A 55,966-nucleotide genomic window follows, 5' to 3' on the forward strand; every position below is an offset into this window, starting at 1 on the left:
CCGGACGGACCATCCTATGGTGATGGGCGTCGGCAAGGATGTTGAAGGCGGCTACGTCGTGGCCAACCTGGCCAAGATGCCCCACCTGCTCGTGGCGGGAGCCACCGGTGCCGGTAAGTCATCCTTCGTGAACTCCATGATCACCTCCATCCTCATGCGGGCCACCCCGGACGAAGTCCGCATGGTGATGGTGGACCCCAAGCGCGTGGAACTGACCGCCTACGAGGGCGTGCCACACCTCATCACCCCTATCATCACCAACCCCAAGAAAGCCGCCGAGGCGCTGCAGTGGGTGGTCCGCGAGATGGATGCCCGTTACGACGACCTTGCCAACTACGGTTTCAAGCACATCGATGACTTCAACAAGGCTGTGCGCGCCGGCAAGGTGCAGCCGCCCGTCGATTCCAAGCGCGTCATCCGGCCATATCCCTACCTGCTGGTGATCGTGGACGAACTCGCGGACCTCATGATGGTGGCGCCGCGCGACGTGGAAGACTCGATCGTCCGGATCACCCAGCTTGCGCGCGCCGCCGGCATCCACCTGGTGCTGGCCACGCAGCGCCCGTCCGTTGACGTGGTCACGGGCCTCATCAAGGCCAACGTGCCCTCCCGCATGGCCTTCGCTACATCCTCGGTCACCGACTCCCGAGTGGTCCTGGACCAACCCGGCGCCGAAAAGCTGATCGGCCAGGGCGACGCCCTCTTCCTGCCGATGGGTGCCTCGAAAGCCATGCGCGTCCAGGGTGCCTGGGTTACGGAGTCGGAAATCCACAAAGTGGTGGAGCACGTCAAGGGCCAGCTTCAGGCCGTTTACCGTGACGACGTCGCCCCCGAGGCGGAGAAGAAGCAGATCGACGACGACATCGGGGACGACCTCGAGGTGCTGCTGCAGGCCACTGAACTCGTGGTCACCACCCAGTTCGGGTCCACTTCGATGCTCCAGCGCAAGTTGCGCGTCGGGTTCGCAAAGGCGGGCCGCCTCATGGACCTGCTGGAGTCCAGGGGAGTGGTGGGGCCCTCCGAAGGGTCAAAGGCCCGCGACGTGCTGGTGAAGCCGGACGACCTCGCGGCCGTCCTCGCTGCCATGAAGGGCCAGGAGGCTCCGGCATCGGCCGATTCACAAACGGCTGCGCTGAGTGACAACGCAAATGCGAATATCGCTCAGGGCGGTTATGCCGAGGACCTGGTGGCAGCGGACCTGGACCAGCGGAAGCAGAACGTCGAATACTACGACGGCTCGGATACCGCGCCGGGCGGCTACGGCGATGACGACGACGGCTCCGAGGACGCCTGGTCCCTCACCGGGCGCTAGCCGGGGAATGTAGCCTAGACAAGTGACTAGCACCGATGCAACCGCCGCCGGCCCGGGCCGTGCCGGGGTCTGGAACCTTCCCAACATCCTGACCATGCTCCGCATCGCGCTGGTGCCATTCTTCGTCTGGTTCCTGATCGCGGACGCCCCCGGTTTGCGCAGCGAGTCCGGGCTGTGGCGCTGGGCGGCGGTGCTGGCGTTCGCCGTCGCCATTTACACGGACAAGCTCGACGGCGACATCGCCAGGAGCCGGAACCTCGTCACGGACTTCGGCAAGATCGCCGACCCCATCGCCGACAAGCTCCTTATCGGCTCGGCGCTGGTCATGCTGTCCCTCCTCGGTGAGCTGCCCTGGTGGGCTACGCTCGTCATCCTGGTCCGGGAATGGGGCATCACCGGACTGCGGTTCTTCGTGATCCGCTACGGCGTCATCCCGGCCTCCCGGGGCGGCAAGCTGAAAACCGTTGTGCAGACCGCGGCCATCTTCCTTTACCTCCTCCCGCTGGGCGCCTTCGCGCCCTGGCTGGCCTGGGTCGCCTTCACCGTGATAATGGCAGCCGTGGCCATTACGGTCTGGACCGGCGCCGAGTACGTTATTGAAGCCCTGCGCCTCCGCGCCAAGGGCAAGCAGCAGGCCCGCGGCAACAGCGGACAGGAGCAGCCATGACCAACCTCCACCACCTCGCCGCGCAAGCAGTCCGGCAGGCCCTGGAAGCGGGGCGCACGGTAGCCTCCGCGGAATCACTGACCGCGGGTATGGTGACGGCGGTCCTGGCGGATACCCCGGGCGCGTCCGGCATGCTCCAAGGCGGCGTGGTCGCGTACCAGAACTCCGTCAAGGAGTCGGTTTTGAACGTTCCTTCCCACCTGTTGGCACGTGCGGGCTCGGTGGACGGCGACGTCGCCCGTGCCATGGCCGAGGGGGCCCGAACTGTAATGGGGGCGGACGTTGGCCTTTCCACCACCGGCGTTGCCGGACCAGACGCGCATGACGGCAAGCCGGTAGGCACCGTGTACATTGGGGTGGCTACCGCCGCCGGTACGTCAGCCTTCGAGTACTCGTTCGACGGCAACCGGGCAGAAATCCGCGGGCTGGCCTGTGGAGCGGCCCTCGAGCGGCTACTCGAAGCCCTGTCCTCCTGAGGCGCCTGTCCGCGCACCGGTGCGGCCCGCCTTTGTCCGCAGGAAGTTACCGGGCGTAAAGTTGTCGGGAACAAAAGCCGGTACCGATTAGTTATTACATTGTGTCGCTTCCGAAGAGCGGAGGCGCCTAGGATGAAATGACCACGACGGTTCGCTTGCGGGCGGACCGGACCAATGAGGGAGCAAGGCGATACAGATGGTAAAGCAGCCCGTATCCGTAAACGGCGTTGTCCGCTGGAAGGATGTGGGCCTCGCCGATCAGGCTAAGAGCGAACAGAAGGAGCGCAAGATGGTTGTACTTCGTCACGAAATCGGTGATGTCCTGCGCGATGTCCGCCAGCGTCAGGGGCGTACGCTCCGTGAAGTTTCGCACAGCGCCCGTGTCTCCCTCGGTTACCTCAGCGAAGTGGAACGCGGCCAGAAGGAAGCGTCATCGGAATTGTTGTCCTCGATCTGCTCGGCACTCGATGTTCCGTTGTCCAGCATGCTCCGCGAAGTCAGTGACCGTGTGGCAGTAGCCGAAGGCGTTGCTGTTCCGGACACCGTCCCGCAGGAATTCTCCCAGCGTTACGGGCGCGACCTTGAGCGCGACCTTGACACTGAGCTCAACGGCGAACTCTCGGACGGCCTTCTCTCCGGCGCCCGCTAACGGCAGCCCCTGGCCCGGCAGCGGGCCCTGGAACGCAGGAAGCCTCCCGGCCGCAGGCCGGGAGGCTTCATGTTTTCCTTGCAGGCGCCGTCGCCTGTGGTCAGTCTTCCTGGCCGGCCACGGCCTCCGGTGCATCCTTGGGGAAGCCGTCCCGCTCGTAAGTGGCATTCAGCTTCGCCATGTAACGGGCAAGCTCCTGGAGGTCCTGCACCGGCCACTCGCCCAGGCGTTCCCGGAAAACCTGGCGCCGGGCATCCTGGACCTGGTGCATCTTCTCCTCGCCCTTGGTTGTGAGCCGGATTGACTGGGCGCGCCCGTCCAGCGGGTCAGCTTCCTTCGAGACCAAACCGATGCTTTCGAGGAACGCGATCTGCCGGCTCACAGACGGTTTGCCCACGCCGATGCTCATGGCCAGCTCGGTCAGCCGGATAGGGCCCTCACGGCGGATGACGGTCAGCAGGCCGTACGCTGCCGGTTCCATGTCTGGATGGACCTGCCGGGACAGTTGGTTGGTGATGGCGCGCCCCCGCCGCCAGAAAAGGGTGAGCTGGTGTTCAACGTTTTTCAGCGCAGCATCGGCTGTGGCGTCGTCGGTGCCGGGGTCCGGCAGGGCATCGGGGGAGTTGCTCATGGCAACAATTCTAGGGTCCCCGGCCGTGAGAGAATTTTCTGATGCGATTGAGTGACTACTGGCGGCTGATGGACGACGAGTTTGGCGCCGGCTACTCGCGTGTGCTGAGCAGCACCCTGGTTCTCGCAGGCGTTGGCGGCAGGACCGCGGACCAGGCGCTGGCCGCCGGGATCGAGCCGCGCAAGGTGTGGCTGGCCGTCTGCGACGTCCAGGACGTTCCCGCCGAACGGCGGCTGGGCCGCGATATCAAGCCACTGCGGGACTGACAGGCCAGTTTCCCGGCCGATTCCCCTATTTCCCCTGACACGCCGGGCAGCTGTTCGAATACCTGTTCGGATAAAGCTATGCTTTTTCCTAACGGGTTATCCACATAGCCGCCGTCATCCGGCCGGAATGTCAGTGGGTCCCCTTAGCGTCAGAGATGACCAAGAAACGGCCGCGAAGGCCACCATTGAGAAAGCATTAGAGGTGTCAACCATGGCGGCAGCCCCGGATCGTGCAAAAGCGCTGGAAGCAGCGCTGGCCCAGATTGACAAGCAGTTCGGCAAGGGCTCGGTCATGCGCCTGGGCGATGAAGTCCGCGCCCCGATTGAGGTCATCCCCACCGGCTCCATCGCCTTGGACGTCGCCCTGGGAATCGGCGGACTGCCGCGCGGCCGCGTGATCGAGATCTACGGACCGGAATCCTCCGGCAAGACCACCGTTGCCTTGCACGCGGTGGCAAATGCCCAGCGCGCCGGCGGCATCGCAGCCTTCATCGACGCCGAACACGCACTGGACCCGGACTACGCCGCCAAGCTCGGTGTGGACACTGACGCCCTCCTCGTCTCGCAGCCTGATACCGGTGAGCAGGCGCTGGAGATCATGGACATGCTGGTTGGATCAGGATCCCTGGACGTCATTGTCATCGACTCCGTGGCCGCCCTTGTGCCCCGCGCGGAAATCGAAGGCGACATGGGCGACAGCCACGTCGGCCTGCAAGCCCGACTCATGAGCCAGGCCCTGCGCAAGATCACCGGCCGGCTGAGCCAGACCAAGACCACCGCCATCTTCATCAACCAGCTCCGCGAAAAGATCGGCGTTTTCTTCGGTTCCCCGGAAACCACCACTGGTGGTAAGGCGCTGAAGTTCTATGCCTCCGTCCGCATCGACGTGCGCCGTATCCAGACCCTTAAGGAAGGCGCCGATTCGGTGGGCAACCGAACCAAGGCCAAGATCGTCAAGAACAAGATGGCCCCACCCTTCAAGGTGGCAGAGTTCGACATCATCTACGGCCAGGGCATTTCCCGTGAGGGCGGCATCATCGACATGGGCGTTGAGCACGGCATCATCAAGAAGTCGGGGTCCTGGTTCACCTACGACGGCGACCAGCTGGGCCAGGGGATGGAGAATTCGCGCCGGTTCCTCCGCGACAACCCGGAGCTTGCGGCCGAGCTGGAGCGGCTGATCAAGGAGAAGCTCGGCGTCGGTGTGAAGCCGGCGGAACCCGAGTCCAAGGATGCCCCGAAGCTGAAGGCAGTCGACGGGTTCTAGCAGTTGACCGGATTTGAACGGGAGCGGCCCCGGAGCAACGGGGGCCGCTCCCGGCGGACCCGCGATGCCAGCCCTGCACCGGGCGAGCCGGGCGGGTCCGGAGACCCCGATGCACCTAATTTTGGTGACCCGGAGCCCGATCCTGTTTCCGTTGCCCAGGCCATCGTCTACCGCCAGTTGACTGCCTCTGCCAAGAGCAGGCTCCAACTCGCCCGCAAACTGGCAGAACGGAACATTCCCGAAGACGTCGCCGAGGCAGTCCTGGACAGGTTCCAGGAAGTCCGCCTCATCGAGGACGCCGAATTCGCCGACATGTGGGTCCGAAGCCGCTCCCAGTCCCGAAAGCTGGCCAAGGGCGCCCTCCGGCGCGAGCTCGCCGAGAAGGGCATCGACCAGGAGACGGCCACGGCTGCCCTGGACCAGCTGACGGACGCTGACGAGGAAGCCGCTGCCCGCACCCTGGTGGAGCGGAAGATCCGGCCCGGCATGGACCTCGCGGACCGCGCTGAACGCGACAAGGCAGTCCGGCGCCTGGCGTCCATGCTCGCCCGCAAGGGCTACCAGCCCTCCCAGGCGTTCCGGATTGTGAACGAGGTCCTCGAATCCCGCGGTGTCCCCGACTCCGGCTAAGGCAAAATTTCCGCACTTGTAACAGCCGGTACCCTTAATAGGTGAGTTTGACCATTCCTTCCCCCTTTTCCGGTGCCCGGTCCTCCGAGGAGAACGGGCCCGTTCCGCAGGCTGCCGGCGCACTCAAGCCACGTACCTACCAGGTGCGTACTTTTGGCTGCCAGATGAACGTGCACGACTCTGAGCGCATGGCGGGCATGCTGGAGGATGCCGGCTACGTCGCGGCAGAAGGCGAACAGGCGGACGTGGTGGTGTTCAACACCTGTGCGGTCCGTGAGAACGCCGACAACAAGCTCTACGGGAACCTCGGCATCCTGGCGCCGGTCAAAGCCGCCAATCCCGGCATGCAGATCGCGGTCGGGGGATGCCTGGCCCAGAAGGACCGGGAGACCATCCTGAAGAAGGCGCCCTGGGTGGACGCCGTCTTCGGTACCCATAACGTGGGCGCCCTGCCCGCACTGCTGGACCGCGCACGCCACAACAATGAGGCGCAGCTCGAGATCCTGGAATCCCTGGATGTCTTCCCGTCCACCCTTCCCACCAAACGCGACTCCGTCTACTCGGGCTGGGTATCCATCTCCGTGGGCTGCAACAACACGTGCACCTTCTGCATCGTCCCGGCCCTCCGCGGCAAGGAAAAAGACCGGCGGCCGGGGGACATCCTGGCGGAGATCCAGGCCCTCGTGGATGACGGCGCCATCGAGGTCACCCTGCTGGGACAGAACGTCAACTCCTACGGCGTGGAATTCGGGGACCGCCAGGCATTCTCCAAGCTCCTGCGCGCCTGCGGCGAGATCGAGGGCCTGGAACGGGTGCGATTCACCAGCCCCCACCCCGCGGCTTTCACCGATGATGTCATCGACGCCATGGCGGAAACGCCCAACGTCATGCCGCAGCTGCACATGCCGCTCCAGTCCGGCTCGGACAGCATCCTTCGTGCCATGAAGCGCTCCTACCGGTCCACCAGGTTCCTGGGCATCCTGGACAAGGTCCGCGAGAAAATCCCGCACGCTGCGATTTCGACCGACATCATCGTCGGCTTCCCCGGGGAAACCGAGGAGGACTTCCAGGCCACCCTCGACGTCGTGGCGAAATCCCGCTTCGCCACTGCCTTCACCTTCCAGTACTCCAAGCGGCCCGGCACGCCGGCGGCGGACCTGCCGGACCAGCTGCCGAAGGCCGTGGTGCAGGAGCGGTTTGAACGGCTGACGGCCCTGCAGGACCGCATCGCCGCGGAAGAGAACCACAAACAGCTTGGCCGCCGGGTGGAAGTGATGGTCACCGCGCAGTCGGGACGCAAGGCGGAGGCAACCCACCGGCTGTCCGGCCGCTCCCAGGACCAGCGTCTGGTGCACTTCTCCGTTCCGGACGGTTCGCCCGCACCACGGCCGGGCGACCTCGTTACGGTGACCATTACTGGGGCTGCCGCGTTCCACCTTGTCGCCGACCCCACCCCGGGGGATTACAGCCTGCGCCGGTCGCGCGCCGGCGACGCATGGGACAGGTCGCAGGCGGACTCGTGCGGAGCCCCGGCACCCGGTGCAGGACGGGGCGGCAAGGGCGTCTCCCTGGGCATGCCCGCTCTGCCTCTGCGCACCCGCTGACAGGTGGATAACCCGCCAGTCATCGCCGTCGTCGGTCCCACCGGTTCAGGCAAGTCGGACCTCGCGGTCAGCCTTGCACTGGAGCTGGACGGCGAAGTGATCAACGCCGACGCCATGCAGCTCTACCGGGGCATGGACATCGGAACCGCAAAAATCACCATGCCCGAACGCAGGGGAGTGCCGCACCATCTCCTGGACATCCTGGATGTGACGCAGGAAGCGAGCGTCTCCGGGTTCCAGCAACAGGCCCGTCAGGTCATCGACGTCATCCACGCCCGCGGCAAGCGGGCCATCCTGGCCGGAGGGTCCGGACTCTACGTGCGTGCCGCGCTGGACGTCCTTGACTTCCCCGGGACTGATCCGCAGCTGCGCCAACAGCTTGAGGCGGATTTGGATGCGTCCGGCACTGCCGCGATGCTGTCCAGGCTGCAGGCCGTGGATCCCGTGTCGGCGGCCCGGTTGTCCGACGACCGGCGCATCATCCGTGCACTGGAGGTCCACCAGCTCACAGGCCGTCCGTTCAGCTCCTTCATGCCCCGGCGGGAGTACGTCCGGCCGGCCGTGCAAATCGGCCTCGCGGTTGACCGTGAGGCGCTCCGGGAGCGGCTGGCCGGGCGGGTGCACGCCATGGTGGACAAGGGACTGCTGGCGGAAGTCCGGCACCTGGATGCGCAGGGGTTGCGGCAAGGGAAAACGGCGTCCCGGGCGCTCGGTTACTCCCAGTTCCTGCAGGTCATCGACGGTGAAGCAACTGTGGCAGAGGCAGCGGAGAGCACCATCGTGGCCACCCGCCAGTTCGCACGCCGACAGCTCACCTGGTTCCGGGCCGACCCCCGGATCAGCTGGCTGGACTGGCAGGACCCGCAACTGGTTGGCCGTGCCGTTGAACTATGCCGCTGACGCCTCCCTGCGGACGGCCGGTTTTCCGCCTGCCGGACGCGCCGGTAATCTTGGAGGCATGGATGCAACCCTCGCAGAGTCCACCGGGCCCGCCTTCCGCACGCTGGGCGGGCTCCGCTTTTCCAAGGGGCACGGAACGGGCAACGACTTTGTCCTGGTGGCCGATCCCGAGGGCGAACACACCATTACCCCTGAGCAGGTTGCAGGTTTGTGCGACCGGCACCGTGGCATCGGCGGGGACGGCCTGATCCGCGCCGTCCCCTCACGCCTGCTCCCCGAAGGGCGCGACCTGCTGTCCACCGTCCCCGAGGCCGAGTGGTTCATGGATTACCGGAACGGCGACGGCTCACTGTCCGAGATGTGCGGCAACGGCGTACGCGTTTTCGTCCACTTCCTCAGGGCGGTAGGCCTGATCGACCTTGCCGACGGCGGGGCGCTGACCATCGGCACCCGCGGCGGGGCCAAGACAGTGGTCCGGACGGGCGACGATTACGCCGTGGACATGGGGCCCTGGGAGTTCATCTTCCCCGGCGAAGCGGCGGCCAAGGCCATGGACTCACTGGTCACCGCGGATGGACTGGAGGTCCCGCGGCCCGCGTTGTCCGTGAGCATGGGCAACCCGCACACAGTTGTGGCCCTCGCTGAGCTCACGGAACTTGCGGGAACCCGCCTCTTCACCGCGCCAGCCGTTGAACCCGTCCCGGCCAACGGCACCAACGTGGAGTTCGTTGTGCCGGCCGAACCGCTCGTCCATGACGGCGTGGGTTCAGTCACCATGCGCGTCCACGAGCGGGGTGTCGGCGAGACCCAGTCCTGCGGCACGGGAGCGTGCGCTGCCGCCGTCGCCATCCGCCACTGGGCAGGGGCCGAGGCGCCGGACACATGGCGCGTACACGTCCCGGGCGGAGTGGTGGGCGTGAAGTTCTTCCCCGGACCGGGCGGCCACGAGCATGTAGAACTCAGCGGCCCCGCAGTGATTGTGGCTACCGGGACGCTTTCCTGACCTTCAGGATCCGGAAGGACTTGGACGTGGACTCGCGGGTCACGCTGAAGGAATCGTCCAGTTCCGCCGCCAGCCAGCGCTGGAGGGAATCCGATCCCAGGTTCTTCTGCACCACCAGCCACGCCGTTCCCCCCGGTGCCAGCCGCGGCAGCCACAGCTTCAGCAGCGAGTGAAGCTCGTCCTTGCCGATCCTGATGGGCGGATTCGACCAGATGGTATCGAAGCGCACGTCCGGGTCCACGGCCTCAGGCGCGCTGGCAACGACATTGGACAGCCCGAGTGCGGCTGCGTTTTCGTTGGTCAGCGTGATGCAGCGTTCGTTGACGTCCACGGCGTAGACCTGCGAGTGCGGTGCCCGCAGTGCCATGGTGAGCGCGATCGGACCCCAGCCGCAGCCAATGTCCAGCAGGTTGCCGGTGGGGGCAGGCGCCGGTACCTCGGCAAGGAGGACAGCCGTCCCCTTATCGATGCCGTCCGGGCTGAAGATGCCTGCGGAAGTCTGCAACCTGCGCGTTTCGCCGGCGAGTTCAACCGTCAAGGGCTTTCGGGTGAAGGGGCCGGCGGGGGATGCGCTGAAATAGTGTGCGGACTCCATAACTGGCCAGAGTAGTTCCCCTTGCAGCGTAATGGGAAACTGCGCCGGGGGACCCTCTGCTAGGGTTGAGGGCATGTTCCTGATCTTCGAGTAGCCGGCACGGGCTCCGCCCGTCCCGAAGCCATGTCCCACGGCGACGCAGGTTTTAACCACCTTCCGCTTGTGCACCGGCCCAGACGCGTCCTGTCTGCTCCGGCAGCCGGACAATACTCGAAAGTCAGCACCCCGCTGGTCATTTCGCCGATTCTCCGGCACGTCCCGTTTCGCCGCCCCTCCATGGTGCGGCACAGTCGCCGCCCCGTATCCCAGCTGGCCGGCGCCGAACATCCAAGGAGAACCGCATGACCGCAGGCCCTCAGCCCAGCGCGAATACTTCCCCACAGACCAGCATTCGGCACTATTCTGGAACTGCCGAACCTTCAAAGGAGACCATGACCACCCAGCCCAACACCGGATCAGATTCAGCCGCCCAGGACATGAGCCCTGCGGAAATCCAGGCTGTGATCGACCGGATTCTCTCCAAGGACGTACCGGCCAGGAATCTCAGCACGCCCCGCGGAGAAGAACGCGGCAACGGCAAGCCCGTGCTGGGCACGGCCCAGGCGATCTCCCGTTTGGACGAAGAGCACACCACCTACGACGGTGACCAGCAGGACCTTGAAGAACGCCGCGCCCTGCGGCGCACGGCGGGTCTCTCCACGGAACTGGAAGACGTTACCGAGGTCGAGTACCGCCAGCTGCGCCTGGAGCGCGTGGTCCTGGCAGGCCTCTGGTCCGAGGGGACCCTCGCCGACGCCGAAAACTCGCTGCGTGAGCTTGCAGCACTCGCCGAGACTGCCGGTTCCGAGGTTCTCGACGGCCTGGTGCAGCGCCGGGACAAGCCGGATCCCGGCACGTTCCTGGGTTCCGGCAAAGCCCTGGAACTCAAGGACATTGTGTTGTCTACCGGGGCGGATACGGTGATTGTTGACGCCGAACTTGCCCCGTCCCAGCGGCGCGGCCTTGAAGACATCGTCAAGGTCAAGGTCATCGACCGCACGGCGCTGATCCTGGACATCTTCGCCCAGCACGCCAAGAGCCGGGAGGGCAAGGCCCAGGTCGAACTGGCGCAGCTCGAATACCTCCTTCCCCGCCTCCGTGGCTGGGGTGAGTCGATGTCCCGCCAGGCCGGTGGCCAGGTGGGCAGTGCCGCCGCCGGCATGGGCTCCCGTGGTCCCGGTGAGACGAAGATCGAACTGGACCGCCGGCGCATCCGCACGCGCATGGCCAAGCTGAGGCGCGAGATCGCCGCAATGAAGCCAGCCCGCGAGACCAAACGCGCCAACCGCCGTCGCAATGCCGTGCCGTCCGTGGCCATCGCCGGGTACACCAACGCGGGCAAATCCTCGTTGCTCAACCGGTTGACGGACGCGGGTGTCCTGGTGGAGAACGCCCTGTTCGCCACGCTGGATCCCACAGTGCGCAAGGCTGAAACGGCCGACGGGCTGGGGTACACCCTGGCGGACACGGTCGGCTTTGTCCGGTCCTTGCCCACCCAGCTTGTCGAGGCATTCCGCTCCACCCTGGAGGAGGTGGCGGACGCCGACCTCATCCTGCATGTGGTGGATGCCTCACACCCGGACCCCGAAGGCCAGATCGCAGCCGTTCGCAAGGTCTTCAGCGAGGTGGACGCCCGCAAGATTCCAGAGATCATCGTGCTGAACAAGGCCGACGCCGCCGATCCCTTTGTGGTGGAACGGCTCAAGCAGCGCGAGCCGCGCCACGTTGTGGTCTCGGCCCGTACAGGTGAGGGGATCGCGGAACTGCTCAGGGTGATCAGCGAATCCATCCCGCGGCCCAGCGTCAAGATGGCACTGCTGATTCCGTACAACCGCGGCGACCTGATCAGCAAACTGCACGAATCCGACGCTGAAATCATCAGCCTTGACCACGTCGAGGCAGGGACCCGGGCAGTGGCCATGGTCCGGGAAGGCCTCGCCGCCGAACTGGAACCCTTCGCCAGCGATGACTGACCTCGTGGCTGGCGAAGCCACGGACACGGCCGGCGAGCAGTTCGTCATCGGGCTGCTCGACCGGGCCGTTGCCGCAATGGGCGGACAGAGCCGTACCGGGCAGCACGAAATGGCCCGGCAGGTGGCCCGCGCCATCGGGACAGGGAACCACCTGCTGGTTCAGGCCGGAACCGGCACCGGCAAGTCCCTTGCCTACCTGGTCCCGCTCATCGCCCACGCGCTCCAAAGCAACAAGCCGGCCCTGGTGTCCACCGCAACGCTGGCACTGCAGACGCAGATCGTTGGCCGGGACCTGCCCCGGCTCCTCAAAGCGATCACGCCTGCCCTGGACCGGCCCGTGAAGGTGGCACTGGTCAAGGGCCGGTCGAACTACGTGTGCCGGCACAAGCTTGAAGGCGGGTTCCCGTCGGAGGAGCCCGCGGAGGGCCAGCTGTTTTCACTGGGGGAGGACACCAGTGTTCCCCACTTCGCTGCTGCCGTCGGCGGCCCCTCGTCGCAGCTTGGCAAGGAAGTGGTGCGCCTGCGCGAGTGGGCGGAAAAGACTGCCACCGGTGACCGTGACGAACTCCTTCCCGGCGTGACGGACCGCGCCTGGCGGCAGGTCTCGGTCACGTCCATGGAATGCCTGGGATCACAGAAGTGCCCCCTCGCTGAGGAATGTTTCAGCGAGCTGGCTCGCCAGGATGCGGCAGAAGCCGACGTCGTGGTTACTAACCACGCCATGCTGGCCGTCAGCGCCTTCGAGGGGCTTGCGGTCCTGCCCGAGTATGACGTGGTGGTGGTTGATGAGGCCCATGAGCTGCAGGACCGGGTCACGGGAGCCGTCACGGGCCAGCTGTCGGTAGCCATGGTGCACGCCGCTGCGTCCAGTGCGCGTAAGCACACGGCCATCACCGTGGACGCCCTCAACGCCGCCGCCGCAAACCTTGAGCTTGCGCTGGCGGGAATGCCGAACGGGCTTCTTCCCAACGGCTTGAATGACGAACAGCTGGACTGCATCGACCAGTTGCGTGAGGCCAGCCGTGCGGCTCTGTCCGATTCCAAGGGGGACAGCAGTACAACGGCCGACGGCGGCAGGCAGCTTGCGCGGTCACGTCTGATGCTCATCCTGGAACTGTGCGAGCGGCTCCTTGCCGCCCGCGAGAACAGGGAAGTGGTGTGGTTTTCCCGCGCCAGTTCGTTCGATCCCGGCCAGGGGTATTCGCAGCCGGATGAGTCGGCGCCGGTGCTGATCAACATCGCGCCGCTGTCCGTGGCCGGAAGGCTGCGCGATGGCCTTTTTGCCGGTCACACAGTGGTCCTGACATCCGCCACGCTGGCCATCGGCTCCGCCTTCGAACCGACCGCCGGAGGGCTTGGCCTGGTGGGGGACGGTGCACCCGCGTGGACCGGCGTGGACGTGGGATCGCCCTTCGATTATCCGAAACAGGGCATCCTGTACGTGGCTGGCCATTTGCCCAAGCCCGGCCGCGGCGCGTCCCCGGAGTCGCTGGCTGAGCTGGAGGCCCTGATCCGCGCCTCCAGCGGCGGAGCGCTGTGCCTGTTCTCCTCGCGGCGTGCAGCCGAGGAAGCGGCCGAGGCCCTGCGCCCCAAGCTGGACATGACGGTCCTGTGCCAGGGCGATTCCACCATGACCGCATTGGTCAAGCAGTTCGCCGATGAGCCCGACACCTGCCTGTTTGGAACCATGTCCCTTTGGCAGGGAGTGGACGTTCCCGGCGGGTCGTGCCGGCTGGTGGTCATCGACCGGATCCCGTTCCCGCGGCCCGACGATCCACTCATGACAGCGCGTTCGCGGGCGGTGGCGCAGGCCGGTGGCAACGGGTTCATGTCGGTTTCGGCCACCCACGCCGCCATCCGGCTGGCGCAGGGTGCCGGCCGGCTGATCCGGTCCACCGGTGACAAGGGAGTAGTGGCAGTTCTGGATTCCCGCCTTGCCACCGAACGCTACGCCGGGTTCCTGCGCGCCGCCCTGCCCCCATTCTGGGCCACGACGGACCGGGAGACCGCCGTGGCAGCCCTCCAAAGGCTGGCGCGGGAGGCCAACTAAAAAGACGGCACCGTCGCCGGGAATCCGGGAAGGTGCCGTCTTTTTCGAAGCGTTGCTGTACGCGCCCTGATTCTCCTAGAGCGAGCGCAGGACCGAGACCACTTTGCCCATGATGGTGGCGTGATCCCCAAGTATTGGTTCGTACTGCGTGTTCTGCGGGAGCAGCCAGGTATGGCCATCACGCTGGCGGAAGGTCTTCACCGTGGCCTCATCGTCGAGGAGTGCTGCCACAATATCGCCATTTGCGGCATCCGCCTGGCGCCGGACCACCACCCAGTCGCCGTCGCATATGGCGGCGTCCACCATGGAATCACCCGCCACCTTGAGCATGAACAGCTCGCCTTGTCCCACCAGCTGCCTGGGAAGCGGCATGACGTCCTCCACCAGCTGGTCTGCCAGGATGGGACCGCCGGCGGCGATCCGGCCCACCAGTGGCACCATGGCGGTGTCGACGGCGGTGGGCAGCTCGGTCACCGTGGCACCTTCGCGGGCCAGGGAAACCGGTGGGTGGCCGGCTGTGGTCGCCGCCCCGCCGTCCAGGGTAAGTGGCGTGAGCACCTCCATGGCGCGGGGACGCTTCGGGTCCCGCCGCAGATAGCCCAGCTTTTCCAGCTGCGAGAGCTGGTGCGTAACGCTGGACAGGCTGGCAAGCCCCACGGTGTCGCCGATTTCGCGCATGGACGGCGGGTAGCCGTTGTCGTTGACTGAGCGCTGGATCGTTTCGAGGATTTTTTTCTGCCGCGGAGTCAGGCCCTTGGCGGTCCTCTTCGGCTGCGGGGTTGCCCTGCCCCCGGTGGCTGCTGCTGCCATATTCGCCAATGCCTTTCGGTTGCCACCGGGCTTTCAACGGCTCCGGACTGCGTGACTCGCCCTCATTGTCAGACCCTGCTGGTCAACTTCAGGGGTGGTTCTTTTCTTGTTTCAAAGCTAGGCCAGCCACCTTGCTTTTTCAAACATTTGTTCTAGCGAGTCTCGACAATATTCGTTGATAGGTGCTAAAACTAAGAGCGCAACATTCGAACAAGTGTTCTACTGCGAACTGCGGTATTCGAATACGAAACCGGAATGTCAGTGGTGGGTGGCAGGGTGAGGCACGAACAGCACCTCGCTTCGGTTTACGCAGGTCGCTTCGGTTGAGGCCGCCACACTTCGGTTCAGCAGCACGGTACGGTCCAGGAGGGCTCAGACATGTCAGCTATATCCGCTTCTCAGGCCAAGGTTCCGCATGTCCGGCAGGCGCCGCGGCAGGGCCGGCCGGAGACCCCGGGCAGTCCGGCGCCCCTGCCGCCGTTGCGCCTGACCCGGCGGGGGAAAATCGTCCTGATCGGGATCCCGCTCATGCTGTTGGCGGCCCTGCTGCTGTCCCTGACAGGCTTTTTCAACTCGCCGGCCAAGGCATCGGATGCACCGGAGGATCTCGCCGTTACCCCCACTGTCACCGTGACTGTCCAGCCTGGGGAATCCCTGTGGGCCATTGCCGGTGCTGTCGCGCCCGAGCGCGACGCCCGCGATGTTGTTGCCGATATCGTCCAGCTGAACAACCTTTCCGCAGGGGCTGTTTTGCCCGGCCAGCAGCTGTTCGTTCCCACCCACTAGGCCCGAAGCTGGTGTGCATGCCCGCCGCGGACGCGGTCTGTCACATTTTCCGGTCCCCGGAACGGCCACTAAACTGTTCAGGTGAATGACCAGCTAGAGCGTCTGAACCGGCTTCCCCTCCGCAGCAACCTCCGCGGGCTGACCCCCTACGGGGCGCCCCAGCTGGACGTTCCCATCCTTCTAAATGTCAACGAGAACTCCCACGGAGTGCCGGCTGACGTGCGGGCGGCCATCACGGCGGCAGTGGCTGAGGCCGCCACCGGTCTCAACCGGTACCCGGACCGGGAGTTCACCGAGCTGCGCAAAGCGTTGGCGGAGTACCTCGGTCACGGACTGGACGAGTCCAACCTGTGGGCCGCCAACGGTTCCAACGAGGTGCTTCAGCAGATCCTCCAGGCTTTCGGTGGTCCCGGCCGCACAGCCCTGGGTTTCCCGCCCACGTATTCCATGTACCCGCTGCTCGCAAGCGGCACGGATACCGAATACATCAAAGGTGAACGCGCTGACGGCTACGGGCTGAGTGCCGAATCCGCCGCCCGCCAGGTGAAGGAGCTGCAGCCCAATATCGTCTTCCTCTGCTCGCCCAATAACCCTACGGGCACTGGCCTGGGGCTGGACGTGGTGGAAGCCGTCTACGAGGCCGGGGCAGAAAGCCAGACCATCGTAATTGTTGACGAGGCCTACCACGAGTTTGCCCATGACGGCACGCCGAGTGCACTGACCCTCCTGCCGGGCAGGGAACGGCTGATTGTTTCCCGCACCATGAGCAAGGCCTTCGCCCTTGCCGGGGCCCGTCTCGGCTACATGGCGGCTGCCCCGGAAGTTACGGATGCCCTCCGCCTGGTCCGCCTTCCGTACCACCTGTCTGCCGTCACGCAAGCCACCGCCCTGGCCGCCCTGCAGCACCGTGACGCCCTCATGGCCGACGTTGAGGACATCAAGGGTCAGCGCGACCGCATAGTCTCCGAATTGACGCGGATGGGCCTCAAACCGGCGGCCTCGGACTCCAACTTCGTTTTCTTCGGCGGACTGGAGAACCCGCACCAGGTCTGGCAGGAACTGCTGGACGCGGGCGTGCTGATCCGCGATGTCGGAATCCCCGGGCACCTTCGTGTCACAGCAGGCACTGAGACCGAAACCACAGCATTCCTCACGGCCCTGGAAAGCATCCTTGCCAGCCAGGCCGCGCTTCCCGCCTAGACTTGGACTACCGGCGCTGAACGCCTTTGAAACACTCCTTCCCGCTCAAAAAGGACACCAGACCATGAGTTCCACCGGATCGAACACGGCTGCGGCCCGGACTGCGCGCATGGAGCGTGCCACCAGTGAGTCCTCCGTGCTCGTGGAGATCAACCTTGACGGTACCGGCATCTCGGACATCGACACGTCCGTGCCCTTCTACGACCACATGCTCACGGCGCTATGCAAGCACTCGCTCATCGACATGACGGTGAAGGCTACCGGTGACATCCATATCGATGTCCACCACACCGTGGAGGACGTCGCCATCACGTTCGGTGAGGTGCTGCGCACCGCCCTGGGGAACAAAGCCGGGATCCGCCGGTTCGGTGAAGCCACCGTTCCCCTGGACGAAGCGCTGGCCCACGCCGTCGTGGACGTGTCAGGCAGGCCCTACCTGGTGCACGGCGGCGAGCCCGCCGGCCAGGAGTACCACCTGATCGGCGGCCACTTCACAGGCTCCCTGACCCGACACGTTTTCGAAGCCATCACGCTGCACGCCGGCATCTGCCTGCACATGAACGTCATTGCCGGCCGGGACCCGCACCACATCGTGGAAGCCCAGTTCAAGGCGTTCGCCCGCGCCCTGCGCGCCGCCGTGGAACCGGATCCCCGTGTGGAAGGCATCCCGTCCACCAAGGGCGCGCTGTGAGCGGCCAGGTCCTGAAAGACGGCGCCATTATCGATCCGTCCGCTACCCGGAAGCTGCCTTCGCCGGAGGGAAAGCCCACCGTTACGGTGCTCGACTACGGTTCGGGGAACGTGCGCTCAGCCGTGCGCGCCCTGGAACGGGCAGGCGCCGAGGTCATCCTCAGCGCAAAGCCAGAGGATGTCCTGAACGCCGACGGCCTGGTGGTTCCGGGTGTCGGCGCCTTCGAAACGGTCATGCGTGAGCTCAAGGCCGTCGATGGCATCCGCCTCATCGGCCGGCGCGTTGCCGGCGGCCGGCCCGTCCTGGGGATCTGCGTCGGCCTCCAGGTGCTTTTCGAGGCAGGAGTCGAACACGGCACCGAAGCTGAAGGCATCGGGGAATGGCCCGGAAAAGTGGAGCTCCTGCCGGCCGACGTTGTGCCGCACATGGGCTGGAACACCGTGAAGGTGCCGGAGGGGTCAAAGCTATTCGCCGGCGTCGAGAACGAGCGTTTCTACTTCGTGCACTCCTACGGCGTTCAGGAGTGGAACTTCGACGTCATCCAGCCGCGCATGGCGCCGCCGTTGGTCACCTGGTCCGAACATGGTGCCCCGTTCATCGCGGCGGTCGAAAATGGCCCGCTCTGCGCCACACAGTTCCACCCCGAAAAATCCGGGGACGCCGGCGCGCGCCTGCTGCGAAACTGGGTGGATGCGCTGCACCGGCCGGCTGCCGAACCGGTTTCCGGCAGCCAGGCAGATCCGGCCGGCGGCGACGCCTAGATGTGGTCCATTGTCCTGATGGGGCTTGCCGGACTTTTGGTGGGCGGCGCCCTGTCCTTCCGGCAGCAGCAGAAGCCGCTGTGGACCCAAATCTCGTTCTATGTCCTGGCGGGCATGTCCCTGCTTGCCGCCTACCTGCTGACGCTGCCGGGCAGCTGACCGGCCTCCCAGCTATTTCCCGTTCCCAACACTGAGGATGAACATGACCACCGCAAACGATCTGCCGGTTCTTGAACTGCTGCCCGCCGTTGACGTCGTGAACGGGCAGGCCGTCCGGCTGGTCCAGGGGGAAGCGGGCAGCGAGACGAGCTACGGCACCCCGCTGGAGGCTGCCACGAACTGGCAGCAGCAGGGCGCGGAATGGGTGCACCTGGTGGATTTGGACGCCGCCTTCGGACGCGGATCAAACGCCGAACTCCTCCGGGAAGTGGTGGGCCGGCTGGATATCAAGGTGGAACTGTCCGGCGGGCTGCGCGACGACGAAACCCTTGAGGCCGCCCTTGGCCTGGGTGTTGCCCGCGTCAACCTGGGCACCGCCGCGTTGGAGAATCCCGAGTGGACACGGCGGGTCATTGAACGCTTCGGCGACAAGATCGCCGTCGGCCTTGACGTCCGCGGAACCACCCTGGCGGGCCGCGGCTGGACCAAGGAAGGCGGGGACCTCTGGGAGGTCCTTGGCCGCCTTGAGGAGGCAGGCTGCTCCCGGTACGTCGTCACGGACGTCACCAAGGACGGCACGCTGCAGGGGCCGAACGTTGAACTCCTGCGCCAGATGGTGGAAAAGACGGGGAAGCCCGTGGTGGCTTCCGGCGGCATCTCCAGCCTGGACGATCTGAAGGTCCTGCGCTCCCTGGTTCCCCTCGGCGTTGAAGGCGCCATTGTGGGCAAGGCGCTCTACGCGGGCGCCTTCACGCTGCCTGAAGCCCTCGACGTCGCCGGCCGCCGCTAGGCGCACGGGACGGGAAGCAGCCGCGGCATGGCCAGCGATCAACCAGGCACACCCCCACCACGCCAACTGCCGGGGCATATTGCGGCCGCGCTGGCAGGGGCCGGCGGAGCCGCGGATTCGGCCGGACGGCCGTGGGCCGGCCGCAGCCTCGCCGGTGACGACGCCAGGATCCACAACTTCGAGGACGACGACGGAACGGCCGACGCCGGGTACCTCGCCGCGGTGGCGGCGCTCCGGGCAGGTACAGGCGATGAAGCGTCCGTCGTCGCCTCCCTTGCCACCGCACGGGTCTTCATCCCCATCGTGGCCCAGCTTGCCGAGGAGGAGTCGGCCCATGGCCTGCAGGCCGACAAGCAGGCGGACATGGCCCTGGTCACCCTCAGAGCCGCGGACGGCAGGACCGCCATGCCTGCGTTCACGTCCGCCACGGCGCTTTCCGCCTGGCATCCGGACGCCCGGCCGGTAGCCGTGTATGCGGCCCGTGCGGCCCTCTCCGCCGTAGCCGAAGGCGCTGAACTCCTGGTCCTGGACCCCGGAGCCGAGGTTACCTTCGTGGTTCGCCGGCCCGCCGTCTGGGCCCTCGCGCAGCAGCATGACTGGATCCCCTCGTACACGGACGGGGAGCTCGCCGCGGAAATGGGCCGGGCAGCCGGGGGTTTTCCCGCTGTCCGGCACCTCGAACTTCTGCCCGGCAGGGGAGTGGCTGCCCTGGCCGCAGATGGAACAACCATTCCGGGCGGTGGAGCGGGACCCGAGCTGCAGGTTGTGCTCTACCTCGAAGACGGCCTGGACGCAGCCGGCGTCCAGCAGCTCGTGGCCGGACTCCAGGCCGAGTGGGCACGGAATGTATTGTTTGGGGAGCGGGTCGACTCAATCGAGATTAAGTTGCGGCGCGCAGCACAATAGCCGGCAGCCAGGCGGGGTGATCCCCCGTTCCGCTGCGGCAGACGTAAGGATCACCTCGTGAATTTCGCCCTCTACCGGGAGCTGCTGGCCATCCGGCCCATCCGTCGGCTGCTCCTCGTGGGCATGATTGCCCGTATTCCCCACTCGGCTGCCGGAGTGCTGCTGACGCTCCACATCGTCCTGACGCTTGGGCAAGGGTACGCCGCCGCCGGAGCCGCAGCAGCCGTCATGACCATCGGCATGGCACTGGGCGCCCCCTGGCGCGGCCGGCGGGTTGATACCGCCGGGCTGCGGAGGGCCCTGATCCCCTCGGTCGTTTCCGAGGCCGTGATCTGGTCCGTCGTTCCGCACGTGTCCTACCAGTGGCTCCTTCCGCTGGTGTTCGTCGGCGGCCTGCTGACCCTTCCCATCTTCAGCGTGGTGCGCCAATCCCTCGGTGTACTGGCCGATGGCGACCAGCGTCGTACCGCCTATGCACTCGATGCGATCACCACCGAAATGGTGTTCATGATCGGCCCGGCCGTGGGCGCCGTGGTGGCAACCAGCGGCTTCACCATGGCGGGCCTGACGGTGGTGGGCCTGGCCACGTCACTGGCCGGGCTCTTCCTTATCTGGTTCAATCCGCCCACGCGCAGTCCTGAACAGGGACCGGAGGGCGTAGCCGGCCAGCGCCACGCAGCCCAGACCGCCGTGGTGTCCGCCGCCCCCGCCCACCTGCAGGAGGCCGCCGCCGGGCTGGGGGCGGCCGGCTCCGCGGCACCGCCGGGCCTGCGCAGCAAAGTCAGCCGCAATTTCGCCTGGTTCACGGCAACCGTGGCCGCACTCTTCGCAGTGGCCGCCGGCGCCGGGATGGTCCTGAGCGGCACCGACGTCGGCATCGTTGCGGCCCTGGAAACAGGCGGCCGGCAAAGCGAAATCGGCATCGTCTTCCTGTTCTGGTGTGCCGCCTCAGTGGTGGGAGGGCTGGTATACGGCGCCATGCACCGTCCGGTGCCGCCGATCCTCCTGCTGCTCGGCATGGCTGCCCTGACCATCCCGATGGGGTTCGCCTCCGACACCTGGACGCTGGCCCTGCTTTCGGTCCTGCCCGGACTGCTGTGTGCGCCGGTGTTGTCCGCAGCGTCCGAGAAAGTGGCGGACCTGGTCTCCGAGGAGCGCCGCGGCGAGGCCATGGGCTGGTACGGCTCGGCCCTCACCGCGGGCATCGCACTGGGTTCGCCGCTCGCCGGGGTGTTCATCGACGTGATGGGTTCCGCGGGCGGGTTCGTGTCCGTGGGAGTGGCTGGCGTGGTGCTTTGCCTGGTGGGCCTGGTTCTCCAGCTCCGCCGCCGGAAAGTCGCTGTCTGAGCTGCCACTCGGCGGGACGGGCCTTAAATTCCGACGGCGGGCCGACCTTTCCTAGGCCGGCCCGCCGTCGCTGGTTGCGGGGGAGGGGGGCAGCCCTAGTTGACGGCCCCGGTGTATTTCTCGCCCGGACCCTTGCCCGGGGCATCAGGGATGAGGGACTCTTCACGGAAAGCAAGCTGGAGCGACCGCAAGCCGTCACGCAAGGGCCCTGCGTGCTGCGAACCGATCTCCGGTGCAGCAGCGGTCACCAGGCCTGCCAGCGCAGTAATCAGCTTCCGCGCCTCGTCCAGGTCCTTCAGGTCCTCGGCGTTGTCCTCTGCGGCAAGGCCCAGCTTGACGGCGGCGGCGCTCATGAGGTGCACGGCGGCCGTAGTAATGACCTCGATGGCCGGTACCTCGGAGATATCGCGGATCTCCTGGGAGACGTCCGCGCCGGCGTCCGCGGAGTCGAAAACGTATGAATTACTGTCTGGCATGCTCATACTGGTAAGCTTGACACAGACCAACTGGATGTCGTTATTTTCAGAGATTGTTCCAACGATCAAGGTTCCCAGCAGCGCTTCCCGGCGTTGACGGGAATTTTTTCTGTAGAATGGCATGCAGTTCGCAAGCGGAGTTCTCTCCCACCCGCGTCAGCCGTTGTTCCGAACATTCTTCCTGAATGCTTCCGGAACGCAAGGTTGCCGGGTACCTGGTTGGGCATGGCACCGGCATTGGCCGGAAACCTGCGTGCAGTCCTGTTACGGGCCTGCATGTCCCAACCGCTCAGAGGCCTTCGATTGCTCCGGCGATTGGGGGCCTTCTCTATTTGCCGGATTCCACAACAAAAACAGGAGCTTTAACATTAGCGAGCCAAGAATCAATGAGCGTATCCGCGTCCCCGAGGTGCGGCTGGTCGGCCCTGCAGGTGAACAGGTAGGCATCGTCCGTATAGAGGATGCCCTGCGTCTGGCTGCCGAGTCCGACCTTGATCTCGTTGAAGTTGCACCTCAGGCGAAGCCTCCGGTGTGCAAGCTGATGGACTTCGGCAAGTACAAGTACGAGGCCGCAGTCAAGGCACGTGAAGCCCGGAAGAACCAGACCAACACCGTTCTGAAGGAAATCCGTTTCCGCCTGAAGATCGATACCCACGACTACGAGACCAAGCGCGGACACGCACTGCGCTTCCTCGGCGCCGGGGACAAGGTTAAGGCCATGATCCAGTTCCGCGGCCGTGAGCAGCAGCGCCCGGAGATGGGCATCCGCCTGCTCCAGCGCTTTGCGGACGACGTCGCTGAGGTGGGTGTGGTCGAGTCCAGCCCCCGCATCGACGGCCGAAACATGGTCATGGTGGTCGGCCCGCTGAAGAACAAGGCCGAAGCCAAGGCTGAAGCCCGCCGTGCGACGCAGCGTGCCGAGGCGAAGGCACAGAACGAAGCTAAGGCTGCCGGCCGGATCGATGTTTCCGGCAGCGACCAGGTGCCCATGACGCAGTCACTGGGCGACCTGCTGCCTGAAGGCTTCAAGGTCTCGGCAGAAGGGGAAGCACCCGCCGAGGCTCCCGAGCAGACGCCGGCGCCCGCCGTCGAGCCTGCGGAAGCCGAAGCACCCGCGAAGGCAGCTGAGGCTCCCAAGCAGGAGGCTCCCGAGCAGGAGGCTCCGAAGCAGGAGGCTCCCGAGCAGGAGGCTCCGAAGCAGGAAGCCCCCAAGCAGGAGGCTCCGAAGCAGAATGCTCCGAAGGCTGCCGCGCCGGCTGCGAAGCCGGCGGCAACGGAGAAGCCCGAGGCTGCACCGGCGGCTGCGGCGCCCAAGCCGGCAGCTGTTCCTGCGCCGCCTAAGCCGGTGGCCCGGCCTGCAGCGCCGAAGCCTGCTGCCCGCCCTGCTCCCAAGGCAGTGCCCAAGCCGGCCGGCAAGAAGACCACTTAGTTCACAGCTGCCGGAGGTTCATCCCGCCGGCAGTCAGCAACCAGCACGCCGCCCTTTGGGGCGGCTGCGCGATAGAGCTGCAGGCACAGCCTGCGGAAACGTAAGGAGATCGGTTCCCATGCCGAAGATGAAGACCCACAGCGGTGCTAAGAAGCGCTTCAAGCTGACCGGCAGCGGCAAGCTGCGCCGCCAGCAGGCCAACCGCCGCCACTACCTCGAGCACAAGTCGAGCCGGCTGACCCGCCGCCTTGCCGGCGACAAGATCGTCTTCAAGGGCGACGCCAAGGTCATCCGCAAGATGCTCGGCATCTAGTTTCCAAGTTCTTTGGTTGGCACCGGCTGGTGCCGGCCACCTGTTAAACACGCCTTCTCAGGCCGCCGGAAATCCGGCAGTAGACGCTTGGGATCAGATTTTGAAGGAGTACGCACGTGGCACGTGTGAAGAGGGCGGTCAACGCCCACAAGAAGCGCCGGGTTGTTCTTGAACGGGCAAAGGGCTACCGCGGACAGCGTTCGCGCCTGTACCGCAAGGCCAAAGAACAGCTGCTGCACTCGTTTGTGTACAGCTACGGCGACCGCAAGAAGAAGAAGGGCGACTTCCGCCGCCTCTGGATCCAGCGCATCAACGCTGCCTCCCGCGCCAACGGCCTGACCTACAACCGCCTCATCCAGGGCCTGAAGGCTGCTGAAGTTGAGGTCGACCGCCGCATGCTCGCAGAGCTGGCCGTCTCCGACGCCAACGCTTTCGCTGCGCTGGTCCAGGTCGCCAAGGACTCCCTGCCGGCCGACACTTCCGCCAGGAAAGTTGTTGCTGCCAAGTAGCACGTGGCTTTCCCCCTGATAGGGGGCAGTTCAGGAACGGGTGGCACCAGCCACTAGAGTTCTTCTATGAACAAAACCGGGCGCCCGCAAGATTCCGCACTGTCCAATCCCCGAGCTGATCGGGTCAGGGACGTGGCGAAGCTTGCCGGGCGCCCGGGCCGTTTAAAGCGCGGGCACTTCCTCGCGGAGGGGCCCCAGGCCGTGCGGGAGGCCTTGAAACTCCATCGGGAACGCCTCGCCGCAGGAGCCCCCGGCGTGGTCAGTGAAGTCTTCGCCAGCGAGGCCTGCCTGGACCGCTATCCCGAATTCGAGGAGCTGGCGGAAGGGACGAATGCCCGGCTTGCCACGGACGAGGTCCTGGCCGCCATGGCGGACACTGTCAACCCCCAGGGAATCATTGCAGTCTGCCGCTTCCTCGACGTGCCGCTTGAAGAAGTGCTCGACGCCGGACCCCGCCTGATTGCCGTGCTTTGCCAGGTCCGGGACCCGGGCAATGCCGGAACAGTCCTGAGGGCGGCGGACTCGGCTGGCGCCGACGCCGTGGTCCTCACTGCTTCCAGCGTGGACATCTACAATCCCAAGGCCGTCCGGTCCACAGCCGGTTCCCTGTTCCACCTTCCGGTGGTGCTGGGGGCTGATGCTGCCGGACTTGTTGCGGCCTGCAAGGCCCGTGGAATCGGAATCCTGGCAGCGGACGGCTACGGTACCTTGAACCTGGACGCGCTGCAGGACGAGAATGCCAGGCGAAGGCTCACGGGTGCCGGGCCGGAATCGGCCTACGACCTTGCTGCCCCCACAGCCTGGCTGTTCGGCAACGAGGCGCAGGGGCTCTCGACGGACGAGCTGGCGCTGGCGGACCACCGGGTTGCGGTCCCGGTTTACGGAGCCGCGGAAAGCCTAAACCTGGGTACCGCCGCAACGGTGTGCTTGTACGCGAGTGCGCGTTCGCAGCAGGGGGCTGCAGTCGCCACCTGATCCTGCTGGATGCTGCAAGGCCGGGAGCACGGGCACGAATAAAGGCCCCGGACTGTCCGGGGCCCTTGGTGCCGATGAAATTCAGTTGCCAGGACACATCAGGGTGCGCGGGTGGCTTTTCCGCGTCCGGTGATGGCTGCGTAGATGCCGGCAACAACCAGGCCGCCGACAATAGCGAGAATCCAGGTGCCGAGGTCAAAGAAGGCCAGATCGCCCCGGTTGAACAAGAGGCTGCCGATCCAGCCGCCAACGATTGCGCCCACCACGCCCAATACCAGGCTGGTGACCCAACCGCCGCCGACGCGTCCGGGCATGACCGCCTTGACGATGGCACCTACGATGAGGCCGAGAATAATCCAAGCAAGAAAACCCATGTCTCCTCCTTATGTTTACCGGGATTTAATCGTCCCGATGAGCCTCAAGCTAACATAACGGCCCCTTAATGTCAGCAGGCTTTACAGGCCGCCACCAGTGCATTCTGGTGGCCGCGGCGCGGACGTATTGGCGGGCGGAACCAAGGTCCGGGATCCCCAAATCGACCGTTCCGTGACCTTGAACGGGGGCAATGGTGGCTGCGGGTGGCGGAACCAGGGCAGTTGTTGCACCTCTTTCCGCCGGCCCGACTACCGCCGCCCCGGGATTGATGGCTTTCCTGCTGAGGGACACAGGGATCAGGCGGCCAGCGGCTTCCTGCCTTCCAGGATGCCGCTGACGACGGCGACGCCGAGCCCCAGGATGGCGAGGACGGCACCAACCAGCGCCGGCGCCACATAGCCCCAGCCCAACGCAATAACCAGCCCGCCGAGGAAGGCACCCAAGGCATTGGCGACGTTAAGCGCGGCGTGGTTCAGCGACGATGCCAGCGAAGGGGCATCAGGGGAGGCATCCAGCAGCCTGGTCTGGAGCGCGGGGATCAGCATGGACCCGGAAGCACCCACCACGAACACCATGGCGAAGGCCGACCAGGGCCAGTGCGCCGCCACCGCGTAGACCACCAGCGCCGCTGCTATGCCGGGCAGGACCGTGTAGAGGGTCCCCATGACCGACTTGTCGGCGATCCGGCCACCTACGATGTTGCCGGCCACCATGCCCAGGCCGTAAAGGGCCACCACCAGGGGAATCAACGACGACGGGATCCCGGCCACCATGGTCATGGTGTGCGCAATGTACGTGTATGTCGCGAAGAACCCACCAAACCCGACGACGCCGATCAGGATTGCCAGCCATACCTGCAGGCGTTTGAGCGCACCGAGCTCCCGCATGATGCTCGCATCAGGATGCGCCGCCTGGAAGGGGACGAACCGCCACACCAGGGCCAGTGTCAACAGCCCGAGGAACCCCACCAGGACAAAGAGCAGCCGCCAGCCGTAGGCCTGGCCCAGCCAGGTGGCGAACGGTACGCCAACGACGTTGGAAATGCTCAGCCCCGCCATCACCATGGATATTGCCCAGCCGCGCCGCGTGGGCGGAACCAGGGAAGCGGCGATGACCGCAGCCACACCAAAAAACGCACCATGGGGCAGTCCGGCAGCAAAACGGGACACCAGCATGGTGCCGTAATCCGGCGCCATGAATGAGGTCAGGTTGGCCAGAGTGAAGAACAGCATCAGGCCGAGCGCAAGATGCTTGCGGGGGAGCCGGGCACCCACCGCGGCAAGCAGCGGCGCGCCCACCACCACACCCAGGGCGTACGCGGAAATGAGGTGTCCGGCCTCGGGGGTGGTGATGCCAAGGCCCTGTTCCACTTCTTTCAGCAGGCCCATCATGGTGAACTCGGTGACGCCGATACCCACTCCGCCCATCGCAAGGGCAATGATGGCCATTGCCAGGTTGGGGGACGTGCGGGGGGCTGCCGTGGACGTGGAGAGGGCGCTGCTCATATGCCTGCTTTTCGACGAGGGGTGCTGACGGGACGACTGCTGCCACGGCGGCGGGGCGGGACGGACCGGATCCGTATGCGGAAACCCCGGACGGGGCAGTGGTATTCCCCATCCCGGGCGAAGGGGGCCGGTGCTCCCATTGTCCCCCTAGAATGAGGCGGTGACTGAACTGATACGGGTAGTGGGCGGAGCCATCGTCGACAGCCTGGCGGAACCGGCCAGGCTGCTGGCGGCGCGGCGGAGCGCACCGGAGAAACTTGCCGGGATGTGGGAATTCCCCGGCGGCAAGGTGGAGCCCGGCGAGGACCCGGAGGCAGCACTGGTCCGGGAGTTGTTCGAGGAACTGGGGGTCGGGGTCCGGCTGGGCCCGGAACTTTCTGCTGCCGGTGCCGACGGCTGGCCGTTGAACGAACGGGCCGCCATGAGGGTCTGGTTCGCGGAGGTCACCCGCGGCGAGCCACGGCCGCTGGAGGACCATGATGAACTTCGCTGGGTGCCGCTTGCCGATCCCAGCACGGTCCTGGGCCTGCCATGGATTCCTGCAGACTTCCCGATTGTCCGGGCGCTGCTGGAAACGGTGTCCGTGCCTGCAGGGGGACCCGCGGCCAGCCCGCGAAGCTAGAAAAGGGTTGGCTGCCCTGCTTGTCCGCCGGTCCGCACAGGTCCGGGCACATCGCTGCCGGCCGAAGCCTCCGGAATGATGCCGGCAGGGTACTCAGCTTCCTCGCCGCGGGGATCGTCCAGGTCCCGGTGGCTGAATCCCGAGGAATGTGTGAAGCCGTGCCGGGCCTTGAAGTAGCGGACCTTTCCGGCAAGCCAGGCGCGGTACTCCTTGGACGCGTAGGATCCGGATTCGTAGAGGCGGCGGTAGCGGCCCACAAGCTCCGGATGGTGGGCTGCAAGCCACTTCAGGAACCATTCCCGGGTCCCCGGTTTCAGGTACAGGGCTCCGGCGGTCACCCCTGTGGCGCCGGCCGCAGCCAGCGAGGCGAAGAGCGCGTCCAGTGCCTCATCGCTGTCCGAAAGCCACGGAAGGATAGGCATGGCCATCACTCCGCAGGGCAGGCCGGCCTCACGGAGCCGGGTCACCAGCTTCAGCCGTGCCCGGGGCCCCGGGGTGCCCGGTTCGACGGCTTCGGACAGGGCTTCGTTGGTCATGGCCAGCGATATTCCGATCCCCACCGGAACCTGCGTGGCCGCACTTTTCAGCAGTGGAACGTCGCGCGCCAGCAGTGTGCCCTTGGTGAGGATGGACAGGGGAGTGCCGGAATCGGCAAGCGCGGCGATGATGCCAGGCATCAGCCGGTACCGCCCCTCGGCACGCTGGTAAGGGTCCGTATTGGTGCCCAGTGCCACCTGCTGCCGGGTCCACGATGTTTTTGCCAACTCCTTGCGGAGGATCTCCGCCGCGTTCACCTTGACCACCACCTGGCTGTCGAAGTCCAGGCCGGCGTCGAAATCCAGGTAGGTATGGCTCTTCCGCGCGAAGCAGTAGACGCATGCGTGGCTGCAGCCCCGGTAAGGGTTCACAGTCCACTCAAACGGCATGCGCGAACCGGCGGGAACCCGGTTGAGCACCGATTTTGCGGTGACCTCGTGGAAGGTGATGCCGGCGAAATCGGGGGTAGTCACCGAGCGGACCAGGCCGGCGAGCGGAAGGAGCGCGGGAAGGGGCCCGCCGGTTTCGTCGGCGGGTGCCGGCACCAGTGCTTGCGCGTCCCATCTCATACGTCAATTCGAAAACATGTTCGAATGGATGTCAAGGCGGGGACTGATCAGGTGGCGGGTGCCTTGGCCAGTTCCCAGACCACAGTCACCGCCGTTTCCACCCGGGTTTCCCCCGGCTCAATGCCAACACTCTCCACCGCGCTTGCCCGCTGGAGGCCCGCCAGCGGGACCGGTCCCTGCCCGGGGCCGTGCTCGGTTACGGACACCACCGGCCCCAGGACGGCGGACGCCAGGCCGGCGAACTGTCGCGCGGCACGCAGGGCGTCCTCCCAGGCGGCAGCCCGCGCACGCTCTCTCACTTCGGAGTCGTCGGCAAGGGTGAGCTGGACGTTGTTGAGCCGCACATCATTGCCGCCGGCGTGGACAGCCTGTGCGATGAGGCCGGACGCGGGCGCAGGGTCGCGCAGTCGGACAGCCAAGGTGCTTGCTGCAACATAACCTGTCACCTGCTGGCCTCCGCCTTCGCGCCACACAAGGTCCGCCCGCACGGTCAGGCCTGTTGTCCGCGTGTCCGCCGCGGCAATGCCATGGGCGCGGAAGACCTCCGTAACCGAGGCCAGGGCGGCGCCGGCAGCGGAATAGGCGGCGTCGACGGACGACGCGCGGGACTCCACGCCGAGGGAAACGAGCATCAGGTCCGGGACGGCTTCCGCCCATCCGGTCCCTGTTACCGTGACAGTACCGGCAGGGCCGTTCTGTTCCAGGCTGCCCGCGGTGCCCACCGTCACGCCGCTGCTTCCGGATAACCCGCGGTCCTGCCCAAACCGGCCGGGGTGGGCGTGCGGGAAGGGTACCCTCCGGCCGCGAGGCCCGCATGCCGCTCGAAGACATTCGCCGTTCCCGGATTCCCGGTCCGAAGGAAGGACCAGCCCGCTGCCAGAAGATACAGCGGAAGGAAAGGCATCCCGCAGCACCAGGCATACTGCGTGCAATGCCTTTCCTCGTGGCCCAGCAATGCGGGCATGGACAGCAGTTCCTCGGCCGGACCGCGGCACAGCACCACGTTTCCGAGGGCAAAGGCCCGGGCGAACGGTAAACGCCAGCCGTACCCGCCGGCCAGGACCAGTCCGCGCGGCCCCGCGGCCAGGCGCGTGCGTGCCGCGACGGCAACCGCAAGTCCCAGAACGGTGCTGCCATTGGCCAGGTTCGCTGCCCGCCGGAGCCGCTGGGCAGCGGTCAGCGGTGGCAGGGATCCGGGGCTCCGCCGCAGTGTCATGAGGCCATGGTAGCCGGAGGGTTCAATTAGACTGGAGGGCAGTGGCCGCCGGTTTTGCCGGTGGGCCCTGACCTGGTCATTGAATGAGCTGAATTTGAGTTCATTCATCCATGACCTGCCAGTGACGGAAGCGCCGCCGGGAGACCGAGCAGGGTGCCCCGCTCACCGGCAGCCACGACTCGTAGCTAAGAACAGTAGATGACTGAAACTTTGCCGGGCGCCGCTGCACCGAACCCCACGGATGAAGCCGCCATCAACGCCGCTGTAGACCAGGCCATCACCGCCATTGCCGGTGCGGCCACCCTTGACGAGCTGAAGGCGGTGAGGCTCGCGCACACCGGGGAGAAGTCCCCGCTCAGCCTTGCCAACCGTGAAATCGGCAGGCTGCCGAAAGACCAGAAGGCGCTCGCCGGCAAACTGATGGGCGCGTCCCGCGGCCGGGTCAACAAGGCGCTCGCCGACCGCACGGCTGTGCTTGAGGCGGAAAACGACGCGCGGATCCTCCTTGAGGAGACCGTTGACGTCACGGCAGCTCCCCGCCGCCGTCGCGCCGGTGCCCGGCACCCGCTGTCCACCCTCCAGGACCGCGTGGCGGACATCTTCGTGGGCATGGGCTGGGAAATCGCCGAGGGCCCCGAAGTGGAATCCGAATGGTTCAACTTCGACGCATTGAACTTCAAGCCGGACCACCCGGCCCGTGAAATGCAGGACACGTTCTTCGTGGAGCCCCCGGAAGCCCACCTGCTGATGCGCACTCATACCTCCCCCGTGCAGGTGCGCTCCATGCTGGAGCGCGAGGTGCCCATCTACGTGCTCTGCCCGGGCAAGGTCTTCCGCACGGACGAACTGGATGCCACGCACACCCCGGTGTTCCACCAGTTCGAGGGCCTGGCAATCGACAGGAACCTCAGCATGGCGGACCTCCGCGGCACCCTGGAGCACTTCGCCCGCCAGATGTTCGGCGACGAGGCCCAGATCCGCCTGCGTCCCAACTACTTCCCCTTCACCGAGCCGTCCGCAGAGCTGGACATCTTCCACCCGGGCGCCAAGGGCGGCCCGCGCTGGATCGAATGGGGCGGCTGTGGCATGGTCAACCCCAACGTGCTCCGCGCCGCGGGAATAGACCCGGACGTCTATTCAGGTTTTGCCTTCGGCATGGGCATCGAACGGACCCTCATGTTCCGCAATGAGGTGGGCGACATGCGCGACATGATCGAAGGCGATGTACGTTTCAGCGAGCACTTCGGGATGGAGATCTAACAGTGCGTATCCCACTTTCCTGGCTGCGTGAATTCGCAGAAGTACCGGCCGGAGCAACGGCCGAAGACGTCATGGCCGAGCTGGTCAAGGTCGGTTTCGAAGAAGAGGACGTGCACCGTCCCACGGACGCCCTGCAGGGCCCCATCGTGGTGGGCCAGGTCCTGAGCCTGGTCAAGGAACCGCAGACCAACGGCAAGACCATTAACTGGTGCCAGGTCCGGGTTGTCCCCGAAGGGCAGGAGCAGACGCTCACCGGCAAGGGCATCGACCCATCCGGCGTGCAGGGCATCATCTGCGGCGCGCACAACTTCGTGGAAGGCGACAAGGTGGTGGTCACCCTTCCAGGCGCCGTGCTGCCCGGCAACTTCCAGATTTCCGCCCGCAAAACCTACGGCCACCTTTCCGCCGGCATGATCGCCTCCGTGCGGGAACTGGGCATCGGCGATGACCACGACGGCATCCTGGTGCTGTCCCGCATCGGTCTGGACCCGGAGGTGGGCACTGACGCCATGGAGCTCCTGGGCCTCTACGACCAGGCTGCCGAAATCAACGTCACCCCGGACCGTGGCTATGCCTTCTCCATCCGGGGCGTTGCCCGCGAATACGCGCACGCCACCGGCACCGCCTTCACGGACCCCGCCGCCAGGGTGCAGGTCCCGGCTGAGGTTTCCGGCGGCTATGGCGTCAAGCTGAACGACGACGCGCCCATCTACGGCAAGCCCGGCTGCGACCGCTTTGTGGCACGCACCGTCCGCGGCGTGGATGCCACCCGCCCCACCCCGCCATGGATGGTGTCCCGGCTGCGGCTTGCCGGCATCCGGTCCATCTCACTGCCGGTGGACATCTCCAACTACGTCATGCTCGAGCTGGGCCAGCCCACGCACTGCTATGACCTGGACAAGCTGACCGGCGACATCGTAGTGCGGCGCGCCGCCGCCGGTGAGAAGATCACCACCCTGGATGACAAGGAACGCACGCTCGACGCCGAGGACCTGCTCATCACGGACGACTCCGGCGCCATCGGCATTGCCGGCGTCATGGGCGGGGCGGCAACCGAGGTGGGCGGTTCGACGACGAACATCCTCGTGGAGGCGGCGCACTTTGACGAGGTTTCCATCGCCCGGTCGCGGCGCCGGCACAGGCTGCCGTCCGAAGCGTCCAAGCGGTTCGAGCGCGGCGTCGACTGGCAGGTGGCCGGGGTTGCTGCGCAGCGCGTGGTGGACCTCCTGGTGGAGCTGGCAGGCGGCACTGCCGATGCGACGGGCACGGACGTGGGCACCGCCCCGGACACCGTCACCATCGAGCTGCCCGCGGCCTTCGCTGCCGCGCGGATCGGCATCGACTTCACCGAGGAGCAGATCGTCACGTCCCTGGAGGACCTGGGCGCGGCAGTGGTCAAGAACGACGGCGGCTGGACCGTCACCGCCCCGAGCTGGCGCAACGATCTGGAGACCAAGGAAGACCTTTCAGAGGAAATCGCCCGGCTGGTGGGCTACGACAAGATCCCCGCCACCTTGCCCGTGGCACCTCCGGGCCGGGGCCTGACCCGCGTGCAGCAGCAGCGCCGCCGCCTGGTCCAGGCGCTGGCGGACGCCGGGCTCACCGAAGTGCTGTCCTACCCGTTCGTCTCCAAGGCAGCCAATGACACCTTCGGGGCGGCAGAGGAGGGTGCCGCCCGTGCGGCCGTTAAGCTGGCCAACCCCATCAGCGAGGAGCAGGGCTTCCTTCGCACCTCTATCCTGCCGGGACTGATCGAGGTGGCAAAGCGCAACCATTCGCGCGGCTTCCGCGACCTCGCGCTCTTCGAGTCCGGGCTGGTGTTCCTGCCTGGAGAAACCGTGGGCACGGCCTCCATCCCGCCGCTGGGTGCCAAGCCCGCCGACGAGGTGCTGGATGCGCTGTACGACGGCGTCCCTGCCCAGCCGTTCCACGTCGCCGCAGTCCTGACCGGCCACGATTCGCCGGCCGCCGCAGCCCACGCCCCCCGGGTATGGGACTGGGCGGACGCGCTGGACATAGCCCGCCTCGCCGGCGACGTGCTGGGTGTTGAACTGGTGGTGGCGCAGGGAAGCCACCAGGCGTTCCACCCTGGCCGGGCCGCGCGGCTGTCGCTGCGGACCGGTGAAGTGGTGGGCTACGCGGGCGAACTGCACCCCAAGCTGCTTGCTGCCGCGGACATGCCCGCGCGGTCCGTGGCCCTCGAAATCAACGCCGACGCGCTGTTCGAGGCCGCACCGGACGTGATTGTGGCCCGCCACATCTCCCCGTTCCCGGTGGCCACCCAGGATGTGGCGCTCGTGGTTCCCGCCGATGTTCCTGCGGATGACGTGCTGGCCGCGCTCCGTGAGGGCGCCGGTGAACTGCTGGAGGACGTTGCACTCTTCGACGTCTACGCGGGCAAGGGCATAGAGGACGGCAAGAAGTCGCTGGCTTTCGGGCTGCGCTTCCGCGCCGCGGACCGGACACTGACAGCCGACGAGGCATCGGCCGCGCGTGAAAGCGCCGTGGCCCTCGCCAGTGAACGGTTCGGGGCAGTCCAGCGCTAGCGGCAGTCCGGACGGCGTTTTCCTGGGCGGGCGGCATGACATCACAGCTTGTGGTGCGTGCCGTCCCGCCCTTTGCAGTGCCGGGGGAGTTGGAACGGGTCCGCCGCGACGCGGGGAACATCCTGGATGGCTCCGAACTGGACAGGGCACGGGCCATGGCTCCCGAGGCGCGCGACCTGTTCCTCGCCGGGCGCCTGGAGCAGCGGCTGTTCGTGGCCCGTCTCCTGTCCGTGCCCGCCACACGCCTGGCCGCCAGCTACAGTTGCCCTGCCTGCGGCAGCGGACCGGATGTCGGCCACGGCCGCCCGGGCTACCTGCTCGACGGCCGGCCGGCGCGGCTGGCGCTCAGCGCCTCCCGGGCAGCCGGATGGACGCTGCTGGCAGCCGTGGTTGGCGCGGCGCCGGGGCTCCGGTTGGGAGTGGACGTGGAGGATCCAGCGCGGACTGGCTTCAATGGCTTCGCGGGGCTTGCGCTCACGCCTGCCGAGGTGCTGGCGCTGCAGCGCTTTTCCGGCGACGCGCTGCTGGTTGAACGGGCCCGCCTGTGGGTCCGCAAGGAAGCCTGGCTCAAGATGACCGGGGACGGGCTGCGCACTGCACCGTCCGCACTGGACGTGCTGGCGCGTGAGGAGGTCCGGGACCTGGCCCCAGCCGAGACCGGCCTGCCCGCCCGCCTGGCGGCCGCCGTCGCGCTGTCCGCCCACGTGGGCCCCACCAGGTGGCCTCTCCTACGCTGCCTCTCCTAGGTGGCCTTTCCCAGCGGCAGGGGCGGTAGTGCTTCCTCGTAGAGCCACGGATGCAGCAGCAACTCTGCGTCCACAGCTGTAGCCCTGTTGACGGCGAGCATGAAGTCGTGCGTGCTGACCGAGCCGTGCCGGTGGTCGGCGGCCCATTCCTGCAGCAGGGCGAAGAACGCGAGGTCACCGCACGCCACCCGGACCGCATGCACGGCCATCGCCCCCCGCTTATAGACGCGGTCATCGAACATGTGCTCCGGACCGGGATCGCCCACCAGGATGTCCTGCGCGTCCGCCTTCAGCCGGCGCCAAGCGGCCTCGGCGCGGGCGGCCACGGTCATGACTCCCGCTTCCTCGGACCAGATCCATTCCGCGTAGCAGGCAAAGCCCTCGTGCAGCCAGATGTCCTGCCACGATGCGGCCGTCAGGGAGTTTCCGAACCACTGATGCGAGAGCTCGTGGGCAATCAGCCGCTGCGACTCCCAGTCCTGGTCCAGGTGGTTGGGCCCCATGATGGACAGGCCCTGGGCCTCCAGGGGGATTTCCAGCTCGTCCTCCGTCACCACCACCGTGTACCCGGGAAACGGGTAGGGGCCGAAGCAACTGATGAACGTCCGCATCATGGCCGGCTGCAGGGCCAACCCCGCCCGCGCCCGGTCGGCAAGGGCCGGGGAAACAGCCACGTGCTGCGGCACCGCGCCGGCCTGCCGCCCCGTTTCCAGCTCGAACAGCCCGTACCGGCCGATCTGCACCGTGGCAAGGTAGGTGGCCATGGGCTCGGCCTGCTCGTAGACCCAGGTCTCCCGGCTGGAGCGGATGGTGCGGGACTGCAAAACGCCATTGCAGACCGCCCGGTAATTCGTATCCGTGGTGACGGTGAACCGGTAGCTGGCCTTGTCCCGGGGGTGGTCGTTGCAGGGGAACCAGGACGGCGCGCCGTTGGGCTGCCCCGCCACCAGGACACCGTCGGACAGCTCCTCCCAGCCCACCTCACCCCAGAGTCCGCGCCGCGGCGCCGGGTTGCCCCCGTACCGGATATCCAGCGTGAAGCGCTGCCCGGGCCGGAGGGCGGCCTGCGCAACCACCACCAGCTGCCCGGCGCGCTGGCTGAAACGCCCCGCATTCCGCCCGTCCAGCTGCACCTTGGCGGCGCGCAGGTTGTCCGCCAGGTCCAGGACGATGGCCGACGCCGGTGCCTGGGCGACGCCGTACAGCACCACCCTGCCGCTGAGCCGGTTGCTGCTGACCTTGTAGTCAAGCTCCAGCTCGTAGCGCTCAACCCGGTACGCGTTGCTGCCGGCCCCGGGCAGGTAGGGGTCCGGGGCTGCGAGCGTGGCTGCCGGGACGCCTTCGCCCGCTTCTGCTGGAAAACTCATCAATACCTTTGGTCGTTCAAAGCTGGGCGGGCCCTCTCCACGGGCTCACGGGGTTGCCCATCCAGTAGGTCCCGGCAGGCACCGTTTCGCCGCGCATCACCAGGGATGCCGGGCCCACCGTGCCACCGGCTCCAATAGCGGCCTGCGGAAGGATCACCCCGTGCGGGCCCATCGTTGCCCCGTCCTCGAGCGTAACAGCGTCCATGCTCATCACCCGGTCGTGGAAGAGGTGCGTCTGTACCACGCAGCCACGGTTGACGGTGGCGTTCCGGCCCAAAGTCACCAGGTCCGCCTCCGGCAGCCAGTAGCTCTCGCACCAGGCGCCGGCGCCGATTTTGGCGCCCAGGGCGCGCAGCCACCAGACCAGTGCAGGCGTGCCAGTGGCAGCGCGGGCAAACCACGGCGCGCTGACCATTTCGATGAAGGTGTCCACCAACTCATTGCGCCAGATGAAGGAACTCCACAGCGGGTGCTCGCCTGCCCGGATCCGGCCGACCAGCAACCACTTGGCGAGTACCGATGCGCCGGCTGCCGCGGCGCCGGCCAGCAGCATGACCACCCCGCTGAGGAGGGCGGCTGCACCGTAGTTGAACAACGTGGCGAGTTGGTCAAAGGCCAGCATGATGCCGCCGGCAATCGCCACCGAGAGTGCCACGGGCACAAACCTGCCTGCCTCCCACAGCGCGCGGGCAACCTTTAACCGGAGTGGCGGCTGGTAGGTACGGGTGTCATCAGAGGCGATGGCCGTCCGGCGCAGCCGGACCGGGGGGCTGCCCAGCCACGATGTGCCGGACTTCGCCTTGGCCGGGGTAGCAGAAAGGACCGCCACCAGGGAGTTCTTGGGCACGCTCCGGCCGGCAGCGGTCATACCCGAGTTGCCCAGGAAGGAGCGTTTGCCGATCTTGGCCGGCGCCACACGCAGCCAGCCGCCGTCAAGCTCGTACGAGGCCACCATGGTGTCGTCCGCCAGGAAGGCACCCTCGCCCACCGTGGTCATTTTGGGGATGAGCAGCACCGTGGACGCTTCCACGTTCCTGCCGATTTTCGCGCCCAGCAGGCGCAGCCACACGGGCGTGAACAGGCTCGCATAAATGGGGAACAGCAGGTCCCGGGCAAGGTCCAGGACGCGCTCGGTAGCCCAGACCTGCCACCCCACCCGGCTGCGGACCCGGTGGTAGCCCTCGGTGAGGCCGATGCCCAGGAGCCGGGTGGCGGCCAGGACCAGCAGTGCGTTGGTCACGAACCAGGCCAGGGCTGCGGCGGGAATGGCCAGTGCCAGGCCGGGAAGAGCTTCGGACAGCGACCTACTGCCCTGGATGAACAGGAACGCCACGCCCAGGGCGGTTGCCGCGGACAGGTACGGAAGAACCGCGAGGCATGCCGACGCCGCGGCGAAACCGGCAAACCAGAGCCGCGCCTGCAATGGCGTCTGGGCAGGCGCTTGCGGCAGGGCACGCTTTGCCTTGCCGCGCCGCTGCGCAGGGGAACCGGCCACCAGCTGGCCCGCCTTGACCTTGCCCAGCACAGCGGAGCCGGCTTCCACCTGCGCACCGGCGCCGATCGCTGCACCAGGCATCAGGGTGCTGCGGGCTCCCACCGTGACCCCGGCGCCGATGCGGATGGCTCCGATGTGCACGTTGTCGCCGTCGATCCACCAGCCCGAAAGGTCAACCTCGGGCTCCACGTTGGCGCCGCTGCCCATGGACAGCAGTCCGGTGACGGGCGGCAAGGAGTGGAGCTGGACGTCCCTGCCGATCCTGGCTCCCAGCGCCCTGGCATAGGAAGGGACCCAGGGCGCGCTGGCCAGGCTGATGGCACCGGAGAGGTCCTGGATCTGCTCAGCCAGCCAGAGGCGCAGATGGACGCGCCCGGAGCGCGGATAGGTGCCCGGCCTGACACCCCGCAGCAGGAACCTGGCAGCGGCCACGGAGAGCAGCATCCGGCCGGGAGGGCTGACAAAAACCAGCCAGGACGTTGCCACCCACCACCAGGAAACAGTAGGTGCCGCCGTGAACCCGGCAAGCGCGGCGAGCACATTGTTGGCGGCCATGAGGTAGGTCAGCCACCGCATCCCCACAAGGATGTGCAGCGGCGCCCCCATCAGCGTCTGGAAAACCTGGGACTTCCGGGCGGTGGGCCGAACCAGGCGGTCGGGCGCCGGTCCGGTGCCGCCCTCGGGCAGGGACAGCCGGGCCGCTTCCACCAGGGCGCCCACCCGGGGAGTTGCGTAGATGTCTGCCACCGTGATGGTCGGGTAACGCACCCGCAGGGCGGACACCAGCTGTGCTGCCGAGAGCGAGCCGCCGCCATAGGCGAAAAAGTCGGCGTCGAGTGACGTCGCGGGGCTGCCCAGGACCGCGCTCCACTGTTCCACGATCCAGGCGGCGTCATCTGGCAGGTTCAGCGGTGCGGCGCCAGCCTCCGCGGCTCCGGCGCCGGCAAGGGGCCAGGGGAGGGCATGGCGGTCCACCTTGCCGCTGGTTTTGGTGGGCAGCGAGTCAACCACGGAGAGCAGCGGCACCAGGGCGGACGGCAGGCTCGCGGCCAGCTGCTCCCTGGCAGCGGCCAGGTCCAGGTGCTGCCCGGATACCGGGGCCAGGTAGCCCACCAGGATCTGGTTGCCTGCTGCCGTTGTCCGGACGGCCGCGGCGGCGCCTGCAACATGGGGGAGGGACTGCAGGGCGGCATCCACCTCGCCCAGTTCGATCCTGCGGCCGCCAAGCTTGACCTGCTCATCGGCCCGGCCCTGGAAGATCAGGCCGGCTTCCTCGAACCGGACCAGGTCACCGGAACGGTAGGCCCGTTCCCAGCCCAGGCTTGGCATCGGCGCATATTTCTCCGCATCCTTGGCCGGATCAAGGTAACGGGCCAGGCCAACGCCGCCAATGATCAGCTCACCCACTTCGCCTTCGGCCACTGGCACGGCGTTTCCGTCCACGACTGCCAGGTCCCAGCCGTCGAGCGGCAGGCCGATCCGCACCGGCCCAGGCCCGCCCAGCGGCGCAGCGCATGCCACCACGGTGGCTTCGGTGGGGCCATAGGTGTTCCAGACCTCCCGGCCCTCCACGGCCAGGCGCCCGGCGAGCTCGGGCGGGCACGCCTCACCGCCGAAGATCAGCAGGCGGACGTTCTCAAGCGACTCGGCGGGCCACAGCGCCGCAAGCGTGGGGACCGTGGAGACGGCGGTAATTCCGTGGTTGATCAGCCAAGGGCCCAGGTCCATGCCGGTCCGCACCAGAGCCCGGGGGGCGGGGACCAGGCATGCCCCGTGGCGCCACGCAAGCCACATCTCCTCGCAGGACGCGTCGAACGCCACCGAAAGCCCGGCCAGGACCCGGTCCTGGGGGCCCAGGGGCTCATCCCGGAGGAAGATCCTTGCCTCGGCGTCCACAAAGGCGGCGGCAGAGCGGTGGCTGACGGCAACACCCTTCGGCGTGCCGGTGGAACCCGAGGTGAAGATAACCCATGCGTCGTCGTCGGGCGCAGGCGGCCGGGCGCCGGCGAACGGTGCGGTGCGTGCAGCAGCGGCAGGTTCCGGGGTGCGGAGCACGCCCCCGGCTTCCAGCACGCCGGCCACCCGGGCTTCACTGAAGACCAGCCGGGCACGTTCGTCGGGATCGTCCGCGTCCACCGGGACGTACACCGCTCCCACAAGGAGTACGGCGAGGATGTAAACGTAGAGCTCATTGGTCCCGGACGGAATCCGGACGCCGATCTTGTCGCCTGCACCAAGCCCTGCCTGGTGCAGCCGCAGTGCCGCCGCCCGGACTTCATCCATCAGTTGCGCGTAGCTGAGGGAGCCATGGCCGTCATCCAGGGCAGAAGCCTCAGGGAAGCGGGCGGCAGTGTCCTCTAGGATGTCGATCAATGTCCGGGCCGGGGGAGCGGCCAGGGAACCCGGCATCTGGGGCGCGAAGGTGGAAGGGGCATCCTCAAGGGGGACCTGCTGCTGAGTCACTTGGGCATTTTGCCTGTGCCAGGTGAACAGAAGGTGTACCGGCCGGCCGGACACCGCACCCGTGCCGTCCACGGTTCACCTGCCGTTCAGGCAGGGTGTGCCGCTCCGCATTGCGGCACCCGGCCACCGGGGACCGCCCGCCTACGGAACCAGAAGCACCTTGCCGGTGGTGCGGCGCCCTTCGAGGTCCCGGTGGGCCTGGGCCGCCTCGACCAGCGGGTAGCGTGCCCCGATCCGGACCTTCAGGCTGCCGTCAGCCGCGGCGGCGAAAATTTCGTCCGAGCGCCAGCGCCGTTCCGCCGCGTCCCGTACGTAGTGCCCGATGGTGGGCCTGGTCAGGAACAGCGAGCCGCCGAGCCTCAGCTGCTGTGGATCCATTGGGGGTACAGGGCCGGAGGCAGCGCCGAAGAGGACCAGCATGCCGCGGACCCGCAAGGCGGCAAGTGAACCGTCAAAAGTGTCCTTTCCCACGCCGTCGTACACCACGTCGGCGCCGGTGCCGCCGGTAATTTCCCTCACCCGCTCGGCGAAGCCGTCATAGCGCAGAACGTGGTCTGCACCGGCCCCGAGGGCAAGCTGTTCCTTTTCATCAGTGGAGACGGTGGTAATGACTTCTGCCCCGCGGGCCTTGAGCAGCTGTGTCAGGAGCAATCCCACGCCGCCGGCGCCCGCGTGCAACAGCACGGTGTGCCCCGGCTCCACCTTGAACGTGGAGTTCATCAGGAAGTGCGCCGTGATGCCCTGCAGTGGCAGTGCCGCGGCGGTGAAGTCATCGACGCCCGCCGGTACCGGCAGCGCCGCGTCTTCATCCACCACGGCGTAATCGGCGTAGCAGTTGTTTCCTTCAGCCGTGGCGATCCTGTCGCCGACCGTGAAGCCGGTGACTCCTTCGCCTACTGCTTCCACCGAGCCCGCGGCTTCGGATCCGGGCGTGAAGGGGAACGGGCCCGGGTACACCCCACTGCGCTTATACGTGTCGATGAAGTTGACGCCGGCCGCCCCCACCTTGATCAGCAGCTGGCCGGGTCCCGGGACCGGACGCTCCACATTCGCGTACTCGAGTACTTCCGGTCCGCCTGCCTGCCGTGCGACGATTGCGTGCGTCATTGCTCCCCTTTCCCGGACCCGGCGCTTCCGGCTCCGGCTTGCTGCAACCATCCTAGGGATACCCGGAAGCCGGGCACCAAGCCATGTATAAATATCGGCTTCTATGCATAACTATTGCTGTATAGTCGAAGGCATGACTATTTCTGTTGCAGTCTCTGGCGCCAGCGGGTACGCCGGGGGAGAGGTCCTCCGCCTCCTGGCCGGACATCCGGACGTCACCATCGGCGCCATCACGGCCCACAGCAACGCCGGGTCCCGGCTCGGTGAAGTACAGCCCCACCTGCACGGGCTCGCCAGCCGCATCCTGGAAGACACTACGGTGGACAACCTGTCAGGCCACGACGTCGTGTTCCTGGCGCTGCCGCACGGCGCCTCCGCAGAGATCGCCGCCCAACTGCCTGAAGGGACGGTGGTGATCGACGCTGGCGCCGACCACCGCCTGCAGGACCCGGCCGCGTGGGAGAAGTTCTACGGGTCCGCCCACGCCGGCACCTGGCCGTATGGCCTTCCCGAGCTGCCGGGCCAGCGCGAGGCGCTCAAGGGCGCGACGCGCATCGCCGTGCCCGGCTGCTACCCGACGTCCGCCCTGCTTGCCCTGACGCCCGGTTTCGCTGCCGGCCTGCTGCAGCCCGACGACGTCGTCATCGTTTCCGCGTCCGGCACCTCCGGTGCGGGCAAAGCCGCGAAGGTCAACCTCATCGGCGCCGAAGTGATGGGCTCCATGAGCCCCTACGGCGTGGGTGGCGGGCACCGCCACACCCCGGAAATCGAGCAGGGGCTGTCCAACGCCGCCGGCGAACAGGTCACGGTGTCCTTTACGCCCACCCTGGCGCCCATGAGCCGCGGCATCCTGACCACGGCAACGGCGAAGGTAAAGCCGCAGGCGGGGGGCGGCAGCACGGCCGAACAGCTGCGGCAGGCCTGGTCTGACGCCTACGAGGACGAACCGTTCGTACACCTGCTGCCCGAGGGCCAGTGGCCGGGAACCAAGTCCGTGCAGGGATCGAACCACGCCGCAATGCAGCTGGCCTTCGACGCCCACACGGGCCGCGTCATCGTCACCTGCGTCATTGACAACCTCACCAAGGGCACGGCCGGTGGCGCCGTCCAGTCCATGAACGTCGCACTCGGCCTGCAGGAAACCGCCGGCCTCGACCTGCAGGGAGTAGCCCCGTGACCATCACCGCACCCCAGGGATTCCGGGCCGCCGGCGTCACCGCCGGACTCAAGGCTTCCGGCAAACCGGACCTTGCACTGGTGGTCAATGACGGTCCGTCCAAGGCCGCCGCAGCCGTGTTCACCAGCAACCGTGTGGCCGCCGCTCCCGTCCATTGGTCCCGCCAGGTGGTCTCCGACGGCCGGGTTGACGCCGTGGTACTGAACTCCGGCGGCGCCAACGCCTGCACCGGGCCCATCGGCTTCCAGAACACGCACAGCACCGCCGAGAAAGTGGCCGAAGTCCTGGAGATCTCGGCCACCGACGTCTTCGTCTGCTCTACCGGCCTGATCGGCGAGCAGCTGCCCATGGACAAGATCCTCCCAGGTGTGGAGACCGCCGCCGCAGCGCTCAGCACCGACGGCGGACCGGCGGCCGGTACCGCCATCATGACCACCGACTCGGTGCCCAAGTCAGCGCTGTTCATCGGCACCGACGCGGACGGCCAGGAATTCACCATCGGCGGCATCGCGAAGGGAGCCGGCATGCTGGCACCCGGCCTGGCCACCATGCTGGTGGTGCTGACCACCGATGCTGCGGTGGAACCGGAACTGCTCGACGTCGCCCTCCGGGACTCCACCCGCGTCACCTTTGACCGTGCCGATTCCGACGGCTGCATGTCCACCAATGACACCGTGGTCCTGCTGTCCTCCGGAGCTTCGGGGGCAGTGCCGTCCGCAGAGGTCTTCACCACCGGCCTGACCAAGGTCTGCGCCGAACTGGCACGGAAACTCATCGCGGATGCCGAAGGCGCCAGCCACGACATCGCCATCCGGACCTTCAACGCTGCCAGCGAAGCAGACGCCGAGGCCGTCAGCCGCTCCGTCGCCCGGTCCAACCTCTTCAAGGCAGCGATTTTCGGCAAAGACCCCAACTGGGGCCGCGTGCTCTCCGCGGTGGGCACTACCGACGCCGCCTTCGAGCCGGACCAGCTCAACGTGGCAATGAACGGCGTCCAGATCTGCCGCAACGGCAGCATCGGCGACGACCGCAGCCTGGTAGACCTGGAACCCCGCGAGGTCCTGGTGGAAATCGACCTGCAGGCCGGCGACGCGGAAGCAACCATCTGGACGAATGACCTCACCCACGACTACGTGCACGAGAACAGCGCGTACTCCAGCTAGCGCCTGCGCATCCATCACCGATCCCCGCGGAAGAGACAGCATGAACACCCAAACGCGCGAGACAACCAGCATGTCCGACGCCCAGGCCAAGGCCGCGACGCTGATCGAGGCCCTGCCCTGGATCCAGCGCTTTGCCGGCACCACGATGGTGGTCAAGTATGGCGGCAACGCCATGGTCAACGACGAACTCCGCCAGGCGTTCGCAGAGGACATCGTCTTCCTGCACCACGTGGGCATCCACCCTGTGGTGGTGCACGGCGGCGGGCCGCAGATCAACTCCATGCTGGGCCGGCTGGGCATCGAATCAGAATTCAAGGGCGGCCTGCGCGTTACCACCCCGGAGGCCATGGACGTGGTCCGGATGGTCCTCACCGGACAGGTGGGCCGGGAACTGGTGGGCCTCATCAACTCCCACGGCCCCTACGCCGTCGGCATGTCCGGCGAAGACGGCGGCCTGCTGCGCGCCGTGCGCACCGGGACGGTCGTGGACGGAGAAGAGGTGGACCTGGGACTCGTCGGTGAGGTGGTCGGCGTCGACCCCACCGGTGTCCTGGACATCCTCGATGCAGGCCGCATCCCGGTGATCTCCACGGTGGCACCGGAAATTGTCGACGGCGGTGACGGCGTTGCGGGCGCCGCACGGTTCCAGCCCACCGGGCAGGTGCTGAACGTCAACGCGGACACCGCGGCGGCCGCCGTAGCCTCCGCGCTGGGAGCTTCGAAGCTGGTAATCCTCACCGACGTCGAGGGCCTGTACGCCAACTGGCCGGACAAGTCGTCCCTGATCTCCTCCCTCACGGCCTCCGAGCTGCGGGACATGCTGCCCCGGCTCGAGTCGGGCATGATCCCCAAGATGGCCGCCTGCCTCAAGGCCATCGACGAGGGCGTGGAGCGGGCGCACATCGTGGACGGGCGGTTGCCCCATTCCATGCTTCTGGAAACCTTCACCACCGCCGGAATCGGCACCCAGGTGGTCCCCGACGAGGAAGAGGACGCATGAACACGATGGAGAACCTGGACAAGCTCGATCACCGGAGTCCGGTGACGGAACTGGTCGAAACCACCGGGCACGCCGGTTCCGAGTGGCTCTCCCGCTACTCGGACTCGCTCATGGGCGTCTTCGGTACCCCGCAGCGCGTCCTGGTCCGCGGCGCCGGCTGCCTGGTGTGGGACGCCGACGGCAAGGAGTACCTGGACCTGCTGGGCGGCATTGCCGTTAACGCCCTGGGCCACGCCCATCCGTTCGTGACGTCGGTCATTGCCAGCCAGTTGTCCACCCTGGGCCACGTTTCCAACTTCTTCACCAGCCCCACCCAGATCGCCCTGGCCGAGAAGCTCCTGGCCCTCACGCAGGCTCCGGCCGGGTCCAAAGTGTTCTTCACCAACTCCGGCACCGAGGCGAATGAAGCAGCCTTCAAGCTCGCCCGCCGCAATACAGGTCGCAGCAACACCAAGCGGACCAAAATCATCGCCCTCGAAGGTGCCTTCCACGGCCGGACCATGGGTGCCCTCGCCCTGACCGCCAAGGAAGCCTACCGGGCGCCGTTCGAGCCGCTGCCCGGCGGTGTGGTGCACATCCCGTTCGGCGACGTCGAGGCACTCAAAGCCGCCGTTGATGAAACCGTCGCGGCGGTCTTCCTGGAGCCGATCCAGGGGGAGGCCGGCGTCCGTCCCCTGCCCGCAGGGTACCTCCAGGCAGCACGGGAGCTGACTGCCAGGGTTGGTGCACTCCTGATCCTGGATGAGGTCCAGACCGGCATCGGCCGGACCGGCAAATGGCTTGCCAGCGAGGACGCCGGGATCATCCCCGATGCCATCACCCTGGCCAAGGGCCTGGGCGGCGGCTTCCCCGTTGGTGCCCTGGTGACGATGGGCGGGCAGACATCGTCGTTGCTGTCCGCCGGCCAGCACGGCACCACCTTCGGCGGCAACCCGGTGGCGACCGCCGCCGCGCTCGCCACCCTGCACGCCATCGAAAGCCAGCACGTCCTGGCCAACGCCACTGCGGTGGGCAAGCACCTCCGCTCCGCGCTTGCCGTGCTGCCCGGCATCACGGAGGTCCGGGGCGAAGGCCTGCTGATCGGCTTCGACCTGGACACCGACGTGGCACCCGCCGTGGTGCAGGCAGCCCTGGATGCGGGCTTCATCGTCAACAGCCCCGGACCGCGCACCATCCGCCTGGCGCCGCCGCTGGTCCTCACCACGGCGCAGGCAGACTCCTTCCTCGCCGCCTTCCCGGCAATCCTCCAGACTGCAAAGGACGCCCAGTGACTCCTGCATCTACCCGGCACTTCCTCAAGGACACTGACCTGGCCCCTGCCGAGCAGGCAGAGGTCCTGGAGCTGGCTGTCCGCATGAAGGCTGCCCCCTACAGCGTCCAGCCCTTCGCGGCGGACGGCGGCGGCCGCAAGACCGTCGCGGTGATCTTCGACAAGACATCCACCCGGACCCGGGTCTCCTTTGCCACCGGCATTGCCGACATGGGCGGCAACGCCCTGATCATCAACCCGGGTGAGGCACAGATCGGCCACAAGGAATCCGTGGAGGACACCGCGAAGGTCCTGGAGCGGATGGTCTCCACGATCGTCTGGCGCACCGGCGCGCATGCCGGGCTGACGGCGATGGCGGAGAACTCCCGGGTCCCGGTCATCAACGCGCTCTGCGACGACTACCACCCTTGCCAGCTCCTGGCGGACCTGCTGACCGTGAAAGAGCACAAGGGCAGGCTCAAGGGGCTCACCATGAGCTACCTCGGCGACGCCGCCAACAACATGGCGAACTCCTACCTGCTGGCCGGGGTTACCGCCGGTATGCACGTCCGCATCGCGGGCCCCGAAGGCTACCTGCCCGCTGCGGACATCGTGGCCGCTGCCGAGGAACGGGCCGCCCTCACCGGCGGCTCGGTCCTGATCACCGCCGACGCCGCAAAAGCCCTCCAGGGCGCCGACGTGGTGGCCACCGACACCTGGGTGTCCATGGGCCAGGAAGCCGAGAAGGAAGCCCGGATGCAGCTGTTCCGGAACTACTCGGTGGATGAGGAAGCCATGGCACTCGCTGCGCATGACGCCGTCGTGCTGCACTGCCTCCCGGCCTACCGGGGCTACGAAATCTCCGCCGGTGTCATCGACGGCCCGCAGTCCATCGTCTGGGACGAGGCGGAAAACCGGCTCCACGCCCAGAAGGCCCTGATGGCCTGGCTCATGCACCGCTCCGGCCTTGCCTTCGTCGACGGACTGGCTCCCGTCGAAGGCACCGGGGAGAGCACGTTCTAGTGACCGCCCAGCCCGTGTCCCCGGGCTCCAGCCCGGCCACGAAGACTGCCCGCCAGGCCCGCATCACCGCCATCCTGACGAACCAGTCGGTGCGTTCCCAGGCGGAGCTTGCGGCCCTGCTCGCTGACGACGGCGTGCAGGTCACCCAGGCCACCTTGTCCCGGGACCTGGTGGAACTCGGGGCCGTCAGGGTCCGGGGCAAAGAAGGCGTCCTGGTGTACGCAGTCCCCGGCGAAGGGGGCGAGCGTGCCGCCAAGACCGGCGTGAGCCAGGAGATCCTGGACGCCCGGCTCGCCCGGCTGTGCAGCGAGCTGCTGGTCACGGCGGAAGCGTCGGCCAACATCGTGGTTCTCCGGACCCCGCCGGGTGCCGCGAACTTCCTGGCTCTGGCCATCGACCACTCGGTGATGCCCTCCATCCTGGGGACAATCGCCGGCGACGACACCGTGCTGCTGGTCTCCCGGGACCCGCAGGGCGGCCAGGACCTCGCAGCCCGCTTCCTGCAATTGGCTGAGGAAGCCGGGCAATAAGCTTGAAGACAATATCGATACACCCCCCCACAAAGGAGCATGTGAAGTGACTGAACGCATTGTGCTGGCCTACTCAGGCGGCCTGGACACGTCCGTAGCCATCGGCTGGATCGGCGAAGCCACCGGCGCCGAGGTCATCGCCGTGGCAGTCGACGTCGGACAGGGCGGCGAGTCGCTGGAGACAATCCGCCAGCGCGCCCTGGGCTGTGGCGCCGTCGAAGCCTACGTGGCAGACGCGTCCGACGAGTTCGCCAACGAGTACTGCGTCCCCACCCTGAAGGCGAACGCCCTCTACCAGGGCCACTACCCGCTGGTGTCCGCCATCTCCCGCCCGGTGATCGTCAAGCACCTGGTGAAGGCCGCCCGCGAATTCGGCGCCACCACCGTTGCCCACGGCTGCACCGGCAAGGGCAACGACCAGGTCCGCTTCGAAGTGGGCATCCAGACCCTCGGTCCGGACCTGAAGTGCATCGCCCCGGTCCGCGACCTCGCCCTGACCCGGGACAAGGCCATCGCCTTCGCCGAGGAAAAGGGCCTGCCCATCGAGACCACCAAGAAGAACCCGTACTCGATCGACCAGAACGTCTGGGGCCGCGCCGTGGAAACCGGCTACCTGGAGGACATCTGGAACGCCCCCACCAAGGACATCTACGACTACACCGCCACCCCGGAGTTCCCGCCGGCACCCGATGAGGTCATCATCTCCTTCGAAGCCGGCGTGCCGGTAGCGATCGACGGCGTCCGGGTCACCCCGCTGCAGGCCATCAAGGAACTCAACCGCCGGGCCGGCGCCCAGGGCGTGGGCCGGATCGACGTCGTCGAGGACCGCCTGGTGGGCATCAAGTCCCGCGAAATCTACGAGGCCCCCGGCGCCATGGCCCTGATCACCGCGCACAAGCACCTTGAGGACATCACCATCGAGCGTGAACAGGCCCGCTTCAAGGCCACCGTGGGCCAGCGCTGGGCCGAGCTGGTCTACGACGGCCAGTGGTTCTCCCCGCTGAAGCGCTCCCTGGACGCCTTCATCGACGACACCCAGAAGTACGTCTCCGGCGACATCCGCATGACCCTCCACGGCGGCCAGGCCATCGTGAACGGCCGCCGCTCCGACACCTCCCTGTACGACTTCAACCTGGCCACCTACGACACCGGCGACACCTTCGACCAGTCCATGGCCCGCGGCTTCATCGAACTGTGGGGCATGTCCGCCAAGGTGGCTTCCGGCCGCGACATCCGGGTCGCAGGGAAGTAATGGCGTCGGCAACCAATGAAGGCGCGCTGTGGGGCGGCCGGTTCGCGGGCGGCCCCGCGGACGCCCTCGCAGCCCTGAGCAAGTCCACGCACTTCGACTGGCGGCTGGCACGCTATGACATTGCCGGCTCCAAGGCACATGCCCGCGTGCTGCACAAAGCGGGCCTGCTCGACGCCGGCGAGCTGGAAGGCATGCTCGACGCCTTGGCACAGCTTGACGAGGATGTCGCCTCGGGCGCCTACCTGCCGGCGGAGTCCGACGAGGACGTCCATGGTTCCCTGGAACGCGGGCTCATCGAGCGGGCCGGTGCCCAGCTGGGCGGCAAGCTCCGCGCCGGCCGGTCGCGCAACGACCAGGTGGCAACCCTGGGCCGGATGTTCCTGCGCGACCACGCCCGGATCATCGCGCGCGGCGTGCTGGACACGGTGGACGCCCTGGTGGACCAGGCCAAGGCGCACCACGGCGTGGCCATGCCGGGCCGCACCCACCTGCAGCACGCCCAGCCGGTCCTGCTTAGCCACCACCTGCTGGCCCACGCCTGGGCTCTGCTGCGCGATGTGCAGCGGCTGCAGGACTGGGACAAGCGGGCCGGTGTCTCCCCGTACGGCTCCGGCGCCCTGGCCGGGTCCTCGCTGGGCCTTGACCCGGAGGCGGTGGCCGCGGACCTTGGCTTCTACTCCGCTGTCCACAACTCCATCGACGGCACGGCGTCGCGCGACGTCTTCGCCGAGTTCGCCTGGGTGTGCTCCATGATCGGCGTGGACCTCTCCAGGATTTCGGAGGAAGTGATCTTCTGGGCCACCAAGGAGTTCTCCTTCGTCACGCTGCATGACTCGTACTCCACCGGGTCCTCGATCATGCCGCAGAAGAAGAACCCGGACGTGGCGGAGCTGGCCCGCGGCAAGGCAGGGCGCCTGATCGGCAACCTGACCGGCCTGCTTGCCACCCTCAAGGGGCTTCCGCTCGCGTACAACCGGGACCTGCAGGAGGACAAGGAACCGGTGTTCGACGCCGCAGACACCCTGGAGCTGCTGCTGCCGGCCGTCTCCGGGATGATCGCCACCCTGACCTTCAACACCGAACGGATGGAGTCCCTGGCGCCGCAGGGCTTCGCGCTGGCCACGGACATCGCCGAATGGCTGGTCCGGCAGGGCGTGCCGTTCCGCGAAGCGCACGAGCTGTCCGGCGCGGCCGTCAAGCAGGCCGAGTCCCGCGGCGTTGAGCTGTGGGACCTGACCGACGACGAGTATGCGGCAATTTCGGCGCACCTCACGCCGGAGGTCCGCACGGTCCTGTCCACGGAGGGCTCGCTTAACAGCCGCAACTCCCAAGGCGGAACGGCGCCGGCCGCCGTCGAACGCCAGTTGGCCGCCCTCGAGGGCGAGCTTGCCGGCGTGCGGGAGTACGCAGGCTAAGACCTCGCGGGATGGCACTTCCCGGCAACGTTTTCCACAACAATTGCCGGGAAGTGCCATCCCGCGGCGCTTAAGCTGGAGCACATGAGCGAAACGTTGCGGAAGTTCCTTCGCGCCTTGCCCGACTTTCCGGCTGACCTTCCCGGCTTTGATCCGGCCAGTGCTCCGCGGAACCCCGTGGAGCTGTTCAAGCAGTGGCTGGACGAGGCGCTGGACGCGGGTGAGCAGCAGCCGCACGCCTTCAGTCTTGCCACCGTCAGCGCCGGGCAGCAGCCGTCGTCGAGGATGCTGATCCTGAAGAACATCGACGGCGACGGCTGGCATTTCGCCACATCCCGCACCTCTCGCAAGGGACAGGAACTCGACATTGTCCCCCAGGCCGCCATGAACTTCTACTGGGCTTCCATGGGACGGCAGGTCCGGGTGGCCGGACCGGTGGTTCGGCTGTCCGCCGAGTCGTCCGCCCGGGACTGGGCAGAGCGGCCGCGTGCCGACGGCAGCACCAACCCAAACTGGCAGCTTTACGCAGTCCAGCCGACGGAGTTCGAGTTCTGGCAGGGCAGTAACGGCGGTGAGCACGTCCGGCACCGCCTGGGTCCGGACGGCGTTCCAGCGGGTTAGGATGAGCGCCATGGCCTCTCCCGCACCCGATGACCTGCTCGCAGCGCTCCACAATGCCGCAGACAATGTTGCCGCTGATGCTGCGAAGTTCAGTGACGAGGATGTACGTGCTCCCTCGGCCCTTCCGGGCTGGACACGGGGACATGTCCTCGCCCATCTCACCGGGATCTCCAACGCCATGGCCAGGCAACTCGAGTATGCAGCCCGGGGCGAAACCATCGAGCTGTACGACGGCGGCATGGACGGCCGGAACAAAGCCATCGAGATGGCCGCCGGTCATGACGCCGCCACCCACCTCGCAGACTTGACCGCCGCACTGGAGCGGGTCCTCAAGGACTTCGATGCGCTGCCGGGCGTCAAGGATTCCTCGGCCAACCGCATTGGCTGGTGGGCCCCCATCACCTACCGCGGGGGAGTGGTACTTGACGGCGGCCTGGCGCTCTGGCGCGAACTCGTCATCCATGCCTCAGACCTGCAGACGGGCAGGGGACCGGAAACCTGGAGCCAGCCGTTCTGCCAGCACCTGTTCGAGTTCCTCGCGGCCCGCGTGCCCCCGGAGGACAAGCTGGTGCTGCAGCCACTGGGACTGACGCCGGTGAGCATCGGCAGCGGCAATAAGTCCACCGTGATCAGCGGGATGATCACGGACATCGCCGCGTGGCTGGCCGGCCGGGAGCCGTCACTCGGCAGCTTGCGCGCCTCCGCAGCCGCCGACGGCACCGACCTGCCGGAGCTGCTGCCGTGGCCGGCGGGAACGCCCGCTGCCAAATAGCTCAGATTGCTTCGCGGGCCAGCAGGCTTTCCTTCACCGGCAGGCCCCAGCGGAACCCGCCCAATGAACCGTCGGTGCGGACCACCCGGTGGCACGGCACGAACAGGGCTGCGGCATTGAAGGCGCAGGCGCTGGCGGCCGCCCGGACGGCCTTGGGGTTGCCCGCCAAGGCGGCGTACTCCGTATACGTGACCGGATAGCCGGGCTTAACCTGCCGGAGCACGTCCCAGGCGTGGACGCGGAACGGACCCGACCGCTGCAGGACCGGAACGTCCATGGCCGGGCCGGCGTCGCCGTCGTAATAGGCCTCCACCGCGAGGGAGATCGCACCGAGGTTTGTGGCGTACTCGACGGTTTCGGGGCGCAGAGCCGGATGGACCTGGGTGGTCAGATCCCCGGGATCTGCAGTCCAGCCTGAGGCGAGGACCAGTCCCTCCCGGGCAAGGATGGTGAAGGGTCCGTCCGGCGTGGACATCGTGAGCAGTTGGGCGTTCATGGCATCGCTTTCGGGGGAATGCCGCTTGCGGCAAGGGCTTTGGGCGCGGCGGCAGCCCGCCACAGGTGCATGGTGGCGTAGGAACGCCATGGGCTGACTTCCTGGAAGTCCGGAGTCATGCCGCTTCCCCCGGAAAGGGCGCGAATCCCGTTCCGTACGGCGGCGTCGTTTGCGAGAAAGACGTCGGGTGCACCCAGAATCCGCATGGCTGCGTAGCCCACGGTCCAGGGCCCGACGCCCGGCAGCGGCAGCAGTTTGGCAGTGAGGCCGGCCAGGTCATCGCCATAACTGGGGTCGAGGCGTCCTTCCGCCATGGCAGCGGCAGCAGAGAGGAGCGACTCTGTCCTGCGCCGCGGCCCGCGCAGCAGGTGTCCCGCCTCCGCGACCTGGGCGGACGTGGGAAAGAGCCGGTCCAGTCCGTCTCCCGGGACGCTGCTGGCACTGCCGGCCGCGGACAGCTGGGTCAGCGCGGTCCGGGCCGCCGCCACGGTGATTTGCTGCCCCACCATTGCCCGCACCAGGAGCTCCTGGGGATCCAGCGCGCCCGGCATCCTGATGCCTGGCGCTTCCGCGACGGCAGCGGCCAGCCGGCTGTCCCCGGCCAGCGCGCCGTCGATGGCCTCCGGATCCGCGTCAAGATCGAACAACCGCCGGACACGGCTCAGCAGCGCCGGAAGGTCGCGCAGGTCCACCGCGCCGATGGTCAGCGTCAGGGGCCGCTCCCGTGCTCCGGCGTCGTACTCAACCCTGAAGCGTGCGTCGCCGTGGGGCAGCCGCAGGGTCCGGGCGTAGGAGGTGGCCGTGCCTGCCTCGATTCCCGGGATTGCGCGTACCGCCAGGAAGGTGAAGATGCCGGGGTCGAACGGTTTGCGGTAGGGGAGGCTGAGGGTCAGCGCGGTGGCTGCTCCCGCGGCTTTCGTCTTCCGGCCGGTGTGCCGCAGTGCAGTGGGCGTCATGTCGAACACCTCGAGCATGGTTTCGTTGAACTGCCGGACACTGCTGAAACCGGCGGCAAAAGCGATATCAGCCAGCTTCATGGGTGTGGAAACCAGCAGGGTGCGGGCAGTCTGTGCCCGTCCGGCCCTGGCCAGCGACAACGGGCCGGCGCCCAGTTCATGCGTAAGGATCCGGTTCAGCTGGCGCGACGAATAGCCCAGCCGGGCAGCGAGGCCCTCCACACCGTCCCTGTTGATGACACCGTCGTTGATGAGGCGCATGGCCCTCCCGGCGACATCCTGGCGGATGTTCCAGGCCGGCGTGCCCGGGACCGCCTCGGGGAGGCACCGCTTGCAGGCCCGGTAGCCGGCGTCGTGCGCCGCCGCGGAGGTCTCATAAAAGGTGACGTTGGAGGCCTTGGGTGTGCGGGCCGGGCAGGAGGGGCGGCAGTAGATCCCGGTGGTCCGGACGGCGGTGTAAAACTGCCCGTCGAAACGGGTGTCCCGGGCGTCGATTGCCCGGTAGCGCTGCCAGAAGTCCATGACTCCATCCTGCCAGTCCCCGGCAGCACCTACTAGCGGAAATCGGACACGGCCGTGGCTTCTTCGCGGCGGTGCCGGGGGTGAATCATCAGGATGTGGGTAAGGTCTGGCCATGGATGAAAAGCCCCTGTCGGCCCGACCGCCGCTGCGGGAGATCCTCTCGGGCGATGCCCGCGAGCTGGCCCCGCTGCTGCTCGGGGCTGTCCTCAGGCACGATTCCCGTGAAGGTCCGGTATCCGTCAGGCTGACCGAGGTCGAGGCCTACCTGGGGCCGGAGGATTCGCTGCACCCGGACCCGGGCTCGCACACGTTCCGCGGCCCCACCCCCCGCAACGCGCCCATGTTCGGCCCCGCCGGCCACCTGTATGTCTACTTCACCTACGGCATGCACCACTGCACGAACATTGTCTGCGGGCCGGAGGGTATTGCCTCGGCCCTGCTGCTGCGGGCGGGTGAAATTGTGGAGGGGCTTGAGCTGGCACAGCGGCGCCGGACGACGTCCAGGAGCCCTGCCGACCTCGCCAGCGGTCCTGCCCGGCTGGCCAAAGCGCTGGGACTGACGACGGCGGACAGCGGACGCGACGCCCTCGTCCCGCCGTTCGGGCTGGTGCTTCCGCCGGCGCCGCCCCGGCAGGTCAGTTCCGGTCCGCGGGTGGGGGTGGCCGGAGCCGGCGGATCCGATGAGTACGCCTGGCGCTTCTGGCTCACCGGGGACCCGACAGTCTCCAAGTACAAGGCCGCGAAACCCAGGACCCGGAAGCCAAAGGTGGCCACTCCCGGCAGGGCACAACCGGGCCGGTCCACGTTTCATCAGCGTTAAGCGAAATGGTTGTAGAATGGTAGGTCTGTCTTTTGCGATAGGGGAACGTTAATGCTTGACGCCGATTTGGCCCACGAACGGGAGTATGTAGCCGGCCTGTACGCCCGGTTGGAGGAGCTCCGCGAGGAAAAGCGCCGGCAGTTGGCGCAAGTCCGGCGGGCCGGGGCAGTAGGCACCATGCAGAACGTTTCCGAACGCGACGCGTTCGCCGCACTGTATGAGGATCGCCTGGCGCAGCTGGACGCCGTGGATGACCGGCTGGTCTTCGGGCGCCTGGACCTGGACTCCGGCGAAGCGCAGTACATCGGGCGCATCGGCCTCACCACTGAGGACCTGCAGCGCCTGATGGTTGACTGGCGCGCGCCCGAAGCCGGCCACTTCTACCAGGCCACTGCATTCGACCGGCAGGGTGTGCGCCGCCGCCGGCACCTGATCCTGCAAGGCCGCGAGGTCAAGGCCATTGAGGACGACGTCCTGGACGCCGGGATGCTGGCGGACAACGAGTCGCTGCAGGGTGAGGGCGCCCTTCTCGCGGCCCTGAACTCCAAGCGCACCGGCCGCATGTCGGACATCGTCAGCACCATCCAGTCGGAACAGGACCGCATTATCCGGTCCTCCATCTCCGGTGCGCTGGTGGTCCAGGGCGGTCCCGGCACCGGCAAGACCGCCGTGGCGCTGCACCGCGCGGCCTACCTGCTCTACACCCACCGCGACCGGCTCAAGAGTGCAGGCGTGCTCCTGGTGGGACCGTCGTCGTCGTTTATGAAATACATCGAACGGGTGCTGCCCTCACTCGGTGAGACCGGCGTGGTCATGGCCAGCCTTGGCCGCCTCATGCCCGGCATCCATGCCATCCCGGAGCAGGACGCCGATGTTGCAGCACTCAAGGGCCGCCTGGACATGGCGGAGGTTGTGGCGAACGCCGTATCCAACCGCCAGCGGATTCCCGCCGAGAACCGGATCCTCGAAGTGGACGGGCGCAAGCTGGTGCTGACACCCCGGCAGGTGCGCCGGGCCCGGGAGCGCGCCCGCTCCACCGGCAAGCCGTACAACGAGGCCCGGGTGACGTTCGTCAAGATCCTTCTGCGCGAGCTGACGGAGCAGATGACCGAGCTGGTCGAGGCGGGAAACATCGGCAACAACGCTGACCGTTCCTACCTCGCCGAGGATGTCCGCACGGCACGGGATGTCCGCATCGCCCTGAACCTGTGCTGGATGCCCATGACCCCGGAGAAGCTGATCTCCGACCTGTTCAGCAAGCCGGCCGTGCTGGAATTCTGCACGCCCAACCTGACCCCGGCCGAGCGTGCGCTGCTGTTGCGGCCGGCGGACGCTCCGTGGACGGAATCTGACGTGCCCCTGCTGGACGAGGCTGCCGAACTGCTGGGTGAACTGGACGCGGCTGCCGGCCGCGGATTGGCGCAGCAGGAGCACGACCGCGCCCGCGACCTGGCGAACGCGAAACAGACGCTGGTCAACATGGAGACCGCCGGGGTTGACGCCCTGATGACTGCCGAAGACCTGATGGAGCAGAACCAGGAACGCGAGGCACGGCTGACCGCGGCCGAACGTGCCACCAGCGACCGCACCTGGGCCTTCGGGCACATCGTGGTGGACGAGGCGCAGGAACTTTCCCCCATGCAGTGGCGGCTCCTGGTCCGCCGCTGCCCCCTGAAGTCCTTCACCATCGTGGGCGACATTGCCCAGACCAGCTCCGTGGCCGGCGCCAATTCCTGGCAGGGCGCGCTTGCGCCGATGTTCGGTGAACGCTGGCAGCTGGAGGAGCTGACAGTCAACTACCGCACCCCGTCCCAGATTGCCGAGGCCGCCGTCCGGATGGCGAATGCCGCCGGCCTGGTGGTGTCCGCCCCCAAGGCTGTGCGGGAGGGGCGCTGGTCGCCCGTCATCGATGAAGTCGCTCCGGACGGCTTGGTTGACCGGCTGGTGG

General features: G+C 67.1%; 54 protein-coding genes (2 of these 54 running past the window's edge). 40 read left to right on the plus strand and 14 right to left on the minus strand.

All coding sequences use genetic code 11. The annotated features are described in order from the left end of the window. From AC5RUU_RS04250 to AC5RUU_RS04265, 4 genes are all read left to right on the plus strand, one after another. On the plus strand, positions 1-1,312 hold the end of the coding sequence (locus AC5RUU_RS04250) for an FtsK/SpoIIIE family DNA translocase (protein WP_493973960.1). 1,592 nt of this gene lie to the left of the window's left edge; 1,312 of the gene's 2,904 nt are visible here — the last part of the coding sequence; its start codon lies off the left edge, out of view; it ends in the stop codon at positions 1,310-1,312. Between the two features lie 22 nt (positions 1,313-1,334). After that, positions 1,335-1,979 carry a CDP-diacylglycerol--glycerol-3-phosphate 3-phosphatidyltransferase gene (gene pgsA / locus AC5RUU_RS04255; protein WP_493973961.1) on the plus strand — a complete coding sequence of 215 codons (645 nt, stop codon included), beginning with the start codon at positions 1,335-1,337 and terminating at the stop codon, positions 1,977-1,979. Then, the gene (locus AC5RUU_RS04260) at positions 1,976-2,455 is read left to right on the plus strand and encodes a CinA family protein (RefSeq protein WP_493973962.1); all 480 of its coding nucleotides are present in this window, start codon (positions 1,976-1,978) and stop codon (positions 2,453-2,455) included. Before pgsA ends, AC5RUU_RS04260 begins: the two co-directional genes overlap by 4 nt. 196 nt (positions 2,456-2,651) lie before the next feature. Next, the gene (locus AC5RUU_RS04265) at positions 2,652-3,104 is read left to right on the plus strand and encodes a helix-turn-helix domain-containing protein (RefSeq protein WP_493973963.1); all 453 of its coding nucleotides are present in this window, start codon (positions 2,652-2,654) and stop codon (positions 3,102-3,104) included. Between the two features lie 100 nt (positions 3,105-3,204). Here the strand turns inward: AC5RUU_RS04265 and AC5RUU_RS04270 are convergent, their stop codons facing one another. Continuing rightward, positions 3,205-3,735, minus strand: a complete 531-nt coding sequence (locus AC5RUU_RS04270) for a MarR family winged helix-turn-helix transcriptional regulator (RefSeq protein ID WP_493973964.1) — start codon at positions 3,733-3,735, stop codon at positions 3,205-3,207. A gap of 41 nt (positions 3,736-3,776) precedes the next feature. Here AC5RUU_RS04270 and AC5RUU_RS04275 point away from each other — a divergent pair, with 41 nt between their 5' ends. The 6 genes from AC5RUU_RS04275 (at position 3,777) to dapF (ending at position 9,405) form a co-directional block, all read left to right on the plus strand. After that, positions 3,777-4,001: a DUF3046 domain-containing protein gene (locus tag AC5RUU_RS04275; RefSeq protein ID WP_009358653.1), complete on the plus strand. Its 225-nt coding sequence runs from the start codon at positions 3,777-3,779 to the stop codon at positions 3,999-4,001. Positions 4,002-4,212: 211 nt separating this feature from the next. Beyond that, entirely contained in the window at positions 4,213-5,268 is a 1,056-nt protein-coding gene (recA, locus tag AC5RUU_RS04280; protein ID WP_493973965.1) for a recombinase RecA, read from the plus strand. A gap of 3 nt (positions 5,269-5,271) precedes the next feature. Further along, a complete protein-coding gene (locus AC5RUU_RS04285; protein WP_493973966.1) occupies positions 5,272-5,898 on the plus strand; it encodes a regulatory protein RecX in 627 nt (208 codons plus the stop codon). Between the two features lie 41 nt (positions 5,899-5,939). After that, positions 5,940-7,502 (plus strand): tRNA (N6-isopentenyl adenosine(37)-C2)-methylthiotransferase MiaB, encoded by a 1,563-nt coding sequence (gene miaB / locus AC5RUU_RS04290; protein WP_493973967.1) that lies wholly within the window; start codon positions 5,940-5,942, stop codon positions 7,500-7,502. A 3-nt stretch (positions 7,503-7,505) separates the two neighbouring features. Then, positions 7,506-8,402: a tRNA (adenosine(37)-N6)-dimethylallyltransferase MiaA gene (gene miaA, locus AC5RUU_RS04295; protein WP_493973968.1), complete on the plus strand. Its 897-nt coding sequence runs from the start codon at positions 7,506-7,508 to the stop codon at positions 8,400-8,402. A 58-nt stretch (positions 8,403-8,460) separates the two neighbouring features. Beyond that, positions 8,461-9,405: a diaminopimelate epimerase gene (gene dapF, locus AC5RUU_RS04300; RefSeq protein ID WP_493973969.1), complete on the plus strand. Its 945-nt coding sequence runs from the start codon at positions 8,461-8,463 to the stop codon at positions 9,403-9,405. Here dapF and AC5RUU_RS04305 read toward each other — a convergent pair. Then, positions 9,386-10,000 carry a class I SAM-dependent methyltransferase gene (locus tag AC5RUU_RS04305; protein WP_493973970.1) on the minus strand — a complete coding sequence of 205 codons (615 nt, stop codon included), beginning with the start codon at positions 9,998-10,000 and terminating at the stop codon, positions 9,386-9,388. The genes dapF and AC5RUU_RS04305 overlap by 20 nt on opposite strands. Positions 10,001-10,431: 431 nt before the next feature. Here AC5RUU_RS04305 and hflX point away from each other — a divergent pair, with 431 nt between their 5' ends. After that, positions 10,432-12,012, plus strand: a complete 1,581-nt coding sequence (gene hflX, locus AC5RUU_RS04310) for a GTPase HflX (protein WP_493973971.1) — start codon at positions 10,432-10,434, stop codon at positions 12,010-12,012. Next, a complete protein-coding gene (locus tag AC5RUU_RS04315) occupies positions 12,005-14,062 on the plus strand; it encodes an ATP-dependent DNA helicase (protein WP_493973972.1) in 2,058 nt (685 codons plus the stop codon). The genes hflX and AC5RUU_RS04315 overlap by 8 nt, the downstream gene beginning before the upstream one ends. Positions 14,063-14,137: 75 nt before the next feature. On the opposite strand, the gene lexA is transcribed toward AC5RUU_RS04315, so the two are convergent. Continuing rightward, positions 14,138-14,872, minus strand: coding sequence for a transcriptional repressor LexA (lexA, locus tag AC5RUU_RS04320; RefSeq protein ID WP_493973973.1), 735 nt, complete (start codon positions 14,870-14,872; stop codon positions 14,138-14,140). A 378-nt stretch (positions 14,873-15,250) separates the two neighbouring features. On the opposite strand from lexA, the gene AC5RUU_RS04325 reads away from it, so the two are divergent. The 8 genes from AC5RUU_RS04325 to AC5RUU_RS04360 all read left to right on the plus strand — a co-directional run bounded on the left by AC5RUU_RS04325 (position 15,251) and on the right by AC5RUU_RS04360 (position 21,512). Beyond that, positions 15,251-15,658 (plus strand): LysM peptidoglycan-binding domain-containing protein, encoded by a 408-nt coding sequence (locus tag AC5RUU_RS04325; protein ID WP_493973974.1) that lies wholly within the window; start codon positions 15,251-15,253, stop codon positions 15,656-15,658. A gap of 81 nt (positions 15,659-15,739) precedes the next feature. After that, on the plus strand, positions 15,740-16,858 hold the full coding sequence (locus AC5RUU_RS04330; RefSeq protein WP_493973975.1) for a histidinol-phosphate transaminase: 1,119 nt from the start codon (positions 15,740-15,742) through the stop codon (positions 16,856-16,858). Between the two features lie 64 nt (positions 16,859-16,922). Continuing rightward, positions 16,923-17,549, plus strand: a complete 627-nt coding sequence (gene hisB, locus AC5RUU_RS04335) for an imidazoleglycerol-phosphate dehydratase HisB (RefSeq protein ID WP_493973976.1) — start codon at positions 16,923-16,925, stop codon at positions 17,547-17,549. Then, entirely contained in the window at positions 17,546-18,310 is a 765-nt protein-coding gene (gene hisH, locus AC5RUU_RS04340) for an imidazole glycerol phosphate synthase subunit HisH (RefSeq protein WP_493973977.1), read from the plus strand. The genes hisB and hisH overlap by 4 nt, the downstream gene beginning before the upstream one ends. Positions 18,311-18,328: 18 nt before the next feature. Continuing rightward, complete coding sequence (locus AC5RUU_RS04345) at positions 18,329-18,469, plus strand: hypothetical protein (protein WP_493974025.1); 141 nt, start codon at positions 18,329-18,331, stop codon at positions 18,467-18,469. A 43-nt stretch (positions 18,470-18,512) separates the two neighbouring features. Next, a complete protein-coding gene (priA, locus tag AC5RUU_RS04350; RefSeq protein ID WP_493973978.1) occupies positions 18,513-19,259 on the plus strand; it encodes a bifunctional 1-(5-phosphoribosyl)-5-((5-phosphoribosylamino)methylideneamino)imidazole-4-carboxamide isomerase/phosphoribosylanthranilate isomerase PriA in 747 nt (248 codons plus the stop codon). Positions 19,260-19,286: 27 nt separating this feature from the next. Continuing rightward, positions 19,287-20,165, plus strand: a complete 879-nt coding sequence (locus AC5RUU_RS04355) for an SseB family protein (RefSeq protein WP_493973979.1) — start codon at positions 19,287-19,289, stop codon at positions 20,163-20,165. A 57-nt stretch (positions 20,166-20,222) separates the two neighbouring features. Continuing rightward, on the plus strand, positions 20,223-21,512 hold the full coding sequence (locus tag AC5RUU_RS04360) for an MFS transporter (protein WP_493973980.1): 1,290 nt from the start codon (positions 20,223-20,225) through the stop codon (positions 21,510-21,512). Between the two features lie 95 nt (positions 21,513-21,607). Here the strand turns inward: AC5RUU_RS04360 and AC5RUU_RS04365 are convergent, their stop codons facing one another. Further along, positions 21,608-21,994 (minus strand): DUF1844 domain-containing protein, encoded by a 387-nt coding sequence (locus tag AC5RUU_RS04365; RefSeq protein ID WP_493973981.1) that lies wholly within the window; start codon positions 21,992-21,994, stop codon positions 21,608-21,610. Between the two features lie 403 nt (positions 21,995-22,397). On the opposite strand from AC5RUU_RS04365, the gene infC reads away from it, so the two are divergent. The 4 genes from infC to AC5RUU_RS04385 all read left to right on the plus strand — a co-directional run bounded on the left by infC (position 22,398) and on the right by AC5RUU_RS04385 (position 25,214). Then, entirely contained in the window at positions 22,398-23,417 is a 1,020-nt protein-coding gene (gene infC / locus AC5RUU_RS04370) for a translation initiation factor IF-3 (protein ID WP_493973982.1), read from the plus strand. Positions 23,418-23,535: 118 nt separating this feature from the next. Then, positions 23,536-23,730: a 50S ribosomal protein L35 gene (gene rpmI / locus AC5RUU_RS04375; protein WP_009358635.1), complete on the plus strand. Its 195-nt coding sequence runs from the start codon at positions 23,536-23,538 to the stop codon at positions 23,728-23,730. Positions 23,731-23,846: 116 nt separating this feature from the next. Then, positions 23,847-24,239 carry a 50S ribosomal protein L20 gene (gene rplT / locus AC5RUU_RS04380; protein WP_493973983.1) on the plus strand — a complete coding sequence of 131 codons (393 nt, stop codon included), beginning with the start codon at positions 23,847-23,849 and terminating at the stop codon, positions 24,237-24,239. Between the two features lie 66 nt (positions 24,240-24,305). Further along, complete coding sequence (locus AC5RUU_RS04385) at positions 24,306-25,214, plus strand: TrmH family RNA methyltransferase (RefSeq protein ID WP_493973984.1); 909 nt, start codon at positions 24,306-24,308, stop codon at positions 25,212-25,214. A gap of 98 nt (positions 25,215-25,312) precedes the next feature. On the opposite strand, the gene AC5RUU_RS04390 is transcribed toward AC5RUU_RS04385, so the two are convergent. Beyond that, a complete protein-coding gene (locus AC5RUU_RS04390) occupies positions 25,313-25,588 on the minus strand; it encodes a GlsB/YeaQ/YmgE family stress response membrane protein (protein ID WP_493973985.1) in 276 nt (91 codons plus the stop codon). 297 nt (positions 25,589-25,885) lie between these two features. Then, the gene (locus tag AC5RUU_RS04395; protein WP_493973986.1) at positions 25,886-27,094 is read right to left on the minus strand and encodes an MFS transporter; all 1,209 of its coding nucleotides are present in this window, start codon (positions 27,092-27,094) and stop codon (positions 25,886-25,888) included. A 160-nt stretch (positions 27,095-27,254) separates the two neighbouring features. Here AC5RUU_RS04395 and AC5RUU_RS04400 point away from each other — a divergent pair, with 160 nt between their 5' ends. Further along, complete coding sequence (locus AC5RUU_RS04400) at positions 27,255-27,716, plus strand: (deoxy)nucleoside triphosphate pyrophosphohydrolase (protein WP_493973987.1); 462 nt, start codon at positions 27,255-27,257, stop codon at positions 27,714-27,716. Here AC5RUU_RS04400 and AC5RUU_RS04405 read toward each other — a convergent pair. The 3 genes from AC5RUU_RS04405 to AC5RUU_RS04415 are packed head-to-tail and all read right to left on the minus strand — an operon-like array spanning position 27,713 to position 30,038. Continuing rightward, on the minus strand, positions 27,713-28,822 hold the full coding sequence (locus tag AC5RUU_RS04405) for an Rv2578c family radical SAM protein (protein WP_493973988.1): 1,110 nt from the start codon (positions 28,820-28,822) through the stop codon (positions 27,713-27,715). The genes AC5RUU_RS04400 and AC5RUU_RS04405 overlap by 4 nt on opposite strands. 47 nt (positions 28,823-28,869) lie before the next feature. Further along, positions 28,870-29,550 (minus strand): SIMPL domain-containing protein, encoded by a 681-nt coding sequence (locus AC5RUU_RS04410; RefSeq protein ID WP_493973989.1) that lies wholly within the window; start codon positions 29,548-29,550, stop codon positions 28,870-28,872. After that, a complete protein-coding gene (locus AC5RUU_RS04415; protein WP_493973990.1) occupies positions 29,547-30,038 on the minus strand; it encodes a hypothetical protein in 492 nt (163 codons plus the stop codon). The genes AC5RUU_RS04410 and AC5RUU_RS04415 overlap by 4 nt, the downstream gene beginning before the upstream one ends. A gap of 198 nt (positions 30,039-30,236) precedes the next feature. Between AC5RUU_RS04415 and pheS the strand changes: the two genes are divergently transcribed. Genes pheS through AC5RUU_RS04430 form a run of 3 tightly spaced genes read left to right on the plus strand, consistent with a single transcriptional unit; the run spans position 30,237 to position 34,590 of the window. Next, positions 30,237-31,298, plus strand: a complete 1,062-nt coding sequence (gene pheS, locus AC5RUU_RS04420) for a phenylalanine--tRNA ligase subunit alpha (protein ID WP_493973991.1) — start codon at positions 30,237-30,239, stop codon at positions 31,296-31,298. A gap of 2 nt (positions 31,299-31,300) precedes the next feature. Beyond that, positions 31,301-33,844: a phenylalanine--tRNA ligase subunit beta gene (gene pheT, locus AC5RUU_RS04425; RefSeq protein ID WP_493973992.1), complete on the plus strand. Its 2,544-nt coding sequence runs from the start codon at positions 31,301-31,303 to the stop codon at positions 33,842-33,844. Between the two features lie 35 nt (positions 33,845-33,879). After that, positions 33,880-34,590 (plus strand): 4'-phosphopantetheinyl transferase family protein, encoded by a 711-nt coding sequence (locus tag AC5RUU_RS04430; RefSeq protein ID WP_493973993.1) that lies wholly within the window; start codon positions 33,880-33,882, stop codon positions 34,588-34,590. Here the strand turns inward: AC5RUU_RS04430 and AC5RUU_RS04435 are convergent. The 3 genes from AC5RUU_RS04435 to AC5RUU_RS04445 form a co-directional block, all read right to left on the minus strand. Next, positions 34,587-35,957 carry a M1 family metallopeptidase gene (locus tag AC5RUU_RS04435; RefSeq protein WP_493973994.1) on the minus strand — a complete coding sequence of 457 codons (1,371 nt, stop codon included), beginning with the start codon at positions 35,955-35,957 and terminating at the stop codon, positions 34,587-34,589. The two genes, AC5RUU_RS04430 and AC5RUU_RS04435, sit on opposite strands and share 4 nt — an antisense overlap. 16 nt (positions 35,958-35,973) lie before the next feature. Further along, the gene (locus AC5RUU_RS04440) at positions 35,974-39,861 is read right to left on the minus strand and encodes a Pls/PosA family non-ribosomal peptide synthetase (RefSeq protein ID WP_493974024.1); all 3,888 of its coding nucleotides are present in this window, start codon (positions 39,859-39,861) and stop codon (positions 35,974-35,976) included. Positions 39,862-40,056: 195 nt separating this feature from the next. After that, positions 40,057-41,022 carry a quinone oxidoreductase family protein gene (locus tag AC5RUU_RS04445; RefSeq protein WP_493973995.1) on the minus strand — a complete coding sequence of 322 codons (966 nt, stop codon included), beginning with the start codon at positions 41,020-41,022 and terminating at the stop codon, positions 40,057-40,059. Between the two features lie 133 nt (positions 41,023-41,155). Between AC5RUU_RS04445 and argC the strand changes: the two genes are divergently transcribed. The 10 genes from argC (at position 41,156) to AC5RUU_RS04495 (ending at position 51,224) form a co-directional block, all read left to right on the plus strand. Continuing rightward, positions 41,156-42,199 carry an N-acetyl-gamma-glutamyl-phosphate reductase gene (argC, locus tag AC5RUU_RS04450; protein WP_493973996.1) on the plus strand — a complete coding sequence of 348 codons (1,044 nt, stop codon included), beginning with the start codon at positions 41,156-41,158 and terminating at the stop codon, positions 42,197-42,199. Then, positions 42,196-43,362: a bifunctional glutamate N-acetyltransferase/amino-acid acetyltransferase ArgJ gene (gene argJ / locus AC5RUU_RS04455; protein WP_493973997.1), complete on the plus strand. Its 1,167-nt coding sequence runs from the start codon at positions 42,196-42,198 to the stop codon at positions 43,360-43,362. The genes argC and argJ overlap by 4 nt, the downstream gene beginning before the upstream one ends. A 40-nt stretch (positions 43,363-43,402) precedes the next feature. Continuing rightward, a complete protein-coding gene (argB, locus tag AC5RUU_RS04460) occupies positions 43,403-44,362 on the plus strand; it encodes an acetylglutamate kinase (RefSeq protein ID WP_493973998.1) in 960 nt (319 codons plus the stop codon). Then, a complete protein-coding gene (locus AC5RUU_RS04465) occupies positions 44,359-45,633 on the plus strand; it encodes an acetylornithine transaminase (RefSeq protein ID WP_493973999.1) in 1,275 nt (424 codons plus the stop codon). The genes argB and AC5RUU_RS04465 overlap by 4 nt, the downstream gene beginning before the upstream one ends. Then, complete coding sequence (gene argF, locus AC5RUU_RS04470) at positions 45,630-46,634, plus strand: ornithine carbamoyltransferase (protein ID WP_493974000.1); 1,005 nt, start codon at positions 45,630-45,632, stop codon at positions 46,632-46,634. Before AC5RUU_RS04465 ends, argF begins: the two co-directional genes overlap by 4 nt. Beyond that, the gene (locus AC5RUU_RS04475; RefSeq protein ID WP_493974001.1) at positions 46,634-47,164 is read left to right on the plus strand and encodes an arginine repressor; all 531 of its coding nucleotides are present in this window, start codon (positions 46,634-46,636) and stop codon (positions 47,162-47,164) included. The genes argF and AC5RUU_RS04475 overlap by 1 nt, the downstream gene beginning before the upstream one ends. Before the next feature lie 46 nt (positions 47,165-47,210). Next, entirely contained in the window at positions 47,211-48,416 is a 1,206-nt protein-coding gene (locus tag AC5RUU_RS04480) for an argininosuccinate synthase (RefSeq protein WP_493974002.1), read from the plus strand. Further along, a complete protein-coding gene (argH, locus tag AC5RUU_RS04485) occupies positions 48,416-49,831 on the plus strand; it encodes an argininosuccinate lyase (protein ID WP_493974003.1) in 1,416 nt (471 codons plus the stop codon). Before AC5RUU_RS04480 ends, argH begins: the two co-directional genes overlap by 1 nt. A gap of 84 nt (positions 49,832-49,915) precedes the next feature. After that, entirely contained in the window at positions 49,916-50,452 is a 537-nt protein-coding gene (locus AC5RUU_RS04490; protein WP_493974004.1) for a pyridoxine/pyridoxamine 5'-phosphate oxidase, read from the plus strand. 10 nt (positions 50,453-50,462) lie between these two features. Next, positions 50,463-51,224 carry a maleylpyruvate isomerase family mycothiol-dependent enzyme gene (locus AC5RUU_RS04495; protein WP_493974005.1) on the plus strand — a complete coding sequence of 254 codons (762 nt, stop codon included), beginning with the start codon at positions 50,463-50,465 and terminating at the stop codon, positions 51,222-51,224. 1 nt (position 51,225) lies between these two features. On the opposite strand, the gene AC5RUU_RS04500 is transcribed toward AC5RUU_RS04495, so the two are convergent. Next, positions 51,226-51,720, minus strand: coding sequence for a methylated-DNA--[protein]-cysteine S-methyltransferase (locus AC5RUU_RS04500; RefSeq protein WP_493974006.1), 495 nt, complete (start codon positions 51,718-51,720; stop codon positions 51,226-51,228). Beyond that, complete coding sequence (locus tag AC5RUU_RS04505; protein WP_493974007.1) at positions 51,717-53,198, minus strand: AlkA N-terminal domain-containing protein; 1,482 nt, start codon at positions 53,196-53,198, stop codon at positions 51,717-51,719. Before AC5RUU_RS04505 ends, AC5RUU_RS04500 begins: the two co-directional genes overlap by 4 nt. A gap of 112 nt (positions 53,199-53,310) precedes the next feature. On the opposite strand from AC5RUU_RS04505, the gene AC5RUU_RS04510 reads away from it, so the two are divergent. Continuing rightward, complete coding sequence (locus AC5RUU_RS04510; RefSeq protein WP_493974008.1) at positions 53,311-54,018, plus strand: DNA-3-methyladenine glycosylase; 708 nt, start codon at positions 53,311-53,313, stop codon at positions 54,016-54,018. A gap of 51 nt (positions 54,019-54,069) precedes the next feature. Continuing rightward, positions 54,070-55,966: the 5' portion of a HelD family protein gene (locus AC5RUU_RS04515; RefSeq protein ID WP_493974009.1), read on the plus strand. 332 nt of this gene lie beyond the right edge of the window; only the first 1,897 of its 2,229 coding nucleotides appear in the window; it begins with the start codon at positions 54,070-54,072; its stop codon lies beyond the right edge, outside the window.

This window comes from Arthrobacter sp. K4-10C, from assembly GCF_059090085.1.

Excerpts from the sequence above, each read along its gene's own strand:
- AC5RUU_RS04260 (WP_493973962.1), top strand. The coding sequence starts at position 1,976 with ATGACCAACCTCCACCACCTCGCCGCGCAAGCAGTCCGGCAGGCCCTG.
- AC5RUU_RS04265 (WP_493973963.1), top strand. The coding sequence starts at position 2,652 with ATGGTAAAGCAGCCCGTATCCGTAAACGGCGTTGTCCGCTGGAAGGAT.
- AC5RUU_RS04270 (WP_493973964.1), bottom strand. The coding sequence starts at position 3,735 with ATGAGCAACTCCCCCGATGCCCTGCCGGACCCCGGCACCGACGACGCC.
- AC5RUU_RS04275 (WP_009358653.1), top strand. The coding sequence starts at position 3,777 with ATGCGATTGAGTGACTACTGGCGGCTGATGGACGACGAGTTTGGCGCC.
- recA (WP_493973965.1), top strand. The coding sequence starts at position 4,213 with ATGGCGGCAGCCCCGGATCGTGCAAAAGCGCTGGAAGCAGCGCTGGCC.
- dapF (WP_493973969.1), top strand. The coding sequence starts at position 8,461 with ATGGATGCAACCCTCGCAGAGTCCACCGGGCCCGCCTTCCGCACGCTG.
- AC5RUU_RS04305 (WP_493973970.1), bottom strand. The coding sequence starts at position 10,000 with ATGGAGTCCGCACACTATTTCAGCGCATCCCCCGCCGGCCCCTTCACC.
- hflX (WP_493973971.1), top strand. The coding sequence starts at position 10,432 with ATGACCACCCAGCCCAACACCGGATCAGATTCAGCCGCCCAGGACATG.
- AC5RUU_RS04315 (WP_493973972.1), top strand. The coding sequence starts at position 12,005 with ATGACTGACCTCGTGGCTGGCGAAGCCACGGACACGGCCGGCGAGCAG.
- lexA (WP_493973973.1), bottom strand. The coding sequence starts at position 14,872 with ATGGCAGCAGCAGCCACCGGGGGCAGGGCAACCCCGCAGCCGAAGAGG.
- AC5RUU_RS04325 (WP_493973974.1), top strand. The coding sequence starts at position 15,251 with ATGTCAGCTATATCCGCTTCTCAGGCCAAGGTTCCGCATGTCCGGCAG.
- hisB (WP_493973976.1), top strand. The coding sequence starts at position 16,923 with ATGAGTTCCACCGGATCGAACACGGCTGCGGCCCGGACTGCGCGCATG.
- AC5RUU_RS04345 (WP_493974025.1), top strand. The coding sequence starts at position 18,329 with ATGGGGCTTGCCGGACTTTTGGTGGGCGGCGCCCTGTCCTTCCGGCAG.
- priA (WP_493973978.1), top strand. The coding sequence starts at position 18,513 with ATGACCACCGCAAACGATCTGCCGGTTCTTGAACTGCTGCCCGCCGTT.
- AC5RUU_RS04355 (WP_493973979.1), top strand. The coding sequence starts at position 19,287 with ATGGCCAGCGATCAACCAGGCACACCCCCACCACGCCAACTGCCGGGG.
- AC5RUU_RS04365 (WP_493973981.1), bottom strand. The coding sequence starts at position 21,994 with ATGAGCATGCCAGACAGTAATTCATACGTTTTCGACTCCGCGGACGCC.
- rpmI (WP_009358635.1), top strand. The coding sequence starts at position 23,536 with ATGCCGAAGATGAAGACCCACAGCGGTGCTAAGAAGCGCTTCAAGCTG.
- AC5RUU_RS04385 (WP_493973984.1), top strand. The coding sequence starts at position 24,306 with ATGAACAAAACCGGGCGCCCGCAAGATTCCGCACTGTCCAATCCCCGA.
- AC5RUU_RS04390 (WP_493973985.1), bottom strand. The coding sequence starts at position 25,588 with ATGGGTTTTCTTGCTTGGATTATTCTCGGCCTCATCGTAGGTGCCATC.
- AC5RUU_RS04395 (WP_493973986.1), bottom strand. The coding sequence starts at position 27,094 with ATGAGCAGCGCCCTCTCCACGTCCACGGCAGCCCCCCGCACGTCCCCC.
- AC5RUU_RS04405 (WP_493973988.1), bottom strand. The coding sequence starts at position 28,822 with ATGAGATGGGACGCGCAAGCACTGGTGCCGGCACCCGCCGACGAAACC.
- AC5RUU_RS04415 (WP_493973990.1), bottom strand. The coding sequence starts at position 30,038 with ATGACACTGCGGCGGAGCCCCGGATCCCTGCCACCGCTGACCGCTGCC.
- pheS (WP_493973991.1), top strand. The coding sequence starts at position 30,237 with ATGACTGAAACTTTGCCGGGCGCCGCTGCACCGAACCCCACGGATGAA.
- AC5RUU_RS04430 (WP_493973993.1), top strand. The coding sequence starts at position 33,880 with ATGACATCACAGCTTGTGGTGCGTGCCGTCCCGCCCTTTGCAGTGCCG.
- AC5RUU_RS04435 (WP_493973994.1), bottom strand. The coding sequence starts at position 35,957 with ATGAGTTTTCCAGCAGAAGCGGGCGAAGGCGTCCCGGCAGCCACGCTC.
- AC5RUU_RS04440 (WP_493974024.1), bottom strand. The coding sequence starts at position 39,861 with ATGCCGGGTTCCCTGGCCGCTCCCCCGGCCCGGACATTGATCGACATC.
- AC5RUU_RS04445 (WP_493973995.1), bottom strand. The coding sequence starts at position 41,022 with ATGACGCACGCAATCGTCGCACGGCAGGCAGGCGGACCGGAAGTACTC.
- argC (WP_493973996.1), top strand. The coding sequence starts at position 41,156 with ATGACTATTTCTGTTGCAGTCTCTGGCGCCAGCGGGTACGCCGGGGGA.
- argB (WP_493973998.1), top strand. The coding sequence starts at position 43,403 with ATGAACACCCAAACGCGCGAGACAACCAGCATGTCCGACGCCCAGGCC.
- AC5RUU_RS04465 (WP_493973999.1), top strand. The coding sequence starts at position 44,359 with ATGAACACGATGGAGAACCTGGACAAGCTCGATCACCGGAGTCCGGTG.
- argH (WP_493974003.1), top strand. The coding sequence starts at position 48,416 with ATGGCGTCGGCAACCAATGAAGGCGCGCTGTGGGGCGGCCGGTTCGCG.
- AC5RUU_RS04490 (WP_493974004.1), top strand. The coding sequence starts at position 49,916 with ATGAGCGAAACGTTGCGGAAGTTCCTTCGCGCCTTGCCCGACTTTCCG.
- AC5RUU_RS04495 (WP_493974005.1), top strand. The coding sequence starts at position 50,463 with ATGGCCTCTCCCGCACCCGATGACCTGCTCGCAGCGCTCCACAATGCC.
- AC5RUU_RS04500 (WP_493974006.1), bottom strand. The coding sequence starts at position 51,720 with ATGAACGCCCAACTGCTCACGATGTCCACGCCGGACGGACCCTTCACC.
- AC5RUU_RS04505 (WP_493974007.1), bottom strand. The coding sequence starts at position 53,198 with ATGGACTTCTGGCAGCGCTACCGGGCAATCGACGCCCGGGACACCCGT.
- AC5RUU_RS04510 (WP_493974008.1), top strand. The coding sequence starts at position 53,311 with ATGGATGAAAAGCCCCTGTCGGCCCGACCGCCGCTGCGGGAGATCCTC.